At 45.5% G+C, this 57671-nt stretch carries 48 protein-coding genes, 1 tRNA gene and 2 pseudogenes (1 of these 51 running past the window's edge); 23 read left to right on the plus strand and 28 right to left on the minus strand.

Annotated features, from left to right (window positions below):
* The 10 genes from CIK98_RS05135 to CIK98_RS05180 form a co-directional block, all read left to right on the plus strand.
* Positions 1-1340 (plus strand): DUF3987 domain-containing protein (locus CIK98_RS05135; RefSeq protein WP_141210412.1); only part of this gene is annotated, 1340 nt, incomplete at its 5' end.
* A gap of 65 nt (positions 1341-1405) precedes the next feature.
* Positions 1406-2335 carry a CHC2 zinc finger domain-containing protein gene (locus CIK98_RS05140; protein ID WP_094383211.1) on the plus strand — a complete coding sequence of 310 codons (930 nt, stop codon included), beginning with the start codon at positions 1406-1408 and terminating at the stop codon, positions 2333-2335.
* Between the two features lie 117 nt (positions 2336-2452).
* Positions 2453-6019 (plus strand): isoleucine--tRNA ligase, encoded by a 3567-nt coding sequence (gene ileS, locus CIK98_RS05145; protein ID WP_094383212.1) that lies wholly within the window; start codon positions 2453-2455, stop codon positions 6017-6019.
* Between the two features lie 35 nt (positions 6020-6054).
* Positions 6055-6432: a molecular chaperone DnaK gene (locus CIK98_RS05150; protein ID WP_094383213.1), complete on the plus strand. Its 378-nt coding sequence runs from the start codon at positions 6055-6057 to the stop codon at positions 6430-6432.
* Positions 6429-7103, plus strand: a complete 675-nt coding sequence (locus tag CIK98_RS05155; protein WP_094383214.1) for a lipoprotein signal peptidase — start codon at positions 6429-6431, stop codon at positions 7101-7103. The genes CIK98_RS05150 and CIK98_RS05155 overlap by 4 nt, the downstream gene beginning before the upstream one ends.
* Positions 7104-7110: 7 nt before the next feature.
* Complete coding sequence (locus tag CIK98_RS05160; RefSeq protein WP_141210413.1) at positions 7111-8037, plus strand: DUF4296 domain-containing protein; 927 nt, start codon at positions 7111-7113, stop codon at positions 8035-8037.
* Between the two features lie 53 nt (positions 8038-8090).
* Positions 8091-8249, plus strand: a complete 159-nt coding sequence (locus CIK98_RS17975) for a hypothetical protein (RefSeq protein ID WP_172409827.1) — start codon at positions 8091-8093, stop codon at positions 8247-8249.
* Positions 8250-8261: 12 nt separating this feature from the next.
* A complete protein-coding gene (locus CIK98_RS05170) occupies positions 8262-9527 on the plus strand; it encodes an MFS transporter (RefSeq protein ID WP_094383217.1) in 1266 nt (421 codons plus the stop codon).
* A gap of 12 nt (positions 9528-9539) precedes the next feature.
* Entirely contained in the window at positions 9540-10262 is a 723-nt protein-coding gene (locus CIK98_RS05175) for a 16S rRNA (uracil(1498)-N(3))-methyltransferase (protein WP_094383218.1), read from the plus strand.
* A 138-nt stretch (positions 10263-10400) separates the two neighbouring features.
* Entirely contained in the window at positions 10401-10967 is a 567-nt protein-coding gene (locus CIK98_RS05180) for a DUF3256 family protein (RefSeq protein ID WP_172409828.1), read from the plus strand.
* 210 nt (positions 10968-11177) lie between these two features.
* Here CIK98_RS05180 and CIK98_RS05185 read toward each other — a convergent pair whose 3' ends face one another.
* From CIK98_RS05185 to panC, 4 genes are read right to left on the minus strand one after another with little or no spacing between them, the layout of a single operon-like run.
* The gene (locus CIK98_RS05185) at positions 11178-11819 is read right to left on the minus strand and encodes an MBL fold metallo-hydrolase (protein ID WP_094383220.1); all 642 of its coding nucleotides are present in this window, start codon (positions 11817-11819) and stop codon (positions 11178-11180) included.
* 22 nt (positions 11820-11841) lie between these two features.
* A complete protein-coding gene (gene rsmG / locus CIK98_RS05190) occupies positions 11842-12462 on the minus strand; it encodes a 16S rRNA (guanine(527)-N(7))-methyltransferase RsmG (protein WP_094383221.1) in 621 nt (206 codons plus the stop codon).
* Positions 12463-12479: 17 nt separating this feature from the next.
* Positions 12480-12824 carry an aspartate 1-decarboxylase gene (panD, locus tag CIK98_RS05195; protein WP_094383222.1) on the minus strand — a complete coding sequence of 115 codons (345 nt, stop codon included), beginning with the start codon at positions 12822-12824 and terminating at the stop codon, positions 12480-12482.
* 3 nt (positions 12825-12827) lie between these two features.
* Complete coding sequence (gene panC / locus CIK98_RS05200) at positions 12828-13676, minus strand: pantoate--beta-alanine ligase (RefSeq protein ID WP_094383223.1); 849 nt, start codon at positions 13674-13676, stop codon at positions 12828-12830.
* 179 nt (positions 13677-13855) lie between these two features.
* Between panC and CIK98_RS05205 the strand changes: the two genes are divergently transcribed.
* Together CIK98_RS05205 and CIK98_RS05210 are read left to right on the plus strand one after the other, a co-directional pair.
* Entirely contained in the window at positions 13856-14659 is an 804-nt protein-coding gene (locus tag CIK98_RS05205) for a glycogen/starch synthase (protein WP_094383324.1), read from the plus strand.
* Positions 14660-14696: 37 nt separating this feature from the next.
* Complete coding sequence (locus CIK98_RS05210; RefSeq protein WP_253249650.1) at positions 14697-16106, plus strand: DUF4270 domain-containing protein; 1410 nt, start codon at positions 14697-14699, stop codon at positions 16104-16106.
* A gap of 181 nt (positions 16107-16287) precedes the next feature.
* Here the strand turns inward: CIK98_RS05210 and CIK98_RS05215 are convergent, their stop codons facing one another.
* The 3 genes from CIK98_RS05215 to CIK98_RS05225 all read right to left on the minus strand — a co-directional run bounded on the left by CIK98_RS05215 (position 16288) and on the right by CIK98_RS05225 (position 18568).
* A complete protein-coding gene (locus CIK98_RS05215; RefSeq protein WP_141210415.1) occupies positions 16288-16734 on the minus strand; it encodes a hypothetical protein in 447 nt (148 codons plus the stop codon).
* A gap of 16 nt (positions 16735-16750) precedes the next feature.
* Positions 16751-17611: an RNA polymerase sigma factor RpoD/SigA gene (locus tag CIK98_RS05220; RefSeq protein ID WP_094383226.1), complete on the minus strand. Its 861-nt coding sequence runs from the start codon at positions 17609-17611 to the stop codon at positions 16751-16753.
* Between the two features lie 174 nt (positions 17612-17785).
* Positions 17786-18568, minus strand: a complete 783-nt coding sequence (locus CIK98_RS05225; protein WP_253249651.1) for an RNA methyltransferase — start codon at positions 18566-18568, stop codon at positions 17786-17788.
* Between the two features lie 101 nt (positions 18569-18669).
* On the opposite strand from CIK98_RS05225, the gene CIK98_RS05230 reads away from it, so the two are divergent.
* The gene (locus tag CIK98_RS05230) at positions 18670-20892 is read left to right on the plus strand and encodes a BamA/TamA family outer membrane protein (RefSeq protein WP_094383227.1); all 2223 of its coding nucleotides are present in this window, start codon (positions 18670-18672) and stop codon (positions 20890-20892) included.
* Here the strand turns inward: CIK98_RS05230 and CIK98_RS05235 are convergent.
* Complete coding sequence (locus CIK98_RS05235) at positions 20858-21304, minus strand: hypothetical protein (protein ID WP_094383228.1); 447 nt, start codon at positions 21302-21304, stop codon at positions 20858-20860. The two genes, CIK98_RS05230 and CIK98_RS05235, sit on opposite strands and share 35 nt — an antisense overlap.
* A gap of 100 nt (positions 21305-21404) precedes the next feature.
* On the opposite strand from CIK98_RS05235, the gene CIK98_RS05240 reads away from it, so the two are divergent.
* From CIK98_RS05240 to lnu(AN2), 9 genes are all read left to right on the plus strand, one after another.
* Positions 21405-22208: an MBL fold metallo-hydrolase gene (locus CIK98_RS05240; RefSeq protein WP_094383229.1), complete on the plus strand. Its 804-nt coding sequence runs from the start codon at positions 21405-21407 to the stop codon at positions 22206-22208.
* Complete coding sequence (locus tag CIK98_RS05245) at positions 22208-23527, plus strand: DEAD/DEAH box helicase (protein WP_094383230.1); 1320 nt, start codon at positions 22208-22210, stop codon at positions 23525-23527. The genes CIK98_RS05240 and CIK98_RS05245 overlap by 1 nt, the downstream gene beginning before the upstream one ends.
* 136 nt (positions 23528-23663) lie before the next feature.
* The gene (gene serC / locus CIK98_RS05250; protein ID WP_094383231.1) at positions 23664-24731 is read left to right on the plus strand and encodes a 3-phosphoserine/phosphohydroxythreonine transaminase; all 1068 of its coding nucleotides are present in this window, start codon (positions 23664-23666) and stop codon (positions 24729-24731) included.
* Between the two features lie 15 nt (positions 24732-24746).
* On the plus strand, positions 24747-25661 hold the full coding sequence (locus CIK98_RS05255; RefSeq protein ID WP_094383232.1) for an NAD(P)-dependent oxidoreductase: 915 nt from the start codon (positions 24747-24749) through the stop codon (positions 25659-25661).
* Positions 25662-25668: 7 nt separating this feature from the next.
* Complete coding sequence (locus CIK98_RS05260) at positions 25669-26916, plus strand: DUF1015 domain-containing protein (RefSeq protein ID WP_094383233.1); 1248 nt, start codon at positions 25669-25671, stop codon at positions 26914-26916.
* Between the two features lie 11 nt (positions 26917-26927).
* Positions 26928-27515, plus strand: a complete 588-nt coding sequence (locus CIK98_RS05265; protein WP_094383234.1) for a YigZ family protein — start codon at positions 26928-26930, stop codon at positions 27513-27515.
* 48 nt (positions 27516-27563) lie between these two features.
* Positions 27564-27651: transfer RNA gene (locus CIK98_RS05270), tRNA-Ser, on the plus strand.
* A 327-nt stretch (positions 27652-27978) separates the two neighbouring features.
* Positions 27979-29184 carry a macrolide efflux MFS transporter Mef(En2) gene (mef(En2), locus tag CIK98_RS05275; RefSeq protein ID WP_005786079.1) on the plus strand — a complete coding sequence of 402 codons (1206 nt, stop codon included), beginning with the start codon at positions 27979-27981 and terminating at the stop codon, positions 29182-29184.
* Between the two features lie 24 nt (positions 29185-29208).
* The gene (lnu(AN2), locus tag CIK98_RS05280) at positions 29209-29721 is read left to right on the plus strand and encodes a lincosamide nucleotidyltransferase Lnu(AN2) (protein ID WP_009038171.1); all 513 of its coding nucleotides are present in this window, start codon (positions 29209-29211) and stop codon (positions 29719-29721) included.
* Between the two features lie 445 nt (positions 29722-30166).
* Here the strand turns inward: lnu(AN2) and CIK98_RS05295 are convergent, their stop codons facing one another.
* From CIK98_RS05295 to CIK98_RS05360, 13 genes and pseudogenes are all read right to left on the minus strand, one after another.
* Positions 30167-30520, minus strand: coding sequence for a nuclear transport factor 2 family protein (locus tag CIK98_RS05295; protein ID WP_004308780.1), 354 nt, complete (start codon positions 30518-30520; stop codon positions 30167-30169).
* 88 nt (positions 30521-30608) lie between these two features.
* The gene (locus CIK98_RS05300; RefSeq protein ID WP_004308779.1) at positions 30609-32012 is read right to left on the minus strand and encodes a hypothetical protein; all 1404 of its coding nucleotides are present in this window, start codon (positions 32010-32012) and stop codon (positions 30609-30611) included.
* Positions 32013-32223: 211 nt separating this feature from the next.
* The gene (locus tag CIK98_RS05305; protein WP_025077123.1) at positions 32224-33180 is read right to left on the minus strand and encodes a toprim domain-containing protein; all 957 of its coding nucleotides are present in this window, start codon (positions 33178-33180) and stop codon (positions 32224-32226) included.
* Positions 33181-33392: 212 nt separating this feature from the next.
* The gene (locus CIK98_RS05310; protein ID WP_008766855.1) at positions 33393-34469 is read right to left on the minus strand and encodes an AAA family ATPase; all 1077 of its coding nucleotides are present in this window, start codon (positions 34467-34469) and stop codon (positions 33393-33395) included.
* Positions 34470-34483: 14 nt separating this feature from the next.
* Positions 34484-34792, minus strand: a complete 309-nt coding sequence (locus tag CIK98_RS05315) for a DUF3853 family protein (protein ID WP_004308776.1) — start codon at positions 34790-34792, stop codon at positions 34484-34486.
* A 224-nt stretch (positions 34793-35016) separates the two neighbouring features.
* Complete coding sequence (locus CIK98_RS05320) at positions 35017-36060, minus strand: hypothetical protein (RefSeq protein ID WP_004308775.1); 1044 nt, start codon at positions 36058-36060, stop codon at positions 35017-35019.
* Between the two features lie 8 nt (positions 36061-36068).
* Positions 36069-37364, minus strand: a pseudogene (locus CIK98_RS05325) (YhcG family protein).
* A gap of 63 nt (positions 37365-37427) precedes the next feature.
* Entirely contained in the window at positions 37428-38711 is a 1284-nt protein-coding gene (locus CIK98_RS05330; protein ID WP_004308773.1) for a site-specific integrase, read from the minus strand.
* Between the two features lie 535 nt (positions 38712-39246).
* Entirely contained in the window at positions 39247-40131 is an 885-nt protein-coding gene (locus CIK98_RS05335) for a DMT family transporter (RefSeq protein ID WP_141210416.1), read from the minus strand.
* 54 nt (positions 40132-40185) lie between these two features.
* The gene (locus tag CIK98_RS05340) at positions 40186-40872 is read right to left on the minus strand and encodes a 4Fe-4S binding protein (RefSeq protein ID WP_216358957.1); all 687 of its coding nucleotides are present in this window, start codon (positions 40870-40872) and stop codon (positions 40186-40188) included.
* 210 nt (positions 40873-41082) lie between these two features.
* Entirely contained in the window at positions 41083-42075 is a 993-nt protein-coding gene (locus tag CIK98_RS05345) for an Rpn family recombination-promoting nuclease/putative transposase (RefSeq protein ID WP_094383237.1), read from the minus strand.
* Positions 42076-42415: 340 nt separating this feature from the next.
* On the minus strand, positions 42416-44899 hold the full coding sequence (locus CIK98_RS05355; protein ID WP_094383239.1) for a glycosyl hydrolase: 2484 nt from the start codon (positions 44897-44899) through the stop codon (positions 42416-42418).
* Between the two features lie 64 nt (positions 44900-44963).
* A complete protein-coding gene (locus CIK98_RS05360) occupies positions 44964-45899 on the minus strand; it encodes an alpha/beta hydrolase (RefSeq protein WP_094383240.1) in 936 nt (311 codons plus the stop codon).
* A gap of 378 nt (positions 45900-46277) precedes the next feature.
* Between CIK98_RS05360 and CIK98_RS17980 the strand changes: the two genes are divergently transcribed.
* Entirely contained in the window at positions 46278-46436 is a 159-nt protein-coding gene (locus CIK98_RS17980) for a hypothetical protein (RefSeq protein ID WP_172409829.1), read from the plus strand.
* Positions 46437-46561: 125 nt separating this feature from the next.
* Here CIK98_RS17980 and CIK98_RS05370 read toward each other — a convergent pair.
* From CIK98_RS05370 to glmS, 7 genes and pseudogenes are all read right to left on the minus strand, one after another.
* Positions 46562-48707 (minus strand): annotated as a pseudogene (locus CIK98_RS05370) (alpha-amylase family glycosyl hydrolase).
* 100 nt (positions 48708-48807) lie between these two features.
* Positions 48808-49695 (minus strand): ACP S-malonyltransferase, encoded by an 888-nt coding sequence (gene fabD, locus CIK98_RS05375; RefSeq protein WP_094383243.1) that lies wholly within the window; start codon positions 49693-49695, stop codon positions 48808-48810.
* A gap of 67 nt (positions 49696-49762) precedes the next feature.
* Positions 49763-50908, minus strand: coding sequence for a hybrid sensor histidine kinase/response regulator (locus CIK98_RS05380; protein ID WP_094383244.1), 1146 nt, complete (start codon positions 50906-50908; stop codon positions 49763-49765).
* A gap of 161 nt (positions 50909-51069) precedes the next feature.
* Entirely contained in the window at positions 51070-54297 is a 3228-nt protein-coding gene (gene carB / locus CIK98_RS05385; RefSeq protein WP_094383245.1) for a carbamoyl-phosphate synthase (glutamine-hydrolyzing) large subunit, read from the minus strand.
* Positions 54298-54382: 85 nt separating this feature from the next.
* Entirely contained in the window at positions 54383-55459 is a 1077-nt protein-coding gene (gene carA / locus CIK98_RS05390; RefSeq protein WP_094383246.1) for a glutamine-hydrolyzing carbamoyl-phosphate synthase small subunit, read from the minus strand.
* A gap of 15 nt (positions 55460-55474) precedes the next feature.
* Positions 55475-57370 (minus strand): amidophosphoribosyltransferase, encoded by a 1896-nt coding sequence (locus tag CIK98_RS05395; RefSeq protein WP_094383247.1) that lies wholly within the window; start codon positions 57368-57370, stop codon positions 55475-55477.
* 80 nt (positions 57371-57450) lie between these two features.
* Positions 57451-57671: the end of a glutamine--fructose-6-phosphate transaminase (isomerizing) gene (gene glmS, locus CIK98_RS05400; protein WP_094383248.1), read on the minus strand. It continues 1624 nt past the right edge of the window; 221 of the gene's 1845 nt are visible here — the last part of the coding sequence; its start codon lies beyond the right edge, outside the window; the stop codon is at positions 57451-57453.

Consider the following 57671-nt stretch of genomic DNA (forward strand, 5'->3'; position numbering starts at 1 on the left):
CCCGAGGTCAGGGCGTGAGGGAATGCCTTGACCATGTGGGACCGGAAAACCTGATGCCAGCTTTGTTTACCATAACAGGCACTACAAGCGCATTGGCATCGGAGGTGACGGTGGAGATACATAACAGGGTGCATCCTCTTAACCAGATTGTGGTGAATATTGGAGATGCTGCTTCAAAGAAAAGCCAGATGGACGAAATATTTAACGAACTGGCCTTTGAGTTGGTAGAGGAAAAATGGAGAATTGTGGAGGAGGAAAAGAAATGGAGAATGGAGGCAAAACGAGACCGAAACGCCAAGAAACAGAAAGACAGGCCAAGATTTCCGCTCAGGGTGCAGACGCTCAACACGACCGTGGCCAACCTCGCCGAGAGACTGGAGGACATAGACGGAAAGCGTGCCATCTCGTTTACGCCAGAGATAGACATACCGTTGACAAAGTGGGGAAGGAACGGCACAAACGAGTTTTCAACTATGCTCAGACTCGCCTATGACGGAAGCACTTATGAGCGAGAGGCAAAGAGCCTTGAGGCGGCTAACGTGCATATCAGAAGCCTGCAGTGGACGGTGATAATGTGCGGTCAGCCGGAGTCGCTGTATAAACTGATGTCTGACCTCACCAACGGTCTGCTGTCGAGAACTGCCATTGCGAAAATGCATGACAATACATATGACTTCTATAAGGTCGACCTTCCGTTTACTGACGATGAGAAGCGCAGAATTCATGAGGTGGCCCATCTGATTGGACTGATGAGGGGCAAGATGGTGCTTCCCTTGCTGGAGGAAAAGAGCATAAAGTGGTCGGACAATCTTTGTAAGCATGCCTCCAAAGACGGCAACGATGTGCTTGCACGATGCCGGTTGCGCGACAATGTGATTGCCTACCGCATGACGGTTTGCCTGATGCTGTTTAAGGTGGCTGAGAGGCTGATTAACGAGCATGGATATGAGGGGGCGGAGAAGGCTCTGGTGGAAAATCCTGACATCACAGCCGAGCTGATCGTGGACGAACAGACGCCTGCAATGCTCAAGGTGTATCAAAACATTGCCGACTACATTGTGGACATGGAAATGCTCTTTTTTGGCGACAAGATCAAGGCCAAGTACGAGGACAAGAACTGCCGGGTGTTAGGTGATGAAAGAAAGTACCGCACCAACAACGACACCATCTACGAGTGTCTGCCAAATATTTTTTCGAAAGACCAGCTTGCGCAGCAGTGTAAGATGAACACCGGGGAGGACCCGGCTGAGTCGAAGGTGCGCAGCATGCTGAGGAACTGGAGAAACCAGGGACTGATAAAGGAAAACGGAGGAATGTATCAGAAGAAGAAATATTCCTGATTCAACTTCCTTCACTTATGAAAATTGAGTGATTCCGATAGTTGAGAAAGTAAATGTAAACGGTTATGAATAAGATTGATTTGGATGAAATCAGGGCTACTCCTATTGAGGAGGTTGCAGAAAACCTGGGAATTGGGATAGTGCGCCACATGGCGCTCTGTCCCTTCCACAACGACAAAAACCCAAGTCTGCACTTCGACCTGAAGAAAAACAGATACAAGTGCTTCGCTTGCGGTGCGTCGGGTAATGTGATAGACCTTGTGATGAGGTATAATAATATGGAATTTAAGGAAGCAATAAACTGGATAGGTAACAAGGAGGTGAATACGGCGAAGGACAATGCTTATGAAAAAAAGGAGAGTAGGGAGGAGGCGGTGGATATTGAATATCTTGAGGTGTTGATGAAAAATGTGTGCATAAACGAAGATGCGGCAAGATTCCTGTTTGACGAAAGGAGGATTGACAGTAGGGTAGTGGAGTGGTGTGGACTGTCGAGCGTTTCATCTGACACGCCTTGCTGGCGGTGGGGAAAGGCTTTTTACGACGCGCCGTCGCTGCTTATTCCATACAGGGATGTGGACGGGAAGCTGCTGACTGTGCAGGGAAGGTATCTGGGAAAGGAGAAAAAGCCAAGATTCAAATTTCCGCACGGCTCGCAGGCGGGCATGTATAACAAACAGGTGATTGCGACGCTGAAGAAGGGCGACGAACTATGGATTACGGAAGGGCCGTCGGACTGCTGGGCGATGATGTCGGCGGGAAGAAAGGCGGTGGCGATTCCGTCGGCGACAAGTCTTACAACGGGCGACTTAAGACTGCTGGGCGACGGCCTGCAAAAAGGGGTGTCGCTGCACATGGCTCCAGACAATGACCGACCTGGCATGGAACTCTTCAAAACCCTAAAACGTCATTTCCCGGATTTGCAAGGACATGTGCTGCCAGACGGTGTGAAGGACTTCGGGGAAATGTGGAAGTTGAAAATTGAAATTGGCTGAACAGGTACTTGAAAGATAAGTAAAACTTAAAAAGTATTATATTATTTTGCGATTTCAGATATTTTTTGTATCTTTGCGGCCTAAAAATAAACAGAATAATTAAACAAGATAAAAACAATGGCCAAGAAATTTGCCGAACATAATGGATTGAACTTGACTCAAGTGAATAAACAAATACTTGAGCAATGGAATGATAATGACGTGTTTCATAAGACAATAGACGAGCGAGAGGGATGCCCGCAGTTCGTGTTCTTCGAAGGACCGCCTTCGGCTAACGGACATCCCGGTATCCACCATGTGCTCGCCCGTGCCATAAAGGATACTTTCAACAGGTATAAGACAATGAAAGGATTCCAGGTGAAAAGAAAGGCCGGATGGGACACACACGGACTTCCTGTAGAGCTTGGCGTCGAAAAGGAACTCGGTATCACAAAGGCCGACATCGACAATCGCGACTCAAAAAAATATATCTCCGTAGAGGACTATAACAAAAAATGCAGGGAGAACGTGATGAAATTCACTGCCGAGTGGAGACAGCTCACCGAGGAAATGGGCTATTTCGTTGACCTTGACAACCCCTACATCACATACGACAACAAATATATCGAGACCCTTTGGTGGCTGCTCAAGCAACTTTACGACAAGGGACTGCTCTATAAGGGATATACCATTCAGCCTTATTCTCCCGGCGCAGGCACCGGACTCTCGTCTCACGAGCTCAACCAGCCCGGATGCTACCGCGACGTGAAGGACACTACCGCCACAGCCCTGTTTGAGCTGACCGAACCTAAGGCAGAGTGGGGAGAGTGGGGTAAGGCTTACTTTGCCGCATGGACCACAACGCCATGGACACTGCCTTCAAACACCGCACTCTGTGTGGGACCTTCATATACCTATTGTGTGGTAAAAACCTTCAACCCGTATACCGACGAGAAGATTATGATTATCGTGGCAGAGGACAGGCTTGCTGCATATCTCAAGCCAGAAGGTGCCGAACTGCCTTTGGAGGATTACAAACATGGAGACAAGGTGATTCCATATCAGGTAGTGGCCAGATACAAGGGTGAGGAACTCGTAGGTATGGGCTACAGGCAGCTTATGCCATGGGTGAAACCTTGCATGAAACTCGACAGCCTCGCCGCTGACTATATCAAGAAATACGCTGAAGAGCATCCGGAGAAGGTGTTTGACGGGGAAAACGGTAAGGACAGGTTCGTTGAAATGGAAGGCAAGGCTTTCAGGGTAATACCCGGAGACTATGTCACAACTGACGACGGAACAGGTATCGTTCATATCGCCCCGACGTTCGGCGCCGATGACGCCAAGGTGGCGAAAGATGCCGAAATACCGTCTCTCTTCCTTATAAATAAGAAAGGTGAGACCCGACCGATGGTAGACCTTCAGGGAAAATACTACCTCATGGATGAACTTGACGTGAATTTTGTGGGAAAATGTGTGGATCGTGACGCTTATGCAAAACATGAAGGCGACTACGTGAAAAACGCATATAAGCCGGAATTCAACAAGGACGGAAAATATGACGAGGCGGCTGCGGCAAAGGCTGAAGACCTGAATATCGAGATATGTATGGAGATGAAGCAGGAGGGCACTGCACTGAAGATTGAAAAGCATGTACACAACTATCCTCACTGCTGGCGTACAGACAAGCCTGTGCTCTACTATCCGCTCGACTCTTGGTTCATTCGTTCCACTGCAAAGAAAGAACGCATGTCGGAACTTAACAAGACCATCAACTGGCAGCCGGAATCTACCGGTACAGGACGATTCGGCAACTGGCTTGACAACCTCAACGACTGGAACCTTTCACGCTCAAGATATTGGGGCACACCTCTTCCAATATGGCGCGACGAGGACGGACTGGAGATTTGCATCGGAAGCATGCAGCAGCTGTATGACGAAATAGAAAAGGCAGTGGCTGCCGGTGTGATGACAAGCAACCCGCTGAAGGACAACGGATTCGTGCCTGGCGACTATTCCCAGGAAAACTACGACAGGATAGACCTCCACCGTCCGTATGTAGACAATATCTTCCTCGTGAGCGAGTCTGGCAAGGTAATGAAACGTGAGTCTGACCTCATTGACGTATGGTTTGACTCAGGCTCTATGCCTTACGCACAAATACACTATCCTTTCGAAAACAGTGAATTGATAGACAAGGGAATAGCATATCCGGCAGATTTCATCAACGAGGGAGTAGACCAGACACGTGGATGGTTCTTCACTCTCCATGCCATAGCCACCATGGTGTTCGACTCCGTGGCTTTCAAGAACGTCATTTCGTCTGGACTTGTATTGGACGCCAAAGGAGACAAGATGTCGAAACACAAGGGAAATGTGGTCAATCCTTTCGAACAAATAGAGAAATACGGTGCCGACCCAGTGCGTTTCTACATGATGACCAACTCTGAGCCATGGGACAACCTGAAGTATGACCAGGAAGGTGTGGACGAAGTGAGACGCAAGTTCTTCGGCACATTATACAATACCTATTCGTTCTTCAGCCTCTATGCCAACGTCGACGGTTTTGACTATTCGCAACCAGACGTGCCAATGGCAGAACGCCCGGAGATTGACCGATGGATACTTTCCGTGTTGCATTCGCTGATAAAGGGTGTGGAGCGAGAAATGGACAACTACGACCCAACCCGTGCCGGACGACTGATAGAGAATTTCGTAAACGACGACCTCAGCAACTGGTATGTCAGACTGAACCGCAAACGCTTCTGGGGTAAGGAGATGAGCACCGACAAACTCTCGGCTTACCAGACTTTGTATATATGCCTTGAGACCGTTGCCAAGTTGCTGGCTCCATTCGCTCCGTTCTATGCCGACCAGCTCTACCTTGACCTCACCAAGGCAACAGGCAGGGATAACGTATGCTCCGTTCACCTGGCAACATTCCCGAAGGCCAATGAAGAGATGGTGGATAAAGACCTTGAAGACAGAATGGCAATGGCACAGAAAATCACTTCAATGGCACTTGCACTTCGTCGTAAGGTAAACATCAAAGTGCGCCAACCGCTTCAGGCCATAATGATTCCTGCCGTTGACGACACACAGCGTAAACATATAGAGGCTGTAAAGGACCTGGTGATGAACGAGGTGAATATAAAGGAACTTAAATTCGTTGAAGGTCAGGGAATTCTTGTTAAAAAGGTAAAGTGTAACTTTAGGACCATGGGTAAGAAGTTTGGCAAGATGATGAAGGCTATTGCAGCTGCCATGACTACATTGGAGCAAGAGCAGATTGCCGAACTTGAGCAAAACGGATTTATCAACCTCGACATTGAGGGAAATGCCGTAAAGGTGGAAGCTGCTGACGTTGACATCATCAGCGAGGATATACCAGGATGGCTTGTAAGCAATGAAGGAAACTTGACTGTGGCCATGGAAGTGGAACTTACAGACGAACTCTGTAACGAGGGTATGGCCCGCGAACTCATTAACAGAATTCAGAACTTGCGAAAGGATGGAGGACTGGAAATAACAGACCGCATAAAGGTGACCGTGAGCGATGCTGAACCAGTGAAGAAGGCAGTGGAGAGCTTTGGCGACTATATCAAGACCCAGGTGCTTGCAGACTCAATCTCACTGGCTGCCAACGACGGACAGGAGGTTGACCTCGACGTGGTAAAGGTAAACATAAGCATTGAGAAGTGTTAATCTGATGATTCCCGAACCTCAAAATATATTCAGATATGGAAGAAAAGACACGTTATAGCGACCAAGAACTCGAAGAGTTTAAGGCCATCATTGAAGAGAAGCTAAGACTCGCCAAGCGCGACTATGATGAAATGATGAACACCCTTATGAACAAAAACGGCAATGATGTTGACGACACATCGCCTACATATAAGGTGCTCGAAGAAGGCAGTGCCACGCAGTCAAAGGAGGAGCTCATACAGCTTGCCAGCCGCCAACAAAAGTTTATACAAGGTCTGGAAGCGGCAATGATACGCATTAAGAACAAAACTTATGGCATTGACCGTATAACAGGTAAGCTCATACCAAAGGAACGGCTGAGGGCAGTGCCTCACGCCACCCTGAGTGTTGAGTCAAAGCAGAAACGCAAATGAATCCAATAACAAAGTCAAGGGCCAGAAACTCCCTGATTATTTTGTTGTCAATACTTATTGTAGACCAAGTGTCGAAAATTCTCGTAAAGACTAACATGACACTTCACGAGAGTATAGAGATATTCTCATGGTTCAAGATAATGTTTATTGAAAACAATGGAATGGCATACGGTATGGAGCTCGGAAGCAAACTGCTGCTCTCACTCATGAGGTTTGTGCTAATCGCCATACTCGTACAGTATGTCTTGCGTGAATTGAGAAACAATTCGAGATGGGGATATATAGTATGTCTCGTGATGATTGTGGCCGGAGCCGTGGGAAATATGATCGATGGAATGTTTTATGGGGTAGTGTTTGACGCATCTACTCCATATACAGTATCCACATTCGTGGAACCGGGCGACGGCTATTCTTCCTTTTTGTATGGAAAGGTGGTTGACATGCTTTATTTTCCAATCATCGACACGGTATTGCCAGACTGGGTGCCCTTTTACGGAGGAGAACCGTATGTGTTCTTCAGTCCGGTGTTCAATATTGCCGACTCGTCGATAAGTGTGGCTGTGGCATTGTTGCTGCTGTTTTACAGAAAGGAATGCTCAGAGCTTTCTTTGTCGAGGATTTTCGGTATTGAAGATCGTGAAAATAAGGAAGAAAAGAAAGAACAAAAGTAAGCGTGAAATGACTATCAGACAGGTAAAGGTCTTCTTTTTTACTATTGCCGCAATTGTTGCCGTAGGCTGTAAACCTACAGTTCCAAGCAAATATATCTCACCCGACGAGATGGAAGATGTGCTCTATGACTATTATATGTCACAGGCAATGGCCAACATGGATGCCAAGGACGGCAGGATGGAATATAACCGACGTACATATTTCCTGGCAGTATTGAAAAAGCATGACCTTACCGAGGCTCAGTTCGACTCTTCCATGGTTTACTACTACAGAAGGGCTGACTACCTGAGAAAGATATATGCAAGACTTGAAGACAGAATAAATGCAGAGGCAGAGGGAACTGCCGCCAGCTCACAAAGACGTCGTTTCATCTCAAGCATAGACACGGCCGATATATGGAGAGACAAAAAGGCCTTCATGCTTGTCCCGTCAGTGCCTTACAACAGGTTTGACTTCGAAGTGAAGGCCGACACTTCGTTCCGTAAGGGTGACACCTACCTTTTGTCGTTTGACACAAACTTCATATACCAAAGCGGTTCGAAGGATGCGGTATTGTATCTTGCCGTAAGATACGACAACGACAGTGTGGCTTCATATAGCCAAAATGTGATGTCGTCTGGCTACACACAAATGAGGGTGTTGCCTAACAACGAACATGCCGTAAGGGATTTCAGAGGATTCGTGTACCTTGATAAAGGACGTGATGAGTCTTCTACTCTCAAACTGATGTTTCTCAAAAACATCCAGATGTTGAGAATGAGAAAACCAAAGGACAAAGAGTCTGCTCCAAAAAGGGACTCCACAGAACTAAAACGTCCGAACATACCGGCCAAAGCTCCTGACTCCATATCAAAACTTGAAGGTAATTTGCCTAAGAGACCAAGTGGAATGGACAATGCGGACTTGAAAATCAGAAAGGTTAACGACAACTGAGGATGAGAAAAGTTGCTGCACACAGAGTGGTCGTCGACAAGAAGGCAGTCAGGATGGGAGTGGTGGAAATTGTAGACGGACTGGTGTATACGGTGAGGGAGCTTCACGGCGAGGAGCCACAGACGGAATGGTTGCCGGGTGAAGTCAGTATCGTCGCTGACGAGTACGGAAAAGCCCGCGCATACTACCAAGGTGCTTTATTGACTAATTAAAAACACAATAATATGAATCTGAAAGTACGTTTAACTGCAATGAACTTCCTTGAGTTCGCAGTATGGGGAGCATATCTCACTTCGATGGGAAGGTATCTCGGCGAAATAGGATTAGGAGCAAACATCGGTTTCTTCTATTCCATACAGGGAATCGTGTCGTTGTTTATGCCGGCCATTATCGGCATAGTGGCTGACAGATGGGTCCAGGCACAGAAGATGCTCGGCTATTGCCATCTCATGGCAGGCGGACTGATGGTTGCCTTGGCTTGGTATTGCATGACTAACGCGCAGGCGATAGATACATCTATTGTCTTTTCATTATATTCTTTGTCTGTCGCTTTCTATATGCCCACATTGGCATTGTCTAATTCCGTAGCTTTCAACGCATTGCAAAAAGCCGGTATGGACATGGTAAAGGACTTCCCGCCAATTAGGGTTTTCGGTACTGTTGGCTTTATCATAGCCATGTGGTTTGTAGACATCATGGATTTTGAAGCCAGCCAGATGCAGTTCATGACTTCCGGAGTATTGGGAATCATACTTTTCCTCTATAGCTTCACCCTGCCAAAGTGTGAGGTTAGTAGCGGCAAGGGAAAAAATTCGTTTGCTGAAGCATTCGGACTGAAGGCTTTCTCGTTGTTTAAACAGAAGAAGATGGCATTGTTCTTCCTTTTCTCGATGATGCTTGGTGTGAGTCTTCAGATTACCAATGGTTTTGCCAATCCTTTCATTGCCAGCTTTGCGTCGATGCCTGAATATGCCGATACATTTGGTGTAAGACATACCAACATTTTGTTGTCGCTGTCCCAGATAAGCGAAGCATGCTGCATACTGCTTATTCCTTTCTTCATGAAGAGATTCGGTATTAAGAATGTGATGCTGATAGCTATGATGGCATGGGTGCTGAGATTCGGGCTTTTCGCGCTTGGCAACCCTGGGGATGGTGTGTGGATGTTTGTACTTTCAATGCTTGTATATGGCGTGGCCTTTGATTTCTTCAACATTAGTGGCGCATTCTTCGTTGACATGAATACTGACACAAATATCCGTTCCAGCGCACAAGGACTGTTTATGTTGGTGACTAATGGAATAGGAGCGACAATAGGTACATTGGCGGCACAATGGGTGGTAAACCAATATACCACGACAGAGAGTTTTGGCGACAATTCATTCATCGTAGGCGACTGGTCCACATGCTGGTTTGTCTTCGCAGCCTACTCATTGTTTGTTGCAATATCTTTTGCATTGGTTTTCAAACCTGTAGATCCTAACAAATAACTGCTTTAATATATGAAAGAAATCAGATTTTTCTACGTTCCTGATGCTACTAGCCGGGACGAGATGCCTGAAGAGGAAGCTATGCATGCCTTACGTGTGTTACGACTTAAGTCGGGCGACACAATGATGATTACCGATGGCTGTGGCAATTTCTATGAAGCGGAAATTACCTTGGCTGCCACAAGGCGATGTCTGTACAAAATTCTGCGTACTATGCCACAGACGAAACCTTGGCGTGGCAACATACGATTGGTTGTATCGCCAACGAAAATGATGGAACGGATGGAATGGATGGTGGAAAAGGCTACTGAAATCGGATTCGACAGAGTTTCGTTCCTTAACTGTGACAATTCGGAAAGAAGGGTGGTGAAAACAAAACGGCTTGAAAAAATCGTTGTCGCTGCCATGAAACAAAGCAGAAAGGCCGAAAAACCGATAATTGATGAGATAGAGTCGTTCGACATGTTTATATCGCGACCATGTAATGGAGCAAAATATATTGCACATTGCTATGAGGAGGTTGAAAGAACAGACTTCTTCAATGATCTCATGTCTATCGATAAGGATGAAGAGGTGACCGTCTTGATAGGGCCGGAAGGCGATTTCTCCATGGAAGAAGTGAACAAAGCTATCCAGGCGGGATTCAAGTCTATATCGTTAGGAGACTGTCGGTTGAGGACAGAAACCGCCGCGCTTTCGGCTGTGATGATGGCTAACTTGGCCAAACGAAGATAGTTTTTTTTTTATTTTGTATAAATGAAAGGTTTTTCTGTGTGTCTTAAGTTTAGTATAACTCGTGCGATTCTCGTATTGCTTACTTGTGTTCCATCATGTGCCAACGCTAATGGTATGGACTCTACAAAAGTAGGGGATATGAAGATAAGGGATGTGTTTGCTGCAATGCCCGATTCCGTTATTCCTTATCTCTCCAAGAATAATTGTCTTGACATGATTGACTTTGCCGAGATGAATATGAAGGCTGAAGTCACAAACAAGTTTGACGAAAAATGTGAGATGGTTTCGTTGACAAACAAACATCTCAAAATTAAATTAGCTGACGATGTGGTTGTGGAAATGAGAATCAGGAAAACAGACCAATGTCTGCCTGACTCTTCCAGTTATGTCGTCGATGTGCTGACAACATATGGCCACGCCCCACAGTTGTCTATGCTTTCGATGTATTCTTCGTCGTGGAATGTAATCAAAAAGCCACATCTGCTAAATGGATACGTAAAACAATTAGTGGGCAAAAATCAGTACACTACTGATAAAGAATGGCGCATAATTGAAGATGCTAAGAATAGAATCTTTGTAGTTGGAAACCTGGTAGAAGATGAAAATGCAATATTGTTACAACCATCTATCAATGGACTCACTAAAGAAGAAAAACAGATGATAGAAGGAAAAGTAGAGTTAATGAAATTAAAAATTAACCTTTAATTGTAAAAATATTGTAATTTTTATAATTGATATTTGCATGGTACGGTAATAATTCGTATATTTGCAAAGTGTTTTTCATGGTATTAGATTATTAAGGTTAACTAAAAAGTAACAGATCGTGAGATTAGTCAACTTTTAAAACCCACACTGCATGTAACGATTGTTACTCACGGTGTGGGTTGTTTTTTTGTTTTTTTAATTATTTGTTCCTTATCTCATATAAGGATTGCTGCTTATTTCTTGTCCTATCGTTGTTTTGGGGCCATGTCCAGGAAGAACAATAGTGTCGGGTGGAAGACATTCCTTCAGCTTCTGTAAGCTATTCATTATATCTTTGTAGCTACCTTTCTCGAAGTCTGTCCTGCCTATGCTCATCTTGAAAAGCGTGTCGCCCGAAAAGGCAATGTTTTCTTCCTCGCAATAGAAGAATACAGAACCGGGTGTGTGGCCTGGTGTGGGGATGACGGAGAATCGGTGGGTGCCGAATTCTATTACGTCGGTCTCGTCGAGATACTTTCCTACGGGCGGCATGTCGTATCCCAAATGGTAGTTGCAAAAGTCCAACGCTTGCTTTTCCAGTTTAGCCATGAGGTATTCATCGTCTTTGAATACTTCAGGTTTCACTCCTAATTCATCGTAAATCGTATTGTTGCCAAAACAATGGTCAATGTGGGCATGTGTGGCAATGAGATGCTTAATGGTGATATCGTTTTCTTTGATATAGTCCATTATAGCTTTCCGCTCTTCTGTATAAAAAGCGCCACAGTCGATTATTACACCTTGTTTGGTCTCGTCGCTGACGATGTATGTATTCTCTTGAAATGGATTAACGACAAATCGCTCAATTTTCATATTATATAAGTTTTGAATGTCATCAGTATGGAAGGTATATTACATACTTGTCTTTGAACCAAGGCTCTTCGAACCAATTGGTGATTTCTGTTGTTTCGACAATGTTTCTGTATTTTGAGACCTCACTCTGCAGGTCGCCTCCCTTCAGGCAAATAATGCCGTTAGGCAGTGCGTTGACACCTTTGGGCGAGATGTTCTTCCTTACTATCTTTACAAGGTCGGGTAGGGGCATTACCGCCCTGCTTACCACAAAGTCGTATTTGCCTTTCTCCTCTTCTCCACGCAGATGAGTCGGGAAACAATTCTTCAGTCCGATGGCCTGTGCGACTTCCGTGGCCACCTTAATCTTCTTCCCTGTTCCGTCGATAAGCTTAAACGTACATTCCGGAAACATGATGGCGAGGGGTATGCCAGGAAAGCCGCCTCCAGTACCAAAATCGAGAATCTTGGTTGCTGGCTTGAAATTCAGTGCTTTTGCTATTGCAAGCGAGTGTAGCACATGGTGCTCATACAGATTGTCGATATCTTTTCTGGAGATGACGTTTATTTTTGAGTTCCAGTCGCGATAGAGTTCGTTAAGCATTGAGAACTGTCTTATCTGGCTTTCGCTTAGATTGGGAAAGTACTTAAGCAATTGTTCCATAAAGAAAAGAGGGGTTGTTATACAATCTTGTTGTTCTCAGGAAATACAACAGACGGCTTAAAAGTCTTTGCTTCTTCAAAGTCCATAAGTGCGTATGAAATGATTATGCAAACGTCGCCTACTTGAACCTTTCTTGCGGCAGCTCCGTTGAGGCAAATGCATCCACTGCCCCGTTCGCCTTTTATGATGTATGTCTCAAAACGCTCACCATTGTTGTTGTCCACAATTTGTACTTTCTCTCCGGCTATCATGTTGGCGGCATCCATCAAGTCTTCGTCAATGGTGATGCTGCCCATATAGTTGAGATTGGCTTCTGTCACTGTCACGCAGTGAAGCTTTGATTTTAACACTTCTATCATCATGTCTTAACAGTACTTTATATGATCGATAAGTCTTATCGGGGTTTTTCCGCAATATACTGTAATGCATCCAACGGCATGGTCAGTGTCGCTCCAGGAGTCAATGTCAAGCAATGTGTTGCCGTCGACTATGGAGAAATACTCCACTTCGAGACCTTCAATACTGTTTATCTCGCCAACCACCTTGTCGTGTGTCTCCTTAACAGTATGTTTTTTTGAATATGAAACACTGTCTTTCAGTGCTTTGTAGATATTTGGCGCAATGGCTCTTTCGTCTTTTGAGAGAAGAGTGTTGCGGCTTGAGCGCGCAAGTCCGTCGTTGTCTCTGACAATCTCGCATTCTACAATCTCTACGTCCAGACAAAGATGCTTCACCATAGCTTTTATGACTGCTATCTGTTGCCAGTCTTTTTCTCCAAAATATGCCTTGTCCGGTTTTACAATGTAAAACAATCTGCTTACCACCTGGCAAACTCCATTGAAATGTCCTGGACGGTGAGCACCTTCCATCACGGTAGACACTGGAGGATATTCAAAATGCCTGTTGTCGGGCGTAGGGTACATTTCCTCAACCGAAGGCGCAAACACATAATCGGCTCCGCAGTCCTCCAAAAGTTTGCAGTCGGCTTCAAGGGTGCGGGGGTAGTTTTTCAAGTCGTTCTTGTCGTTGAACTGTGTTGGATTGACAAAAACCGAAACCACAGTTACATCATTCTCCGCAACGCTTCTTCTCACAAGCGAGGCGTGTCCTTCATGCAAAGCACCCATGGTAGGAACGAGTCCCACGTTGTGGCCAGCTTTGCGTTCGTCAAACAGAACATTTTGCAGTTCTGTTATTTTATTAAATACAATCATTTATGTTATACTTTAGTCAACGTTTATTGAAAACGGGTGCAAAATAACAACTTTTTTGTCAAATATCGAAATAATAAACCTAAAATATACAAAAAAGACTGTATTTTTTAGTAAAAACGATAGTTTTTTTTCAGTTTTCGCAAAAAAAGTAGTAACTTTGCAACGTTAAATCAATGAATATGGCAAAAAAAATATTATTCATCAACCAGGAAATATCACCATACGTTCCTGAAAGCGAGATGTCGGCCATGGGTCGACTTGCTCCGCAAAGGGTATTCGAAAAAGGGTTTGAAATCAGAACCTTTATGCCAAAGTGGGGAAACATCAACGAGAGAAGGGGACAACTGCATGAGGTGATCAGACTCTCGGGGATGAATCTTATTATTAACGAAACTGACCATCCGCTCGTTATCAAGGTGGCTTCAATGCCTGCTTGCAGAACACAGGTCTATTTCATAGACAACGACGACTATTTCACCAAACGTCTTATGGGGCTAGACGAGAATAATGTCCCTTATGAAGACAATGGTGAAAGGGCTGTGTTCTTTGCGCGTGGAGTTCTTGAGACAGTAAAGAAACTGAGGTGGATTCCTGATATCATACATTGTCAAGGATGGATGTCGCACATTATTCCAATATACGTAAAGACTGCATATTGCGACGAACCGTCGTTTGCAAACACAAAGGTTGTCACTTCCATTTTCGGAAACCAACTTGAGGGTGTTGTGTGCGACGACTTCCGCGACTGTCTGTCTTTCCGTTCGGCCACTCCAGAACTCATCGCTGGCTATCCGGATGACTTCACCTATTCCGATCTTGCGAAAATGGCAATTGAATATTCTGATGCAGTCGTCGAGGCTACACCTGACGTCAGCCAGGATATGGTAAAGTTTATTGCTGAGAGCGGAAAGCCTCACTTGGCTTATCCTGGTGAAAACTTCGGACAGGCATATGCTGATTTTTACGATACACTGCTTTCGTAAGGTCTGTGGGATAATAAACACACATAAATTATACAAGATGAAAAACAAATGGATTACAATTATTGTCATGGCTTTTTTAGCCATGACATCTTGTGATGACAATACCGACACACTGGGTAACTCTCTTTCAAATGAGGTGGACAAGTTTACTATCATTACAGATACTTTTAACGTCTCCACTCGATCAATTACGGTAGACTCTGTACTCTCCCGTAGTTCATATTCGTATTTAGGGCACGTAAAGGACCCGGAAACAAATACATATGTGACAAGCAATTTTTCTACACAATTCGGTGTAGGAGAACTACTCGTGGATATGAAATTGTTGCCTGAGGCTGACAGTATTGTCAGCAGGGATGCAAACAACAACATCATTGCCGACTCTTGTTTCTTTAACATCTATTTCAATTCTTTGGTTGGTGACACTCTCAACCCAATGAAACTTACCGCAATGGAGTTGGAAAAACCAGTAAAAGAGGGAAGAGACTACTATTCCAATTTCGACCCGGAGAAAAGCGGATATGTGCGTACAGGAACCAATGCCATCGTGAAAAACAAGATGTATACTTTCCAGGGACTCATAGCGTCTGATTCGCTTCGTGCCGTATCCATACCTCTTAACGACAAGTATGTTGACAAGAATGGTGTGGAATACAACAACTTCGGTACGTATCTGTTGAGAAAGTATTACGAAAACAAGGATAACTACAAGAACTCTTATAACTTCGTGAATAATGTGTTCCCGGGATTCTATGTAAAGTCTACAAGTGGAGTGGGTACAATGGGTGAGGTGCTCATCACTGCACTGCAGTTTCATTTCAAGGCATACAGCAACGACTCCATTGTCAAAAGTGGCTTGCGCATAGGTGGTACAGAAGAGGTAATGCAGACAACAAATATCGTAAACGACAAGGAGAGAATGAAATTGCTTGCTTCTGATAATAGTTGTACATATATAAAGAGTCCTGCCGGTATATACACTGAGGTCACCTTGCCGGTGGAAGACATTAAGCTGAATCATGAGAACGATACCATCAGCTCTGCAAAGATTGTCTTCACACGCTATAACAATGACCAAAAGAGCGAATATTCTACACCTAAGTATCTGCTTATGGTACCACGAGACAGTATGTTCACATTCTTTGAAAAAAGAAACCTGCCGGACAATATGACTTCGTATGTCGCTTCCTTTAACTCAAGCAGTAATACATACACTTTCAACAATATTTCCTCATTGGTGAACGACATGTGGGCAAAGCGGGGAAAATCTACAGAATGGAATAAGGTGGTGCTCATCCCTGTTTCTGTATCGATAAACAGTTCGACGGCTTCCTACACTAATGTGTCAAATGCCATGGAACTTACTTCTGCACGATTGGTGGGAGGTTCAAAAAACACTCATCAGCCAGTCAGGATAAGTGTCATTTACAACAAATTCAACAGGTAGGCACATTGTTTTTATGGCGGATAATTTTCTTGAAAAGCATCGGGAGGAATATGAACAACGAAAGGCCCGGTATATGAGCCACGGCAGTCATCTTAGTAAGGAAATAAAGGAAATGATTGCTAAAAAGAAGGCAGAAAACAAAACGACGAGTTGACAACCGGTCAACCCGTCGTTTTTTCGTTTATTGTTCTTCTGACACTTCCTCACTAATGTCAATTAAGGAAAACTTGAAGTCCTTGTCTGAGAGATACTTTACATCGTATCCGTCTTTGGCGTTAGCTTTCACTGTATAATTGTTTTTTAACTTCATATACTTTTTCTCAGCCTTTGCCTTGTCAGTTGAAAAAACCACCATACATGTGCGATGCGGGTCGCTGGTAGTGTTAGTAAGGTAGTCTTTCAATTGTGCCGAGTAAGAATCGCGTTCCAACAAGAATTTTGTCTTGCTGTCTATCCATGCACTGTCAAGTACCTGAATGTCGGTAAAATAGATAACCGGATTCTTAAAAGAAGCAGAAAAACCGAAAATGTATACTTTCGGAGTTTTCTTTGCTTTTGCCTCTGTTTTCATGGTAGATGCTCCGAATAATGTGAGAAGTAATACTACCGAAGAAATAAAACTTTTCATTGTTATGTTGTATTATTTATCCTAAAAATGATTTCAATAATTTACTGTTCGTCGTGTTTCTAAGTCTCCTTATGGCCTTCTCTTTAATTTGACGGACACGCTCGCGTGAAAGGTTGTATTTGGCACCTATTTCTTCCAGTGTCATTTCCGTTCTTCCTATGCCGTAAGAAGCCTCCACTATTTCCCTCTCTCTGTCATTTAGGAGACAGAGCGCCTTTTGGATTTCTTTTCTGAGCGATTCCGTCACGAGATCACTGTCTACAGTAGGTGCATCCTTGTCTTCAAGAACATCAATGAGACTATTGTTGTCACTGTCGGAAAATGGAGCGTCAACAGATACATGCCTGGAGTTTACTTTCATTGCGTCGTCAACTTTCTCTTCAGGTAAGTCGATAAATTCCGCTATTTCTTCTATTGAAGGACGTCGTTCGTTTTCCTGTTCGAATTTTGACAACATTTTGTTTATCTTGTTCATCGACCCCACTTGGTTCAGTGGAAGTCTGACGATTCTGCTTTGTTCAGCGAGGGCTTGCAAAATACTTTGTCTTATCCACCATACGGCATATGATATGAATTTGAATCCTCTTGTCTCGTCAAATTTTTTTGCAGCTCTGATAAGCCCCACGTTGCCTTCGTTTATTAGGTCTGAAAGGCTTAGGCCTTGGTTTTGGTATTGTTTTGCAACCGAAACGACAAACCTGAGGTTGGCTCTTGTCAGTCTTTCCAAGGCTTTTTTGTCGCCATTATGGATTTTCTGTGCGAGTTCCACCTCTTCGTCCACCGTAAGAAGTTCTTCCTTACTGATTTCTTGCAGATATCTTTCCAAGGCTACACTTTCACGGTTTGTTATTGATTTAATGATCTTTAGCTGTCTCATTTTTTTTTGGTTTTATGTTGTTTTCGTGCAATAAAGCGATTATTGTTTGCAAATTTAGGTATTTTCTTCGTAACTGCCAAATAAAATGTGTTATTTTTCAATTTTCATATTGTTTTTTTCTCTTTTGCTAATAATTTGTAATTTTTAGCATTGCTGTAGTGTCATTTTCTTCTGTCATTTATTGTTTCTCCTCCTGAACTCTGAGCAAACAATAGCTGTCGCTATCGAAACGTTGAGACTTTCAGCCGACTTGCCTGGATTGAAATCCGGTATTAAGAGTTTGTGTGTGACACGTTTCCTTATATTTTCGCTTATTCCATTTCCCTCGTTGCCCATCACAATGAGTCCTTTGTCGCTGAGTGGGGTAGTGTATATGTCGTCTCCGTCTAGCAGTGTTCCGTATATAGCCGTGTCGGGAGACAGGCCTGAAATATAATTATCAAGGTCACGGTATGTCACACAAACATTCGACAGACTGCCCATTGTGGCTTGTACCGTTTTAGGGTTGTATGCGTCTGCCGTCAATGGGCTGCATACTATATGCCTAATGCCAAACCAGTCGGCTATTCTTATTATGGTCCCGAGATTGCCTGGGTCTTGCACTCCGTCGAGGGCGATGCACAATTCCTTTGAGGGGTTGGCTGCGTCGTCCTGCTCATCGTCGGGAATCTGTAACAACGCTACCACTTGTTGCGGGTTTTGAAGCAGGCTGACACGTCTTAGCTCGTCCTCGTCCACTGTAATGATTCCTATCGCATTGCTTGTCCATCTGAGAGTGGTCATGATATCTTCCTTCGTGTCGTCACAGTGTTGCCTTTTCCACTCGTCAATGGCGAAAATGGCATGGACGGAATAATGACGAATCATGTCTCCTACCGTTTTCGGACCTTCCGCTACGAATAGCCTCTCGCGCTTCCTGTTTTTCTTCAATTCTAAGGAATGTACGAGTTTTATCATGTTTTTAGTTACCATATTCATGAAAAATTCAAAAAAAGTTTGTAAAAGTGCAGCAAAGTTACACAAAAAGTTTTAACTTTGCAACAAAGTTTTGAAGAATAATGCAAATAAAGGGTATTTTTTATTTTATTACCATACTTCTCGCCGTGTCCTCTTGTTCATCGGTGAAATATGTCGACGATGGTTCTTTGCTTCTTAACAAGGTTGAAGTGAAGGTCGTGGGCAATTACGATGATATTAATGTGGGACAACTGAAATCTTATGTCAGACAGAAAGGAAACTCACGATGGTTCTCGTCCGTCAAGATACCTCTTGCCACCTATTCGCTTTCCGGAAGAGACACTACCCGATGGGTTAACAAAATGTTGCGTTCCATTGGCGAGGCTCCTGTACTGTTCGATTCCATAGGTGCTCAACGTTCTTGCGAGGATCTTAGGCTCGCTCTTCGTAATATGGGGTATATGGATGCCCAGGTTGAGATGACGCCTCGTATGAGAGGGCCGAAAAAGATGGATGCCGTCTACCTTCTCTATCCCGGCGAGCCTTATTATGTAAGGCATTTCAACTATGACATACGCGACTCCATTGTGGCACAAATCATAGCCGACAACACTAAGGGAAAAACATTTATACAGGATGGCATGCGATTTAATGTGAATAGTCTTAATGACGAGCGCAAACGCATCACCGACCTACTCACCGACCGTGGCTACCATAAGTTCCATAAGGATTATATTACATTCAAGGCAGATAGCAGCATAGGCAATAAGACATTCGACCTTAGTTTGATATTGCACCAATATGTAGCCGGAAGAGATTCTTTGTCGCTCCATCCGCGATATATTGTCAATAGTATTAGCTATTCCAGTGGAAATCCTTCTGACAGCTTGATTCACCTGCGCCGAAGCGTACTAGCGGCCAACACGGCAATTAAGGATGGGAACTATTTTTCTTCATCGGCACTTAGGAAGACATATAACCAGTTTGGACGCCTTCAAGCTGTAAAATACACAAACATCAGTTTTGCAGAAAACGAAAACTCACGCCTGCTTGACTGTAATATACAGCTCATCACCAACAAGCCACACTCCATCAGTTTTGAGCCAGAAGGCACCAATACCGCTGGCGACCTGGGAGCGGCTTTCGCAATTACTTATCAGAACAGAAACCTATTCAAGGGCTCAGAAGTGTTTAATCTCCAGCTACGTGGAGCATACGAAGCCATACGCGGACTGGAAGGGTATAAGAATCAGGACTTTATAGAATATAGTGTAGAGAGCAGCTTGTCTTTTCCACGAATCATTGCACCGAAATTCTTGACTAACATCATAGGGAACAGGTATGACGCAAGGTCGGAGGTGTCGGTGATGTACGACCTGCAGAACCGTCCGGAATACCACCGTCGTGTGCTCTCCATGGCATGGAAATACAAATGGTCAAATGAAGGCCATCACGACCGTTATCAGATAGACCTGCTTGACATCAACTATCTTTTCATGCCATGGATATCTGACACATTCCGTAAAGATTATCTTGAAGACGACACTAATCGTAATGCCATTCTACGATACAATTACGAGAATCTTCTTATCATGAAGTGGGGTGTGGGATATAACTATAACAATGGCCGATATGCCATCAAGGCTAATGTTGAAACATCGGGAAACCTGCTCAACCTTTGCTCTGGATTATTGAACTTCGAAAAAAACGAACAAGGACAATACCAGGTGTTCGGAATCGCCTATGCACAGTATGCGAAGGCTGATTTCGATTTCACCAACAACATATCATTTGACTACAACAACCAACTTATATTCCATGTAGGATTTGGCATTGCATATCCCTATGGCAACAGTACCATACTCCCTTTCGAAAAAAGGTATTTCTCGGGAGGCGCTAATAGCGTGAGAGGATGGTCGGTAAGGGAACTTGGCCCCGGAAAGTTCAAGGGTACCGACGGAAATATCGATTTCATCAACCAGACTGGCGACATGAAGCTTGATCTGAATGTTGAATACCGTGCCCACTTGTTTTGGAAAATGAATGGAGCCTTGTTTGTCGACGCTGGAAATATCTGGACCATTCGCAACTATGAAGACCAGCCCGGAGGACAGTTCAAGTTCAGTGAATTCTGGAAACAGATAGCCGTAGGATATGGAATAGGATTTCGCATGAATTTCGACTATTTCATTCTCCGTTTCGATTTAGGTATGAAAGCGGTCAATCCCGCATACGAGATTGATGGCGGTGAGCAGTTTCCACTTGTCAAACCCAAATTTAGTCGTGACTTTACATTCCACTTCGCAGTGGGCCTTCCATTCTGACCTTCCATTTTTTGCTGCTGTCCTGCATAAGCACTATCGTGAATGTCTTTTCTTCCACCATGCGGCCCTTGCTGCATAGGGAGTCGGCAAGGAGAAAGTTATTCGCTGTCACTGTCACCACGGCAGAGTCTTCGAAACATTCACAGTCGTCAACAGTCACCGTGGCTCCCTCTTCCTGCATACGCAGCAGTTCCAGGTCGGCCTCGGTGATGTTCGACGCCTCATACCTCAACCACTTCTTGCTCTGATCGTCCACCATCGTCTGGGCCTTTACAAGGTCGTAATTGAAATACGCGTTTGCAAAATCAATGGCAGTAGTCTCAATTGCCTCGTAAGTCCTGCCTTCTTCACCACATGAAGCAAAGCATACTGCAACAAAAGTGAAAATCGTATAAAAAAAACGTTTTTGCATAGAAAAACACTATTAATTATTAAATTTCTGTGCAAAGTTAACAAAATCATTTGGCAGTAACGCATTTTTTTCTTACTTTTGCACAAAATATTAACTAATAATGCTGAAATTCATTTCTTTTGGGAGTGGTAGTAGCGGAAACAGCTATCTCCTATACACAGATAAAGATGGAATACTTATCGACGCAGGCATTGGAGTGAGAAGCTTGAAAAAGGCGCTCAGGGATTACGGCATCCCCATAACCCGTGTCGGCAATATTCTCATCACCCACGACCATGCCGACCATGTAAAGTCGGTGGGCAGCTTGAGCCGGGAATTTGATATTCCCGTATATTCCACTAAAGAGGTCCATGAGGGAATATTCAAAAATTATTGCGTGGTGAAAAAGATAGAGGGACGCAACGCTCATTGTCTTCGGAAAAGTGAGACAAAACAGATAGGTGAGTTCTCTGTCACACCATTCAATGTACCTCATGACAGCACCGATTGTGTTGGATATTTCATCCAGTCAGAAGATGTCTCTTTCTGTATCGTAACCGACGTTGGGGAGATAACAGACGAGATAAAGACGTATATCTCACAAGCCAACTACCTCGTCATTGAGGCAAACCACGACGAGGAGATGCTAAAGGACGGACCATACCCTGAGCATCTGAAACGTAGGATAATGGGAATACAGGGACATCTCAGCAACAAAAAATGCGGAGAGGCTCTTGTGGAAAACTCTACAGAAAAACTGAAGATGGTTTGGCTTTGCCACCTCAGTGAAGAAAACAACCATCCGGAACTTGCAAGGAAAACCGTTGAGGCTATATTACGCAACAGTGGCATAATAGTCGGAAAGGAATTTGGTCTGGAGGTGTTGAAGCGAAAGACCCCAACTGGAATATTTGATCTGAAATAATGAATATCGACAAGGTATTACAAAAACTGCGCATTGATGAACTGAACGAAATGCAGCAGGCTGCATGCAAGACAATACTCGGAACACAAAGAGATGTAGTCATACTCTCGCCTACGGGTTCCGGCAAAACTCTTGCATACCTTCTGCCTACAGCACATCTCGTAGACGAAAATAGCAACAATGTACAGGTCATCGTCGTCGTACCTGGACGTGAGCTGGCCCTACAGTCCGGCAATGTCCTAAAGTCCATGGCTTGTGGCATACGCTCCGTGAGTTGTTATGGCGGACGTCCGGCAATGGAGGAACACAAAACCTTAAAGCAGGTAATGCCTCAGGTTGTGTTCGGCACACCGGGACGGCTTAACGACCATATACAGAAGGGAAATATCTCTGTCTATAACGTCAGGATGCTCATCATCGACGAGTTCGACAAATGTCTCGAAATGGGATTCCACGACGAGATGTCACGTCTCATTGGCAGATTGCCAGGACTTCGCCGGCGCCTTCTGCTCTCTGCCACCGATGCAGAGGAAATTCCACATTTCGTCAGTCTCTCGTCTGCTTGTCGTCTTGACTTCCTAAACAAGGAAGAACAAGTGCCTGCCCGTGTAACAATATTCGAGGTAAGAAGCCAAATGAAAGACAAGCTACACGAATTGTCGCGACTGCTGCGATCTTTCGGCAGCCAAAGCAGTATCGTTTTCCTCAACTACCGTGAGAGCGTTGAACGCACAGCAGGGTTTCTCTCTTCCGAAGGCTTTGCCGTTTGCCATTTTCATGGAGGCATGGAACAGAAAGAGCGCGAAGACTCACTCTACAAGTTTAGCAATGGCTCTGCAAACATATTCGTGAGCACCGACCTCGCCTCCCGTGGCCTTGACATACCCAATGTCGACAACATCGTCCACTATCATCTTCCACAGGGTGAAGACGGTTATGTACACCGAGTAGGGCGCACTGCCAGATGGAATGCCCACGGCCATACCTTTTTCATTCTTGGTCCGGACGAACACATTCCTGAGTTCATAGAAGGCGATATTGAGCCATTCGACATTCCCGACCAACTTCCACCGCCTTCTGCACCTCGAATGGCCACTATATATATAGGTAAAGGGAAGAAAGACAAGATCAGTAAAGGCGACATATTAGGCTTCCTTTGCAAAAAAGGCGGACTGTCTAACGACGCCATCGGTCGCATAGATGTCAACGACCGTTATGCCTATGTGGCAGTGGCGAGAGAACATGTCGGAGAACTACTCAAAAAAGTATGCGGAGAAAAGATAAAAGGCATAAAAACAGTGATTGAACCTATCAAATAGCAAGAAAAACACAGATATTTGTAAATTTTTGCAAAATTATTTGGTCGTTTCATAAATTTAGTGTAATTTCGCCGTCGCTTTTTGTAAATATGAGCAAGTAACATTCATTAAATAATATTTCTAATAGACAATCAAAATGAAGAAGTACAATTTTAACGCAGGTCCTTCAATGCTTCCACGCGAAGTGATTGAAAACACAGCAAAACAGTGTTTAGACTTTCAAGGTTCTGGTCTTTCCCTGATGGAGATAAGCCACCGTGCAAAGAATTTCCAGCCTGTAGTTGACGAAGCTGTAGCTCTTGTAAAGGAGCTCCTTCAGGTGCCGGAAGGCTATTCCGTGATTTTCCTTGGTGGTGGTGCCTCGCTTGAATTCTGTATGATACCTTACAACTTCCTTATCAACAAGGCTGCATACCTCAATACTGGCGTATGGGCAAAGAAGGCGATGAAGGAAGCCAAGTTGTTTGGCGATGTGGTAGAAGTGGCTTCTTCTGCCGATGCCAATTATACATTTATCCCCAAGGGATGGACATGTCCTTCTGATGTAGACTATCTCCACATCACAACCAACAATACCATCTACGGTACTGAAATCCGTCACGAGCTCGATGTCAACGTCCCAATGATAGCAGACATGTCTTCTGATATCATGAGCCGTCCGGTTGACGTTAGCAAGTACGACTGCATCTATGGAGGTGCACAGAAAAACCTCTCCATGGCAGGTGTCACTATCGTCATCGTTAAGGACGACAAGCTCGGCAAGGCTCCACGTGAGATACCTACAATGCTCGACTATCGCACCCATGTGGACAAAGGCTCAATGTTCAACACTCCTCCAGTAGTACCCATCTACTGCATGCTCGAGAATCTTCGTTGGATAAAGGCCAATGGAGGCGTGGCTGCAATGGACAAACTCGCACATCAGCGTGCTGAGATTGTTTATGGAGAGATAGACCGCAATAAGCTCTTCCGCGGAACTGTGGCTGAGGAAGACCGCTCGCTCATGAACATCTGCTTCGTAATGAACGACGAATACAAAGAACTCGAAAAAGCCTTCCTCGACTTCGCTACTGAGCGTGGCATGGTTGGCATCAAGGGCCACCGCAGTGTTGGAGGTTTCCGAGCTAGCTGCTACAACGCCCAAACTATTGAAGGTGTCAACGCCCTCGTTGAGTGCATGAAGGAATTCGAGGCAAAGAACTAAATTTGGAACAATCTTATGAAAGTATTAGTAGCTACAGAAAAACCATTTGCGGCAGCTGCCGTCAATGGCATAAGAAAAGAAATAGAATCTGCAGGCAATGAACTCGTCCTGCTTGAGAAATATACCGAAAAGTCTCAGCTCCTTGAGGCTGTTGCAGATGCCGACGCGCTGATCATTCGTTCAGACAAAGTTGACGCTGAGGTTCTCGACGCTGCAAAGCAACTGAAGATTGTGGTTCGTGCCGGTGCCGGATATGACAATATCGACCTCGCTGCCGCAACAGCTCATGACGTAGTGGCAGAAAATACTCCAGGCCAGAACTCTAACGCAGTGGCTGAACTTGTGTTCGGTATGCTGGTGTTCGCCGTGCGCAACTTCTTCAACGGCAAGGCTGGCTCAGAACTCATGGGCAAGAAACTTGGTATTCTCGCCTTTGGTAACGTAGGACGCAATGTGGCACGTATAGCTGCTGGCTTCGGTATGGATGTGTATGCTTACGACGCTTTCTGCCCGAAGGAAGCCATAGAAGCTGCAGGCGTAAAGGCTGTCGACAATCAGGACGCACTCTTCGAAACATGTGATGTGGTGTCACTCCATATTCCTGCCACACCGGAAACAAAGCAGAGCATCAACGCTTCTTTGGTTGGCAAGATGAAGAAAGGCGGTGTACTTGTCAATACAGCACGCAAGGAAGTCATCAACGAGCAAGAACTGCTCAAACTGATGGAAGAGCGTACAGACCTTAAGTATGTCACCGACATCAAACCCGATGCCGATGCAGACTTCGCTAAACTCGAAGGCCGCTATTTCAGCACCCCAAAGAAGATGGGTGCCCAGACTGCCGAGGCAAACATCAATGCTGGCATAGCTGCTGCTCGTCAGATCAATGCCTTCTTCAAGGACGGTTGCACAAAGTTCAAGGTAAACTGATATCCCTATGGCGATTGTAAAACCTTTTAAGGGCATACGCCCTCCAAAGCAGTATGTGGAACAGGTGGAGTCGCGTCCTTATGACGTGCTTGAATCCGAAGAAGCACGTGCCGAGGCAGGCAACAACGAGAAAAGCCTTTACCACATCATAAAGCCGGAGATTGACTTCCCGGAAGGTACAAGCGAGTATGACCCGCGCGTATATGAAAAGGCTGCCGAAAACTTCCAAATGTTCCAGGATAAAGGATGGCTCGTGCAAGACGAAAAGGACCACTACTACATCTATGCCCAGACCATGAACGGCAAGACACAGTATGGTCTCGTAGTGGGAGCATATGTCGACGATTATATGACGGGAAAAATCAAAAAACATGAACTCACCCGCCGCGACAAGGAAGAAGACCGCATGAAACACGTGCGTGTCAACAATGCCAATATCGAACCGGTCTTCTTCGCTTATCCCGACAACGAAGTCCTCGACAAGCTCATCATGCGCTATGCATCCACTGAGCCAGAATACGACTTTATTGCACCTGTCGATGGTTTTGGCCATAAGTTTTGGGTAGTCGCTGACGACAATGACATAGCGCTCATAACCGAAGAGTTCGCAAAAATGCCGTCACTCTATATTGCCGACGGACATCACCGTTCCGCAGCCGCCGCACTCGTGGGAGCCGAGAAGGCAAAACTCAATCCCAACCATCGTGGCGACGAGGAGTACAACTATTTTATGGCGGTATGCTTCCAGGCTTCACAACTCACCATCCTCGACTACAACCGTGTGGTAAAAGACCTCAATGGCCTTTCCTCTGAAGAGTTCCTGGCTCGATTGTCTGAAAACTTCATAGTTGAAGACAAGGGCACCGAACTCTACAAACCAGCCGAAATCCATGAGTTCTCGCTCTATCTCGACAACCATTGGTATAGTTTGAAAGCAAAGGAGGGAACCTACGACAACAGCGACCCAATTGGTGTTCTCGACGTCGATATCTCAAGCAGGCTCATTCTAGATGAGATACTCGACATTAAGGACCTCCGTTCGAGCAAGCGTATCGACTTCGTTGGCGGATTGCGTGGATTGTCAGAGCTGAAGCGTCGTGTCGACAGTGGCGAGATGCGTGCCGCCTTGGCACTCTATCCAGTGTCAATGAAGCAGATAATGGACATTGCCGACAGCGGTAAGATAATGCCGCCAAAGGCAACATGGTTTGAACCGAAGCTCCGTTCCGGCCTTGTCATCCATAAACTAGATTAATTTAGCAAAAATTGGATTCGTATAAGACCATATCAGAAAATAGGGTAGGCGAGGGCTACATCACTGAAAAGCGAAGTAAGTTCCTCGCCTTCGCTCATCATGTAGAAAACGTAGAAGATGTGAAACGGCTCGTGGCAGAGTATCGAAAGAAATACTACGATGCCCGACATGTCTGTTGGGCATATATGCTCGGACACGAACGCACCGACTTCCGCGCCAACGACGATGGTGAACCGAGCAGTACTGCCGGCAAGCCAATCCTTGGCCAGATCAACAGTCTTGAGCTCACCAATGTCTTTATTGTAGTCATAAGATATTTTGGAGGAGTGTTGTTAGGTACAAGCGGCCTTATCATAGCTTATCGTGAGGCAGCCGCAGAAGCCCTTGCAGATTCCACAATAGAAACACGTCTCATAGAAGAAGAAATCAGCTATACGTTCACATATCCCATGATGAACGACGTGATGCGAATTGTAAAGGAGATGCAGCCACGCATTGTGTCGCAATCGTTTGACAACACCTGCGAAATACGTCTTGCCATAAGAAAATCGATGGCAGAAGCGTTAAAAACAAAATTATCAAAACTTTCTTTTGAATAATTTTGGTTGTTTCATTTTTTCTTCGTACCTTTGCAGTCGAAAATCAATGGAGAGTTGGCAGAGTGAACGATCGCGCTGGACTCGAAATCCGGTATACCCTTTTCGGGTATCGGGGGTTTGAATCCCTCACTCTCCGCAACAAACGCTGAAAATCAGCAAATTGTAAAACAAACACCCAGTTTTACACCCAAGAATGTAAAGTCGGGTGTTTTTGTTTTATTTAAGATAATACAACCACTACATAATAAAAGAGTAGCGATATTAAAAGAATCCGATGAGAAAAGACTAATATTTATCTATCCATTCAGTTTGATTTTTCAGGACTTTACATCGTCCTGAAAGTATTTGTTATTGTATTCCAACGTCAGGAGTGGATTATAATACAAGTTTTTTGTGTGGATAGAATTTCGTTTTGCTTAATGTACGAAAGTACTTATCTATAAACGCATGAAATATTAGCACAATGAATCATTGGAAATCAACTTTGGCCGTGATAGGAATAGGCCAACTCATATCTATTTTAACAAGTACGATTGTTGGCTTCTCCATTATTTTTTGGATTAGCAACGAATTTAAATCCCCGACAGCTTTATCTCTGGCTATTTTAGCTGGATTTTTACCACAATTTGTATTAGGCTTGTTTGCCGGGGTCTATGTTGACAGATGGAATCGAAAGAAAACGATGTTTTATTCGGACTTGTTCATCGCGTTCTGTACCCTATGTCTTTTTATTGTGATAACCAAGGGTTATAAAGACCTTTCTTTTTTTTATCTATTGACTGCTTGTCGTTCAATAGGCAGTACGTTTCATGCACCTGCTTTACAGGCAAGCATCCCTCTACTGGTTCCCAAGCACCATCTTGTCAGGGTATCAGGTTTGTACCATTCCATTCAATCCTTCAGTGAGGTGATAGCTCCCGTTGTAGGGGCAAGCCTCGTTGTTTGGCTTCCCATACAGTATATTCTGCTCATAGATGTGATCGGAGCTGTTGCTGCTTGTCTGACCTTACTTTGTGTCCAGATTCCTTCTCTTCAAAAAACGAAAGTTCTTCCAGATTTCAAAAAAGAACTGACGGAATGTTGGCATACCTTGCGGCGTACAATGGGCATTTTGCCTTTATTCGTATGCTTTACGCTGGTGACTTTTGTCCTTATGCCTGTTTTTACGTTATTTCCTTTTATGACGCTTCTGCATTTCAACGGAAACATTTTGCAAATGGGAGTTGTGGAAATGGGTTGGGGCTCAGGGGCATTGTTGGGCGGTTTAGTACTTGCCTGTAAGGCTTTGAAAAGCAAGCAAACATTAGTGATGCATACGGCTTATGTGATATTGGGATTGTATCTGATTAGCGCCAGTTATTTACCATCAAGCGCATTTATAGGTTTTGTTTGCCTAACATTTACAGGAGGCATAGCCTATTCCATTTACCATGCGCTTTTCATCGCTATTATTCAGCAGAACTTGGCTTCGGACATGCTTGGACGGACTTTTTCTCTCATCTTTAGTTTGAGTACCTTTCCATCAATGCTGGGTATCGTAGCTTCAGGATATTGGGTGGAAGCATGGGGTATCACATCCGTCTTTATGATCAGCGGATGGGTTATCTTTCTGATTGGAGTGGGTGCAAATTTTATTTCTTCAATCAAGCAGTTGGATAATTACGCATAGTATTATTTATTAAAGAATTATTATATGACAAAGAAAGAACACACTACGATTACAGAGTTATTTCAAGTTTTGGACTTGTTGGAAAGCCTGGACATGCAGTTTTGGTTGGATGGAGGCTGGGGAGTGGATGTCTTGTACGGACAGCAAACCCGCTTGCATAGAGATATTGACATTGATTTTGATGCCAATTATACAGACCAACTCCTTGATCTTTTGCAGGAGAGAGGATATCAAATTGAAACAAATTGGTTGCCCACCCGTATGGAACTGTATAGCAAAGAATTAGGCTATATTGATATCCATCCTTTTGTCTTGAATGCGGACGGCACTTCCAAACAAGCCGACTTGGATGGAGGCTGGTATGAATTTCAACCGGACTATTTTGGAACAGCAGTCTTTGAAGGCAGAAGCATCCCTTGCATTTCTGCAAAAGGGCAACAAGTATTCCATTCGGGCTACGATTTAAGAGAGAAGGATATTCACGATTTATCTATAATTAAACAATGTATAACAACAATGAGCCTAACAATTAGATAAGAACAAGAAAATGACAGAAAAACAAATTGTCTGGTATATCTTACTTACAGAAGTAAAGATAGACAGTGACACCCAGTCTGTCACATCCCTGAGTGTAGCTCCATTGGCAGTCTTGCCGGAATTCCAGCGTAAGGGAATTGGGGGGGATGTTGATTCAGTAAGCCCATCAGAGGGCAGCACTTTTGGGTTACGGCACAGCAGTCGTATTGGGGCATAAAGAGTATTATCCTCGATTTGGCTATCGCAAGGCTATCGATTTAGGAATTGAATTTCCTTTCGAAGTCTCTCATGAATATTGCATGGTGGCTGAATTAATACCTGGAGCTACTGAGAATGTGAAAGGTATGGTTTGTTATCCAACTGACTTTAAATAGTTTAACAAGTAAAATTCATTATATAACTCGGACTGGGTATTTCAATTTCCCAGTCCGTATTCTGATAGTACTTATTCAATTGGAAGATTGTGTTGCTTCAAGAATGAAAGTTTATCCCAATACCCTCTTTGAAAGACGATTTTGTTATCTTTTACATGAAAAAATCCGCATCCACGAAGTCCAAGAGAGTCTTTCCATTCCATGATAGCCCATTCGCCATCTTCAAAAATATTTTCCACCATACAAACCATTTTAGCAGTGGCAAATTCATTCACAAACATTTTGTAGATTGATTCTTTACCTATTATTGGTTCGTTTGCGACTTGATGATTTACTGCATTAGTAGCATACAGCTCTGCTATATGATAAGCATCTGCTTTGTTAAAGCAATCTATCCATTTTTCCAAAACTTCTTTAGGCTTCATTTTTTATAAATTCTTAGGATTTTGATTCTGTAATAAAAACAATCTGTTTGGATGCATAGATACTTGATTTTATTAATAATAGGCTATTCTATATTCTAAATCCTCTGGATTTTTGCTCTCTCTGCACCGAGTTACGTAGATTCTGCTGTAACTTTTCCCATTGTTCCTTAAACCATTGTACTATGGGTTGTCGGTTTATGGTCAGCATAAGCTTACCACTATCCATCGGATGTTTCTCAACCCTAAAAATATCATTCTTGATGTCAAATTTCCACCTGTGTTCTTCGGAATAAATTTTGCCACTACATTGTATGGATTCTTTCTTTGTCAAGAGGTTTTCTATCATGTCTTTGGTAAACCCGATAACAGCGCATAATTTTTCCATTCTCAACATCTCTTTGAACATGGGAAACCATTTGTGGGCTTTTTCAAGCAAGGTGCTCAATCGTGATATTTCCTTGTCTTTGGCTTCAAGTTCTTGATTATGTATTCTTTGAAGATTACGAATTTGTCTGCTATGCTGTTCCTGTATTTGTTGTATCTGAATTTTTAATTCATCAGTAGCTTTGTCCCGTTTGGTAATTTCCTGATGTAGCTGCTCGATGTGATGTTCCAGTTCTTTCAGCTTACCGCTTCCGAAAAGAGAACCTACACCGCTTGCTATGGCGGTAGCAGCATTGGTGGCTGTTTTCTTTAGTTTGTCCGTGCGTATCTCTGCTTTTACCTGTTTGAGTTCCTGTTCGGCAAGGCTTACTTGTTGTTCCTTGTGTCGCTTGGTTTCCTCTATACGTTGCAGTTCGGCTTTCTGCTTCTCAATGATGAAATCATTTCGTTCCAGATGCTCTTTACCTGTGACAGCTTTTGCCTGTCCACGTTCCATCAGGAGAATATCGGAAGCAAGGGTCTGCATGGTTGCCATATCCTCGTCATTGAGCTTTCGGCTCTTTCCAGTTTCATGGTTCATCCAGTCGAATACGACATGAGCATGATAATTTGGTTTGAACCATCTGTTACCGACTTGGAAGCTCTCCTTGTCTTCTGCTTCCGGCTGACCGTTCAGCCAATGCCCTTCGTCTTTATGCAGGAAAATCTGTAGCGGAGTGATGCCCCAGCGTCTTTGGCACTCTTCACCGAATTTGCGTACATCAGCCAGTGTGGTGTCCGGTCTGATAAGCAATACTCCTTCACGGATGGGTGAGCATCCCGCCACCTTGATAATCTTTCCATTCTTTCCCTTGCGTTCCCTTTCCTTTTCCTGCATGGCACGTCCGGTCTTTTCCTTGACCATTTGCTTGATATTGTCATAATGAGTTCGCAGTTCGGGAGTGCCGAAGTCGGGATTTATCCACTGTTCGTTATCGGTGGAAAGTTCGGGAACGACATAGATTCTGGACTCCCCGATATTACGCATATACTCGGCAGTCCTTCGGTTGTGTGCCTCGCTCGATGCGATGTTGCAAGGCTTGATATGTATGCTTGATTTTGTTGCCATAGCTTCTTTCCTTTGTTTACAATTGATTTACTTTGCTCGCTTTCGCAGAGGGGTTCTTAGGGGTAACCCATAAGCGGAGATTGCAAAGAGAGGGTCACTCTTTGCTCGGGGTTCTCAGGGGTGAAACGCCCTGAGTGGGTCATTAGGGCAAAGCCCTAATCCCCTCGGGAGAGCCCACAACTACGAAAGCGAAGCGTGTAGTTATAGTGGGCTATAACTGGAAGCCGTTCTTCTTTTCCGGTGATTGGCTGCGCACCCCTTTGGCGGACTGGAGCTGCCTTTTTCTTTCAATCTGTTTCTGTAAGTATTCGTTCAAGTCCTTGCATCCTCTGTAAATCTGCGAAGCGTCCCGGAGGTACCGCTCTCTGCCGTATTCCATGCGGATTTGCCGGAGTGCTTCCAGTCCTGCATGGTCGTTGTCGAAAAAGCAGTGGATGCGTTCGTAATTGCCCAACGGATAGAGAGCCTTGTTTACATTCGATACGGAGTTCAATACAATGTAGTCCTGCCCGTCCAATTCCGGATAATTTGGGCAGCTCTCTTGTCTCAATGTCAAAAAGGAGAGGTAGTCCATAAATCCCTCGAACACATAACAGGTATTCCTCGCTTTTCCCGACTGCCTGATGTGGGAGATTTCCTTTGGGGCGATGCAGCCCTTGAAATAGCGGTTGCGGATTTCATATCCACACGAACCATTGGGAAAGGCGATGGCAAAGTACCGCTTGCCGTTGTGAGTGAAACGTGCTTCACTACATTCTCTTTTCGCCAGTTTTATGTTAATTCCTCTACCTTGTAAGTAGGCAAGCAGGGCAGTAGATGACAGCGGAACAATCTCCAACTGTTGGAAGCTCGGCTCGGAAGAGTTTTGCTTTCCAAAAGAGAAAGATACCGGGCGCACGTGCGGTGTCTGCTCTGCTATCCGTTTCAAGATGTAAGGTACATGGTCGGTAGCGTACAGGTGTGCAGCCAGTTCTATGATACCACCACCTTTACCCAAACCGAAGTCATACCATTGTTCACGTTCGGTATTTACCTTGAACGAGGCTTCGGCTTCTTCCCTTAACGGTGATTTATACCACAGATTGACACCTTGTTGCTTGACGGGAGAATATCCTAAACTATGCAGATAATCCGCTATTCTGATTTGCTTGGCTGTCTGTATATCCATAAAATGATTGTTTTAGTAGTTGGTGAATTGGTTTATTTTTCTTTTTGCCCGTACCTTTTTAGGAAGTACGGTCTATAATCACTTCACTAAATTCTCGTATATATAGGATACGGTAATAAAGTGAAGTGATTTAGTCCCATTCCCCAAGCACTTCACTATATTCCTAATATATACACCCCGAGAATAAAGTGAAGTGATTGCAGGGAAATGGGCTAATAGTGGAAGTCAGGCATGAATGTGTATTTTCTGCCTGTCTCCTGCACTATCATCCGTTTGTTGCGGAGCATGGTGATGAGCGATACCGCCTTTTTATGGTTCAGCTTTACACCCACTGACATATAGGTCTTGATTAAGGCATCTTCCAGTTCCTTGTAGCCGTATTCCTCTTTCAGCCCGAAAACGGCTTCCAATGCGATACGGTGCTGCTGCTCGGTGATATGCCTGTAAGGGTCGAACTTCTCTTCTTCGGGTCTTCCCGGCTTCTTTGTTTCAGGTTTGTATCCCTCAATGAGTTCGGGAAGGGCTTTGTCGTTGATACGGAATGCGAAAGGCTCAAAGTCCATTGCCCGGATGTGAATGGCTGAAACATGGCTGATGTCACCGTTGCCCTTGTCCTTTTCTACCTGCAATACGGTTTCCGCCTTGTTGTTCAACTCCGTACCAATGTGCCCTCTTGCGTTCTCATCCCCTTTGTTCTGATGCAGTATCGTATGGATATGTATCTGCCTGTCGTCCGTCCACTGCATCAGCTTGGATATGATGCGTGTTGATTCACTGGGGCTGTTGATGTCATACACCATATCCCGTATGCCGTCTATAATTACAAGACCGATTTCGGGTGTATTGTAAATAGCCTGTTCCACAATCCTGATACGCTGCTCAGGCGTGTATTTTCTTAAGGCAAGAAATTCAAGATTCTCATTGTCCCTATCATCTGGCAAACCAGCCATTCGCAAAATGCGCGTCATGACTTTCAGACAATGGTAAGGGCTTTGCTCTGTATCAACATAAAGCACTTTCCGCTTATCTTCAGGCAGTTCAGCCACATACCGCAGCACTGTGCCGTTCTTCAATGCAGCGGCTACGATAGCCGATACATTGAACGTTTTTTTACTTTTGGCTTTGCCGATGGATGCGCTGAAATTACCCAATGTCCCAATGACAGAATCATGTACTTTAAGGATTTCAGGTGCTTTCTCATAACTTTTCGACAGGCTCAAACGTGAGGCTTGCCAAAGGATTATGGCTTCTTCAGCCGATATTTCCTTAGTCTCTTTCATATAGTCCATAGCCATGCCTCCCGTTATTTCCGTCCTCCTGTTTTCTTTCCAGCCAGTTCAAGGGCAAGCTCAACATCCACGATAATCTTACGTCCTATCTGAGTGATTGCCTTGTCAATCTTTCCGCTTTTCTTGATACGGTTGGCGGTGGGTAGGCTGCACCCGAACAGTTTGGCTATGCCCAGTATTCCGTACACATATTTTCTTTCTGTGTCTGTAATGGGCTGTGGCTGCGTTTCCGTTTGACGGGAAGCGTGCTTACTTAGGAATATGAACTCTTCACCTGTCATCTGCCAGACGGGTTTTGATAATAATTCTTGAAGATTTTTCATCGTTCAATCTATTTAGTCGTTTAACAATCAGCCCTGCGCACTGGCTGTTATCTCTGTTCTCGAACGATGCAAAATTAGGTAGGGTTGTAAGTGGTAAGGATGTGGTTGATATAAATGGAATATCTTGTTATTTATCTGAATATCAGATAATAAAAATACCACTCAAAAATTTAATTTGAGTGGTAAAAGTGGTTGTTTCGTAAAATGTCAGGGCATATCACAGATTATCGGAATATACCATCCATTTCTTTGGCAAATTTCCGGTTGCTGTCACTGGGGAAATCGGAAACAGGCTCTTTGTACTTTGACTTGTAGTAGCTTTCCTCAATATCCAATATTTTCAGGATATTCCTCTTCCAATTCTCCCTGTCCTGTTTGGGCAGTTTTTCGCTCATCAGGAATATCAGATAGCAGGTACGTATTTTTTCTCTCGGTCTGATTTGGGGTTTGGTGTCGCTTGGTAGCAGGTTCATGCAGGTATAGAAATCATGTTCGGAAATATTCTCGAACTGTTCTCCCACGCAGGTTACATGAATGAGCGAAAGCAGTTCCATATTGAAATACTCAGTCTGTTTCGTTCCCAGCACTTCTTCCTGTATGTTGGGGGCATTTGGTTCTTGTTCGGCTGGCTCTTCCGGCTCGTTTGTTTCATCAAATACATATTTCGCCAATGTCTCTTTGAGGTGGCAGCCCAGCCGATAGATTTCATTGAAACGGCTTTTTGCATATTGCAGGGCTTTCTCTCTGGTCTGTTTTTGCAGATCGTAGAGTTCGGTCAGCTTGTTTTTTTTCTCCTCGTATTCATCTTTGCACCGTTCATATTCCATTTCCGCACGCTTTTCATCCTCTGCAGTGTGTTCCCGATAACCTATGGAATCGTATCGGTGGTATGCTTCGTTTAGCGGAGCATGGAGCTTGGTCGTCTTGTATTGCTGTTCTTCTATGGCTTCTTTATAGATTTCTGAAACTCGGAAGCAGATATTGTAAACGGTCTGTTCATCCGGCATACATCCTTTCTTGTAATAACTTATGTTTTCGCATACTTCCTTTTTCAGGCTATTCAGAATCAGTGTGTATTGCTCCTGTGGAAGATGAAACACCAGTTCAAGAATGGCTGTTTCAAGAACCGTTACATCATTGTAGTCCAGATAGAACTTGGTAATGAATTTCTGCTTTTCAAAAGAGAAACCTTTATTATCAAACCAGTCTTTATATATTCTGTTCAATTCTCCGTATCGGGGAATCAGCGTTGTAATTACATCTTTCATGGACGCAACTATTTTTGAGTGTTATTGTCTTTGTCAAGGAAAGAGGCCAGTTCTTCTTCCACTTCTTCCACGCTGGGCAACGCTGATTTCAGTTTCTCGGGAATCGCTTTGCTCAATTGGTAATCGCTGATGCCGATGGGCTGGTCATAGCCTGTCAATGCGTATTGTGCCACAACTTCGTCTTTTCCCTTGCATAGCAACAACCCGATAGTCTTGTTGTCATTCTCTCCCCTCAGTTTATCATCCACCACATTGATGTAGAAGTTCAGTTGTCCTGCATACTCCGGTTTGAATGGGGTAGCCTTTAATTCTACCACGATATATGCGTGCAACGGAATGGAATATAGAATCAGGTCGGCAAAGAAATCGCTGTTTCCGACTTGGAAGTGCTTCTGCCGGGCAACGAAGGCAAAACCGTTGCCCATTTCCAACAGGTAGCGGGTAACGTGTTTCACCAGCTGTTCTTCAATATCCCTTTCGTCTGCTTTTTCTTTGGCTCCTGCCAAATCAAAGATGTACGGGTCTTTGAGTAGGTAATTGGCAAGGTCGCTTTGTGGAGCCGGAAGTGTGGTCGTGAAATTGTTTACCTTGTTGTTGCTGATTTATCGGCTATACAAATCACTGTCAATTTGCATTTTCAATACATTGCTGCTCCATCCCATTTCCACAGACTGCTTCATGTACCAGTAGCTTAGACCTAAAGGTAGCGAACTGTCAAGTATAGTCATTTGGCTTGTCCAGTTTATTTTGGCTATAGGAGAGGTCAAGAAAACTTCTTCTATTTCCCTGATTCCCATCCTGTAAATGGCAGACACGGTTTTTCCCACATCTTCAAATTGCGCAGGAACTTCCTGCGTAATTGCTAATAATTGACAATCAATCGATTGCATTTGCGCAGTAAGTTCCTGCGTAAATTGCTTGTCATTCAGTTTTAATACTTCATTGGTCACACTCTGTATGGTTGGGACAGACAGGCTTGCATCTGTTTCTATGAAACTTTGCAACGCTCTTAAAGGATATGCTTTTGCAAACTGGCACATATAGGTAAGGTTACGTTCCGAATAGCCTTTCTTTTCAGGGTAATGCAGTCGGATAGCCTTTGCCAACTGCTTGATGATTTTGCTTCCCCATCCGTGCAGCTGCTGGTGATAAAGGATGTAATTGCCTATCTTCCAGTAATGGAACAGCATTTGTGCATTGGCTGCAACAATCAGCCTTACTTGTGCCTGTTCTATTTCCGAACCGACCGCTTGTATGAATGCATCAAAATTCGTTTTCTCTATGTTGGATTCCTTGTTGCTCATATTGTGATGATAATTTCTACAAATATAGTCATTGGTAACTATCTATGAAACTGTTTGATACTTTTATAGTTGATTAAACTTGTTCATGGCATTTGCCTTAATATCATCCGCTATGTCAATGTAGGGTTTCATAGCTTTGTAGTCGCTGTGTCCCGTCCATTTCATGACCACCTGTGCCGGGATTCCGAGAGCCAGCGCATTGCAGATGAATGTCCTTCTTCCTGCATGGGTACTGAGCAAAGCGTATTTGGGTGTGACTTCATCAATACGTTCATTTCCCTTGTAGTAGGTTTCCCGTACAGGCTCGTTGATTTCTGCCAGTTCGCCCAGCTCTTTCAGGTAATCGTTCATCTTCTGGTTGCTGATGACGGGCAGAGCCATGTAATTCTCGAAATGGATGTCCTTGTATTTGTCCAGTATGGCTTTGCTGTATTTGTTCAGTTCAATCGTCAGGCTGTCGGCAGTCTTGACTGTGGTTATTTCGATGTGGTCGGACTTCACATCGCTTCTTTTCAGATTGCGAACATCCGAATACCGCAAACTCGTAAAGCAGCAGAACAGGAAAACATCACGCACACGTTCCAGGTATTGCTTATCCTTGGGTATCTGGTAGTCTTTCAGCTTGTTCAGTTCATCCCAAGTCAGGAAGATTACTTTTTTCGAGGTGGTTTTCAGTTTCGGTTTGAACGTATCGTATGCAATGTTCTGATGATGTCCTTTCTTGAAGCTCCAGCGCAGGAACCATTTGAGGAATCCCATTTGCTTGCCGATGGTGCTGTTTCTCATATCCTTGGTGTCACGCAGGAAGTTGACGTATTCGTTCAATCCAAACTCGTTGAAATAGTTGAACGTTGCATCCTCCTTGAACTCTTTGAGGTGGTTCCTCACTGCTGCAAATTTTTCATAGGTGGATGCCGTCCAGTTATTCTGGTTACCGCACTCTTTTACAAACTCATCGAACACCTCCCAAAAGCTGACAGGGGCTTCTTCCGGCTGTTCTTCGCTGGTGTCTTTCATTCTCATGTTGAAAGCTTCCTTCAACTGTTGGGTCGTTGGCATGACCTCCTGCACCTCAAATTCCTTGAAAATATTCTGGATTTCGGCATAGTATTTCAGCAAGTCCGTATTGATTTCGGCTGCACTTTGCTTTAGCTTGTTGGTACATCCGTTCTTTACCCGCTGCTTATCTGCATCCCATTTGGCTACGTCAATCCGGTAGCCCGTTGTAAACTCGATGCGTTGGCTGGCAAAGATGACACGCATACGGATGGGTACGTTCTCTACGATTGGCACACCGTTCTTTTTCCGGCTCTCCAATGCAAAAATGATGTTGCGCTTGATATTCATAATTGGGTGCGTTTGAAATTCTACACCCAAATATACACCCAATTATTGAGATAGCAAAAGACATTTAGAAACATTTACTTTTACTCTATATTGTAATTTACACTTGATTATCAGTCGTTTGCAGTTTTATGATATTCTGTGAAAGTATAAGTTCGAGAGCCTCTCTCTCCGCCATTTAATTAAAAGGGAATCTTACGGATTCCCTTTTTTTTGTTATATTACTGCTGGGATAATTGTTATTTGTGCCATAGTTTTCTGTTTTTATTAGTTATCTTTCTTTGTGACTTACCGATGCTCTATCCTTGTGGTAGTACTCCCGCGAGAGTACTCTGGTACTTTGGTTGGAGTACTGCAGTACTCTAGTTAGAGTACTGGTGTAATAACGGGCAGAGTACTGGTATAATAACGGGCAGAGTACTGGTGTAATAACGGGCAGAGTACTGGGTTAATCAAACCAGTTGGTGTTCTCTTCATAACTCTCGAACTTCACATTACTACTGGTTGTATATTCGGCAAAAGTCTTGCATATGAAAAATCAGTTATTGTTTTTTGGCAGAATGGTGAGCATAGCCACAGCCAGAAGAATGAGGAAGGTTCCGCCGAGGCTCATTATGCTCCACGAGTCGCCAAGTATCACGATGCCGATCACCATTGCCGTCAGCGGCTCAAATGCTCCAAGAATGGCCACAATGGTGCTGTCGACAAGACGGAGCGACATAGTGACGCAGATGTTGCTAAGAGCGGTGGGTATCAACCCGAGCAATATTAGGTTTGTCCAGCATGTCGGATTCGTCACAATCTCAATATTGCCTTCCTTCAGGATGGCATATGCGGCAAGTATCAACATTCCGATGAAAAACACATAGAACGTGAGCTTTAGGCTTGGTATACGCTTGAGTCTTAGTCTTGGGACGAAGATTAGATACAAGGCATAGGACAAGCCCGAGAGCAATCCCCAGAAAAGTCCTAATGCCGAGAATGTTCCATCTTCGGTGAATACGCCTGTCATCATCATCACTCCCAGTGTAGCAAAGAGACAGCTAGAAGTGAGTTTCAACGAAAAACGGTCGCCAAGAAATATCAAACCGATGATAGCACACCAGATAGGATCAGTATAAACCAAAGCCGTGGCAATGCCTGAAGACAAGTAGTGGTAGCATTCAAGCGTTGCCAAGGCTGTGCCTATGTAGAATAATGACAATATGGCAATTCTACATAATTCGGAAAGCGAGACTCTCAAGTCTGTCTTTTTCAGCAGCAACATTCCGAGCATAGCCAGTGAGCCAAAGAAAAAGCGATATACCAGAATGCTTACATTGCCCATGCCCGCCGCAATGACGGGAATGGAAAAAAGTGGTATCAAGCCAAAGGAGATGCCTGATATAATGCCATTGATTAAACCAAGGGTTTGTTTGTCCATGATTATTATGATATCCAACTGTTTTGCTGTCTGCACTACACCACTACGAAAGGGCTAAAGATACAACTCGTTTTCTTTTCTTGTGGCACATACTTTTTTCAGGCCTTGTGTAGCCAGGAAGGTCATGACCGCTCCGATGCTTCTTGCCCCCGTTGGGCATGCGGAAACACATCTCATGCAGGAAATGCACTTGGAAGCATCTACTTTTTTAGGATCTGAAAATGGTATGGCGTCTGTTGGACATTGCCTGGCGCAAACACCACACCGATTGCATCCTCGCCTGCCTTTGGGATGAGGCACTTTGCCGCCTTTCTTGTAAGGGCGGTTGCCTGGTATCGCCGGCAAAGTACACACGCTACCTTCAGCCTTGCCCAAGATTTCGGCACCGAAACGACGGAGTGTCTGTTCGTCGACAGCATCAGGCCGGCCATTGCCATATCTCCTGATGATACTGTGTTCGGCTACTGCACCTACTGCAGCAATTACACGGAACCCCATCTCTGATGTCACATCCTGAATTTCAAGCAAAGCATCGTCGTAGGCACGATTGCCGAAGACGGCTACTACAACACATTTCGCCCCATTGGGCTTCACCATACGCAGACGTTCTACAGCCAATGCCGGCACACGTCCTGCAAAGACAGGCATGGAGATGACAGCCAAGTCATCCTTATTTATATTAGGCAACTGAATGTCGGCGGTCTTCACACAGAGATCTGTAACAACACTCTCTTTACCCATACCTTGACATAATATTTCACTCACTCGTCGAGTCCCTCCTGTGGGACTAAATAATATCTGATGTATCTTCATTTCAACATGTTTACTTATCCACTTATTACGCCGCCAGCCTCTCTCATAATAAGGGATGTTGCAGCATATTTCACATAAGCTTTTTTGTTATATCAACACCCCCTGGGATTCACGTTTATCCAAAAGTTGGGGGATTAATCACAAACCATTAATCTCATCCTCGCTAAGCCCGGTTGCCTCCTTTATTTCGCCAACACTCAATCCCATGGCTTTAAGATTGCGGGCAGTTAGTTTTATTCCTTCCGCACGACCTTCCGCACGACCTTCCGCACGTCCTTCCGCACGACCTTCCGCACGTCCTTCCGCACGACCTTCCGCACGACCTTCCGCACGTCCTTCCGCACGACCTTCCGCACGTCCTTCCGCACGACCTTCCGCACGACCTTCCGCAAGCCCTTCCAACTTAGCTGTGCTAAGCACGTCGTTCTGCACCATGATGTCGTCCATGTGGGCATCGTAGGCGCGGCGGTCGGCATCGCTCATTGTCATGTAGAGGAGTTTCTCTCGTGCTTCTTGCAGACCAGGCGTGGAGGTGTCATCCTTTATGCGGTTGTTTTTCAGGTAGTCGAGCCATTCTTCTATCGGGGTTTTGGCAACTTGGTTGAATTCATTTACGCGGATAATGTAATACTCAGGGAACACATTCTCCGGCGCAGTCATTTTTATCTCATTTGCTTCCTTCGTATTCACCTCCAAATTGTCGCCAGTGTGAACGCCGGTGAAAATGGTCTTTCCGTGATATAGATAGTCGCTGCCCTTACCAAGGTCGAAATAAATGATGTTGATGGAATAGACTTTCTTCACATGGTCGTACATATTGCCTATCTGTATGTGCTCTGTAATGGCCTTCGATACACCATAGAGCATACGCTGGAGATAGTACAGCTGCCGCGACAGTTGCACTTCAACTATTATTATCTCTCCCTTGGAGTTCTTTGCCTTGATGTCAACACGGTTGAACTTTGCCTCGCTTGTTTCCTGATTGCCTTCGCTCTCGAGCAGTTCGGTTATAACAATCTTCTCACCAAGAAGCACCGTAACCAATCCTTCCAACACTGCAAAATTTGCCTTGTCGCGCAACATGCGCTTCACCGCCCAGTCAAATCTAATGTATTTGTTCTCTACTTCCATAGCTATGTGTCTATTGTTTTATTTTGCAAAAGTAGGAATAAAAAACGACACTACCAAACTTTTCTTTATTTTATCTATACATTTTATCAGGAAACAACGAAAATTCACGCTAATTATCCGAATACTTAAGAAATCTAACTAACGGGACAGATGTGCCTGTTGCTTCTGTTTTTCTCTGCCTCTGAGTAACTTCTTCATTTTTTTTAATTCCTTCTTGCTTATAAGGATGACTGTACCATGTTTGGGAGAATAATAAGGTTGTGTCTGCGAATCCTGTATCCATTTCCAATTTACGAGGTCGGTACTATGGCAGAACTGGCAGATATGGTCACGGAAACAGTCATAAACCATCCCGATTTGTTTTCTTCCTTATAACAACAGGACCAATAAGACCGGAAGGCAACAATGGAGAGTCTTTGGTGAAGAATTTGAAGCACCCCACTGTCTTCCTGTTTTTTGATGGTCTGACTGTTCCCTGGCGCAACCATTCGGGAATGGCATTCATATACCTGCCTGCCACAGGCTTTCCTGGAGCATAGTCGTATATCAATGGCTCAGACCATTCTATGTCGTCAGGTTCCTTCTCGTCGCCTATCATCCTGTTAGGCCACAGATTTGTCACGTCCACCTCTATGATATTGTCGCCCTCTTTAATTGCCGACTTTATGTCAAGCAGGAAAGGAGATTTCCACATTACGGGGAATTTTGTTCCGTTCACTCTTACGGTTGCCATGTTTTTTATGTCGCCGAGGTCAAGAATGACACGTTGTCGTTTCAGATGCTTGCGTGAAAGCGAAAAGTGGCGCTTATAGGTTGCCGTTCCGGAGAAATACCTTATTTCGTCGTTGTCCGACTTTGTCCATTCAAACAGTTGTTGTTTCTCCAAGTGGGCGGTGTTTGGGAAGGTAATGTCCCATTCACTGTCAAGTTGCATTATTGTTTCTTTTCCTGCATTGTCTGTCAGCAGGGCAGAGAGGGAGTCGTTCACCTCAGTAGGTCTCTCTTCGTTAGAAAGAATCAAGAATCTTGACCCCAAGCCTTCAATTCTCAACAGGGAGTCAGACTCCGACAGAATGTCGGTCTCAAGATTGTAAGGATTCCATATTTCCGCACGACGTCCTTTGGCAATGCCCTTGACATCCATCGTTTCCGTAGCCTGCGTCTCAGTGGGATTGCAAATGAATATTATATCGGTATCGCCGTCAATGCGCCTATAAGTTTTCATGACCTTCATGGAAGGCAGTTGCTCTTGGGCAGGCAATCCTCTCTGCAATAGCGATTGGCAGCGTGCCATATAGTCGAAAAGTGCCCTTGCACCACCAGCCTTCCACCATGTCTGGGTGGGCACAAACTGTGTTCCCCAGATTCCGAACGACATGCCAGGCTCAACATTCCGCCACGGATTGCAAGCACCTGCGTGGAGCATCATCTTGTTTACTCCTGTGCTGAAAGCACGGTCGCATATAGGTTTTAGGGACTGAGGGCTGTCTTGCCAGGCAAACAATGGCCAACAGGTGAATGCTTCTGCTATGAGAAGAGGTTTCTGAAGTGTGCGCATCACCTTCTCGTGTCCTTGCATATCCCTCCATCCCCAATTTGGTTTCACCCAAAATTCCGTTGCCACCAGCGAATGTGGTGTCTGACTGAGTATTTTGTTAATGTCGAGCACTCTGAAAGGTTTTTGGCCTCCAGTGCCATAAGGCTCTATGAGCAACTGCATTCCCGGAGCACTCTGTTCAGCCAACTGTTCCATGTAGCCGTAATAGTTTTCGGCGAAAAGGGATGTGAGCACATCAACAAAATCGTCCTTAAATCGTTTGCTTGCTTCGTTGCTTTCAATAATCCGCTTGCCCACGATACATGGCAGCCATAGCCTTACATCATAACCCTTGCGCTGCTGGAACTCTTCTGGCAACACCTCGCTCCAATCCTGCCCTCCTGCCTCGTAACTGTCTATCTCCAACCGACAGAAAGTCTTTCCAGCATGACGACCTGCAAGATTTAACAGCATCATAGGGTAGCCTTCCCAAAACCGTTTCACGGCTTTCTTGCTTAGTTTGTCACATTCAAGTCCTCTCCCGGATGCCGCCGCCTGCGCCTCATTGGTTTTCCCGTTTGTGGTGTGTCCAAAACGCATCAGCGACCACGCGCCTTCCGAGATTCTCTTTCTAATCTCTCTTGGCAAGGATTTCATCAGTTTTCTTGGCACCTCGAGCGTGTCAGCCCATCTGCCCTTGTCCATTTCGGGCAGATATGATGTGATGTCGATAATATCCTGTTTGCTGACAATGCTATCGGTTGCTACTGCAAGAATGCAAATGTCCCTATAGAAATTATATTTCGCGTCGATCTCCGCACGAGGTAAGCAAATGGTTTTCTTTCCCACAGTAAAAGCAGTTTCGGAAACAACCACTTTCTGCATGGAATATTCCGGGGAGACATCTTTATATGCACTTGACGACCATCCGGGACAATTATGTGTGCCGAAGGACAAGCCCAACCGTTCACACTCGTCCATTGCCCATCTCATCATCTGTTTCCATTTCTCGCTGCCAATGGCGCATGTGGAATCTCCCACTCTTATTTGCTGGTCACCTCCAATTTGGAAATTCTGAACGCCGGACAGACCGGCTTCCTTAAAGGCTTCCAAATCTTTTGTTATGGCTTCCTTGTTTACCAAGCCGTCCATCCACTGCCATATTATCCACGAGCGGTGTTCGTCTTTTGGATTAAGGAAATCATGATACAGTTCGCCTTGTGCAAATGTATTTGTCGCATAAGCAAAAAACAAAGCGACAATAAGAGTGGCATAGTTAAATTTCATAATATAATTTGTTTCATTTTATTTCTGCAAAGATACAACATTCCCACTTTTCACTCTTCATTCTTCACTCTTCACTCAAGAACTCCTTTATCACTCCCATCGACTCCTCAAACTCATGAGGCTTGAAGCCGTGGCCGGCACTGGGGATGACATGCAGGCTGGCAGTCTTGTAGTTCTTAACTGCACGGCGTGAGTCGTCCATCGACATAACAGCATCGGCGTCGCCCTGCACAATCAAAACAGGCTTCTTAAAACGCTTTATGGTCTTGAACACGTCCATGTCGCGAATCTCCAAGAAGAAACGGCGACCTATGGGTACGTCCCACAGAGTGGTAGTATCGGGAATGTCGGACACCTTTGGATAGCGCTGGTTCCAGTTGTCGGGGATGCACAATGCGGGAAAGACCAGCACCAACTTCGTCACATCCTTCGGCAGCGAGGCGGCGGTGAGCGCCGACACGAGTCCGCCCTGGCTCTCGCCGATGAGGACAATGTTGTCGGCGTCGATGTCGGGTTGACTCTTGAAGTATTTTACAATAGCCTCCAGGTCGCTTTGCTCGTCGAGAATCGACATGTTGTGGGTGTTGTTGTCGCTGCGGCTGTTCAGCGAGCCGCATGGGAAGTCGAAGGCGTAGCACTGGTAGCCCATCTTGTTCAGCTCGTTGAAATAGGCGAGCGAGTAGGTGTGGCTGCCGTTGAAGCCGTGGGCAATTATGGCTATGGGCTGTTTCTTGCCCGTGTAGTGCGGCTTGCCGATGATGCCGAAGATGTTGCGGTCGCCGTTCTTTATCCAAAGGGTCTTAAAGTTGTTTGCCTTTTCATCCCGGCCTTTATCGTCTTTCTCTTCCAATGCCACAGCATTGAACATTCCGCTGCCTCCTTCGTCAACAACCTTTTGATTTAGAATCTGATTGCTGACCAGTTTCTCGCTGCCTTGTGCCATGACCATCATTGACATTGCAAAGAGCCCCAATAGGGTAATAATTTTGTTTTTGTTCATCGTTGTTTTTATTGTTTTTAATTATTGAAGTATCGCATTTGCAAAAATACAATAATTATAGCACAAAACAAAGCAAAAAGCCAAAAAATGCATTATTATACCACTTTATTGTTGAATTTGTCCTATATAAAGTCTTCCGTTATTGCAAAATACAAAAATTCCGCCACATATCCAAGCCTCGTCCGCAACAACGCCAACGTATCGTGGAGACGCTTACCACAAATTGAAACGCCAATGAATTGATCGGGCTATCGAAATGAAAAAATCGGTCATCGCGGAGACAATTAATGAGACCATGAAAAAATTAATGTACGGATGATGTAGGGTTAATGTAGGGTTGAGAGGCACCCTACATTCATTAACCATCTGATTATCAGAATGCTGCTACGAAATAATGTAGGGTGTAGGGTGTTTGCGGAGCTGGCTTATACAACACGAAACGAGATGTCTTATGGCAACTGCAAGCCTAATGTCTTAGCCAAGACTGTCACAGTTATGACAGCCGACTGTCGTAGTTATGACAGCCGTCTGTCGTAAGGTGACAGTGCGCCCTTTGGTTAAATGCATTAGAAGAATGAACCGAAAAGTCCTCCATTGACACGCATTTGGGCATCAATGGAAGACTATGGGATAAATGAAATTCTATTGTTCTACTCGATCCTCTATTGGACCACTTTGAAACGTATGCGGAAGGAGTGGGTGGGTTCGTCCCAATTGGTGCCGAGAAGTTCAAAACGTCCTATTTGTGAGGTGGAACGGACATGCTTGCCAATACAGGGGCAGACGTCGTAGTCGCCTATGCGAACTAATCTGATGGTGTCCGAAGCGTCGGCGGGCAGACGGTCGGCTCTTATATCGTCGGGCATGTTATCACGACTGACATATTCGAAGGTTACAGGGAGGTCTGCGGATATTAGCTCGTTCATACGGTCGGCTATCAGCCTCTCTTCCTTCCTGTCGGGTTTGTGGTCGACAATAAAGGTCATCTTGCTCTTCTTGCGCTCTATGTGAGCGTTGTGGGAGCGTTCGCATCCGAACAGCTGTACCATGGTCTGGTTGAGGAGATGCTCGGCGGTATGGGCTGGCGGAAACTCTTCCTTGTTGTGAGTGTTGAATATTTGTTCTTCCATAATTGGTTTTTGATTAGAACGTTATCTTATAGATTGAAACACCGTTAGCGGGTGCTGATGCGGCTATGGCGCCATCTTTAGCCAGATTGAGCTGTGTCTTCTCGCCTGTGAGTAGCTCGGTGGCTGTACGTGGGCCTTCCGGTATGTTGAGATAGTCGAAGGCGTGGGTTGGTAGGTTTATCTTTACTGATGCCGGCTGTGAGTCGAAGTTGGCTAAAACGAGCAGCAGCGTGTTGCTTGTGCTGCGAAGGAATGTGTAGTGACGGTGTGGGTTGAAACTGTCGGACCATGGGTTGGCATACATGAGGTCGAAGCATTTTCCTTCGCTAATCGCCGGTTCGTTTCTTGCTATGCTTATGAGACTTGTATGTATTTGGGCGAGACGGGTCTCTTCGGGCGTGAGCTGGAACTTGGAAGCGCGGCAGAGCGTGTCGATACTCCAATAGTCGAATATGGTGGTGCGTCCGTCGCGACCGCTGAATCCTTCGGCATCCATGCCTTTCTCGCCGTATTCCTCGCCCTCAAAGAGCATAAAGGGGTTGCGGCGGAGTAGGAGCGAGACGGCTAATGCGGGCACTGCCTTGAAAGGACAGCCTGCGAAGTAGTCGCTTGCCACTCGCTGCTCGTCGTGGTTTTCAAGGAAGTAGAGCATTTGGTCGGCTATATCGTCGGTGGCTTGCCAAGCGCCAGTGATGGCTGTCGACGACTGTCCGGAACAGACGATGGAGCGAAGCGTGTCGTACATGCCTACCTTGTCGTAGAGATAGTCAAATCCGCTGGCTATATAGGTGCGGTAGAGTGAGGGATTGTATACCTCTCCGATGATTTTCACTTCCGGGTGTTTTGCCTTGAGCTTGCCGAGAGCCCATGTCCAGAATGCCGACGGCACCATTTCCGCCATGTCGCAGCGGAAGGCATCGACACCCTTAGATGCCCAAAATTCGAGTATGGCAAGCATCTTTGACCAGGTGTCGGGCACGGGATTGAAAAAGCCGATTCCTCCGGCGTAATAGTCGACTCCGTAGTTAAGTTTTATGGTCTCATACCAGTCGTTTCGTCCTGGGCGTGAGTCGAAGTGGTCGTTGCCAGTGGCTTTGGCGGGTTCTTCGTGGTATGGTTCTGTCTCGCCGGAATATAGGTCTAAATAGGGTGAGAACTGTTCTCCTGGACAGTAGTAGAAATTGTTTTGTGGCGAGAAGCCTTGTGTGATATCATCATCGTCGCCAAGGCCATTTACGCCTTCGGGCTGGAATAGCGACTTATACTGTCGTGCCACATGGTTGGGAACGAAGTCGATGACGACCTTCATGCCAGCCTTGTGAGTCCTTGCCACAAGTGCTTCAAATTCTGCCATGCGAGAGTTGATGTCAACGGCGAGGTCGGGGTCGATGTCGTAATAGTCGGATATGGCGTAGGGTGAACCGGCCTGTCCCTTTACCACTGCCGGATGGCACCGTGGTATGCCGTAGGCGGTGTAGTTGGTTTTCGTGGCGTGTCTTATCACTCCAGTATACCACACGTGGGTGATGCCTTTCTGCCTTATGTTGTTGAGTTCTTTGTCTGTAAAGTCATTGAGTTTGCCGCATCCGTTTTCCTCTATTGTCCCGTTAGGCTTACGTGTGAGATTGCGGTTGCCGTAGAGGCGAGGAAGTACTTGGTAGATGATAATTTTTTGCATAGTTTTTAGGGCACTTTTGTTTATTAAAAATAGAGCCCGGCTTTGTGTGTCCGGGCTCAGGTATTGTGGATTAGAATATAATGAATGTCGTGATATGACATTATGATATGCCGCATACGGCTACACTCTTATCGATACGTCCAATCATTCCCTGGAGGGCTTTTCCTGGGCCGCACTCAGTGAAGTCGTCGGCTCCGTCGGCTATCATGTTCTGTACGCAAGAAGTCCAGCGGACGCTGCTTGTGAGCTGTGAGATGAGGTTTTGCTTAATCTCTGCTGGGTCGGTGTGAGGCTTCCCGTCAACATTCTGGTATACAGGACATTTCGGAGCAGAGAATTCGGTGCTTTCTATGGCAGCCTGCAGTTCGTCCTTAGCCGGCTGCATGAGTGGAGAGTGGAATGCTCCTCCTACTTTCAGAGGCAGTGCACGCTTTGCACCTGCTTCTTTCAACTTTTCGCAAGCGGCATTGATGGCTTCTACGCTACCAGAGATGACAAGCTGTCCTGGGCAGTTATAGTTGGCTGGAACGACGATAGGTGTGGTTTGGCTCACTTCTTCACAGATAGCTTCAATTTTGTCGTCGGAAAGTCCTACGATGGCAGCCATTGTTGAAGGTGTCTTCTCGCATGCTTTCTGCATGGCCATGGCACGAGCGTAGACGAGTTTCAGACCGTCTTCGAAGCTGAGAGCGCCAGCTGCGACGAGGGCAGAGAACTCACCGAGTGAGTGGCCTGCAACCATGGATGGCTGAAAGTCGTCGCCCAGACTAATAGCCTTGATGACGCTATGGAGGAAGACTGCGGGTTGTGTTACCTTGGTCTGCTTGAGTTCGTCATCAGTTCCTTCAAACATAATGTCGGTTATCCTGTAGCCAAGTATTTCGTTGGCTTTCTCGAAAAGCTCTTTGGCTTTCGTGTCGTTGTCGTACAGGTCTTTGCCCATACCAGAGAACTGTGCTCCCTGTCCAGGGAAAACAAATGCTTTCATTTTTCTTAATGTTTATGAATTTAAAAATAAGTTACTTTTTTTGTTGTGGAAGTTTTTTTTTACTCCTTTAATTCTTCAGCAGCGGCACGAGGACGCTGAACGTACTGCCTTCGCCTAATACAGACTCAACCATGACATCACCACCGTTTTTCTCTGCAAAGTCTTTGCAGAGCTGGAGGCCGAGACCGCTTCCTTCCTCGTTGTTTGTACCATATGTAGTCTCTCCTTTGTGGAATAGGCCTTCTATGCGGTCGGGGGCGATACCCACACCATGGTCTCTGATACTGATTTTTGCGAAGTCGTCTTTTTTGTCAACAATGATTTCGATGGCGCTGCCTTCTGGTGTGAACTTTATGGCATTGCTGAGGAAGTTTCTGACCACGGTGTTGAGCATGTCTTTGTCGGCACGAACCTTCAGTCCTGCCACATTCTCTTCCATGGTGAGCGCAATTTTCTTTGTTTCGGCTATCATGGTGAAGATACCGTATACGCCTGTCACCACATCGATCACATCGAAGTCCTGGTAAGCCACCTTCAGTCGTCCGGTTTGGCTCTTTGTCCATTTCAACAGGTTGTCGAGCAGGTCGTGGGTTTCCTCGGTCTCCTTGTTAGCTTTGTCGATGAGGTAAAACATCTCAGGTCCGATGGCTTCGGGCGAGACGGTTTGTACTACGAGGTTCAGCACCATACGAATGCTTGCCATAGGCGAGCGCAGGTCGTGGGCGATGACGGAGTACATCTTGTCTCGGTTGTTGATGGTTCTTCTCAGTTCTTCGTTTTGCTGCACGATGATTCTCTTTGCTGCCACGAGCGAGATTTGGTGCATGACACGCATTATGAGCTCTTCCTTGTTGAATGGTTTGGTAAGGAAGTCGTTGGCCCCCACCTGGAAACCATGCACGAGGTCGGCCGGGCTATTGAGTGCTGTAAGGAAGATGATGGGGATATCGGATGTTTCAGGGCTTTTCTTGAGTTCGGTGGCTGTGTCGAATCCGCTTATATCCGGCATCATCACATCGAGCAGTATAAGGTCGGGATGTTCCTTTTTTGCAGTTTCTATACAGCTTGTTCCATTGTTAGCCGTGAGCACCTGGAACTTTTCATTTGTAAGCAAAATCTTCAAGAGCAAGACATTGCTTATCACGTCGTCAACCACAAGTATTCTATATTCACTGCGGTTTATCGTTGATTCAAAATTTTCGCCAAAGTCCATAAGCTAGTATTTGTTACTTTTTCACAGGTGCAAAAATACACCTTTTTTTTCAATCTTGCAACTTTTTTACTAAAAAATGAACAAAAAGGGGATAAGAAACAGTGAACAACGCATAAAAAGCATGCGTTGCCCACTGTTTTTCTGTTTTGTTGTGGTGTTTTTTATTTGTATTCTTCCCAACTCTTGATACCTATACCTTCCTTTCCGACATTGCAGAATGCGTAGATGAAGGCCGATGCCAGGCGGCTGTTGGTGATGAGCGGCACGTTGAGGTCGATGGCGGCACGACGTATCTTGTAGCCGTTGGTGAGCTCGCCGGCAGTGAGGTCTTTCGGGATGTTCACCACCATGTCTATCTCGTGGTTGTGTAGCATTTCGAGGGCCTGTGGCTTGCCGTCTTCTGATGGCCAGTAGACGAGGCTGTTGTCAATGCCGTTGTCGGCGAGATATCGAGAAGTACCTCCAGTGGCGTAGAGCTTATAGCCATGGGCGACGAGCATTCTGGCGGCATCTAGCATTTCTGCCTTTTGCTTTGCGCTTCCTGTGGAGAGGAGTATGTTCTTCTCTGGTATGCGGTGACCCACTGAGAGCATGGCTTTGAGTAGGGCTGTGCTGGTGTCGTCGCCGAGGCAGCCCACCTCGCCTGTGGAAGCCATGTCGACTCCAAGGACGGGGTCGGCCTTTTGCAGTCGGTTGAATGAGAACTGGCTAGCCTTGATGCCTACGTAGTCGAGGTCGAAGAGGCTCTTGTGTGGCTTTTCTACCGGCAGGCCGAGCATGACCTTTGTGGCCAGTTCGATGAGATTTATTTTCAGCACCTTGCTTACGAAGGGGAAAGAGCGTGAGGCCCTGAGGTTGCACTCTATGACCTTGATGTCGTTTTCTTTGGCGAGGAACTGTATGTTGAATGGTCCGCTGATGTGAAGTTCTTGTGCGATTTTCTTGCTCACACGCTTAATGCGGCGCACTGTCTCGCAATAGAGTTTCTGTGGCGGGAACTGTATGGTGGCGTCGCCAGAGTGGACACCGGCAAACTCTATGTGTTCGGAAATGGCATAGGCTATGATTTCGCCATTTTTTGCCACTGCGTCCATCTCCACTTCCTTTGCGTGTTCGATAAACTGGCTTACCACCACAGGGTGGTCTTCGCTCACATTGGCTGCCAAACGCAGAAATTTCTCAAGCTCTTCTTGGTTGGAGCATACGTTCATGGCAGCACCGGAGAGCACGTACGAAGGTCGCACGAGAACAGGGAAGCCAACTTCGTCGATAAACTTGTTGATGTCGTCCATGGAGGTAAGGGCACTCCACGCCGGCTGGTCGATGCCGTTGCGCGAGAGCATCGACGAGAACTGTGCTCTGTCTTCGGCGTTATCGATATCCTTTGCCGATGTGCCGAGTATGGGCACGTTCTGTGCGTCAAGACGCATGGCAAGGTTGTTGGGTATTTGTCCACCGGTGGAGACAATCACTCCGTAGGGGTTTTCGAGTTCGATGATGTCCATGACACGTTCGAAGGTGAGCTCGTCGAAATAGAGGCGGTCGCACATGTCGTAGTCGGTGGACACTGTCTCGGGGTTGTAATTTATCATTACAGAGCGGTAGCCTTCCTTTCTGATGGTGTTAAGGGCCTGTACTCCACACCAGTCGAACTCTACCGATGAACCGATGCGATAGGCACCAGAACCAAGTACGATGATGGAACGCTTGTCGTTTTCAAACTTTATGTCGCTTTCCACCCCAGCATAGGTGACATAGAGGTAATTGGTTTGTGCGGGGTATTCGGCGGCGAGTGTGTCTATCTGTTTCACCACAGGAAGTATGCCGTAGTTTTTTCTTAGGTTTCTCACGAGTAGTCCAGCCTTTGCCATGCTGTTGAGTTCGGTTTCGAGCCCCACGGCGCGGGCTATTTGGAAGTCAGTGAATCCGTATACCTTTGCCTCACGGAGCAATTCGCGGCTGAGGTTGTTGATATTTCCCGCATCCTTCATTCTCTCGTCGATGTCGATGATGTGCTTGAGTTTCTGCAGGAACCACTTGTCGATTTTCGTGAGTTCGTGAATTTGGTCGATGGTGTAGCCCTTGTGCATGGCTTTCGAGATGATGAAGACACGCTTGTCGGTAGGTTCGCGCAGTGCCGCGTCGATGTCTGGAATCTCGAGTTCCTTATTTTCCACAAATCCGTGCATTCCCTGTCCTATCATTCTCAATCCCTTCTGTATGGCTTCCTCGAAGTTTCGTCCTATAGCCATCACTTCTCCCACCGACTTCATTGACGAGCCGAGTTCCTTGTCTACTCCACGGAACTTGGAGAGGTCCCAGCGTGGTATCTTGCACACCACATAGTCGAGGGCGGGTTCGAAGAATGCGCTTGTGGTCTTGGTGACTGAGTTTTTCAGTTCAAAGAGTCCGTAGCCCATGCCGAGTTTGGCAGCCACGAAGGCAAGTGGATATCCGGTGGCTTTTGAGGCGAGTGCGGAAGAGCGGCTAAGGCGTGCGTTGACCTCTATGACGCGGTAGTCTTCGCTTTGTGGGTCGAAGGCATATTGAACATTACATTCGCCCACAATTCCGATGTGTCTTACAATCTTTATCGAGAGTGCCCTAAGCTTATGGTACTCGCTGTTGGTGAGTGTCTGCGAAGGGGCTATGACGATACTCTCGCCGGTATGGATGCCGAGTGGGTCAAAATTTTCCATGTTGCAGACGGTGATGCAATTGTCGTACTTGTCGCGCACTACCTCGTATTCTATTTCTTTCCATCCTTTAAGGCTTTTTTCCACGAGCACCTGAGGGGAGAAGGAGAAGGCTTTTTCTGCGAGTTTGTTGAGTTCCTCTTCGTTGTCGCAGAATCCCGAACCGAGTCCTCCGAGAGCATAAGCGGCACGAAGTATGACTGGATAGCCAAGCGTGGCAGCGGCAGCCCTTGCCTGCTCGATGGTTTCGCAGGCTTCGCTTTTTATAGTCTTTACGTCAATCTCGTTGAGTTTTTCAACGAAGAGTTCACGATCTTCGGTATCCATGATGGCCTGGACGGGAGTACCGAGCACTTTTACCCCGTATTTCTCAAGCACTCCGGAGAGGTAGAGTTCCACACCACAGTTGAGTGCGGTTTGTCCGCCAAAGGCGAGGAGTATACCGTCGGGGCGTTCCTTTGCTATCACTTTCTCAACGAAGTATGGCTGCACTGGAAGGAAGTATATTTGGTCGGCTACACCCTCTGATGTCTGTACGGTAGCGATGTTCGGGTTGATGAGCACTGTTTCTACGCCTTCCTCTCGCAGTGCTTTCAAGGCTTGAGACCCTGAGTAGTCAAACTCACCCGCCTCACCGATTTTCAATGCTCCAGACCCGAGGAGCAGCACTTTTTTTATATTATTGTCTTTCATATTATTTCTTAAATAGTTTTTTCTATGAGTTAAGTACTTATCGCTTACTTTGTTCATAGGGAATTAGGACATCTCCCATAACTCCTTAATTCAGTACTTTAATGAATCTATCGAACATAAACTCAGTGTCAACAGGACCTGAACAGGCCTCTGGGTGGAACTGGCTTGTGAACCATGGATACTGCTTATGGCATACGCCCTCATTGGAACCGTCGTTCATGTTTACGAAGAGTTCGCGCCAGTCGTTGCCGAGTGTCTTGGCATCCACAGCATACCCATGGTTTTGGCTTGTTACATAGCAGCGGTTAGTGCCTACCTCACGCACGGGCTGGTTGTGTGACCTGTGACCGTATTTCAATTTGTAGATGGTAGCTCCTCCTGCCTTGGCCAGCAGTTGGTTTCCCATGCATATGCCGCAAATAGGTTTTCGGCTTAAAGACATTTGTTTGCGTATGATGTTTACTGCGTCTTCACACATGTCGGGGTCGCCAGGTCCGTTGCCGAGGAACAGTCCGTCGAAGTCCATGTCGGTATAGTCGTAGTTCCATGGTACTCTTATCACTTCCACGCCTCTGTTGACGAGACACCTTATAATATTATTTTTGACACCACAGTCCACGAGGACCACTTTTTTTCCGGCTCCCTCGTTATACCTTATAATATCTCTGCAGCTGACGCGGTCAACCCAGTTCACTCCCTCGTATTCAGCCTGTGGGATGTTGTCGGGCTGGTCATCGAACAGGATTTTTCCCATCATCACTCCATGCTCCCTGAGCACCTTGGTAAGCTGACGGGTGTCGATGCCAGTGATGCCAGGCACTTTTTCTCTTTTAAGCCAGTCGGCAAGGCTTTCCACTGCGTTCCAGTGAGAAAACTCTTCGCTATAGTCAGCCACGATGATGGCGGAGGCATATATTTTGTCGCTCTCCATGAATGTGGCCAACGAATTGGCTTCGATGGTGAAAGGCGGCACGCCGTAGTTGCCCACCAGTGGATAAGTAAGAGTCATGAGCTGACCGGCATAAGAAGGGTCGGTAAGACTTTCCGGATAGCCCATCATGGCTGTGTTGAACACTACTTCTCCTGCTACAGGAGCTTCATAGCCGAACGATTTCCCGTGGAATGTCGTTCCGTCCTCGAGGACTAATGTTACTTTTTTCATTATATGTGTAGTGGATTAAAACTTCTGTTGGTATTGATATACTTTTTCTATATAGTTGACAAAAGCCTGGTTTACAAGTTTCATACCGCCTGGGGTGGGGTAGTTGCCTGTGAAATACCAGTCGCCCTTATGGTTTGGTATGGCTTCGTGTAGGCCTTCTATGCTTTGGAACACTATTTCTATTGGTGTGGTCACTCCTGTAGGTCGAAGCATTTCCACCATCTTGTCGTTAAGTTCCTTCACGGAGAATGGTTTATAGAGATTTTTCACGCAGCATTTCATCTGGCTTTTCTCTTTCTTCAGTTCTCGCAGGCAGTTATGGTATGTCTCTTCGATGAGTGAGTGCATGCCTCTTTCCTTGAGCAGTTCGATGCAAGCTCTGAAGGCGATGAACTCTTCCAGGCGTGCCATGTCTATACCGTAATAGTCGGGATAGCGGATTTGTGGCGCTGAGCTGACAAGTACAATCTTTTTTGGATGAAGGCGGTCGAGAATCTTTATGATGCTCTCGCGAAGGGTGGTTCCGCGCACTATGCTATCATCGATAACAACTAGATTGTCGACACGAGGTTGGAGCACTTCATAAGTTATGTCGTAGACGTGTGAAGCGAGGTCGTTGCGTGAGTTGCCCTCGGTGATAAATGTCCTGAGCTTGATATCTTTCCAGGCTATCTTTTCCGATCGGACATATTTGTTGAGAATATTTTTCAGTTCTTCGTGGGTGGGTGTATGGTCGAGGCTTTCTATTTCCTCTATCTTCTGTTCGTTGAGTCTTTCCTTAAACCCTCTGAGCATGCCGTAATATGCCACTTCTGCGGTGTTGGGTATGAAGGAGAAGACGGTATGGTCTATATCGCCTTCCACTGCGTTGAGAATGGGCTTCATGAGCAGCTCGCCGAGTTTTTTCCTTTCCTGATAAATGTCGCGGTCTGATCCGCGGCTGAAGTATATGCGTTCGAACGAGCAGGCCGATTCGCCCCGTTGTGGCAATATCTGTTCTATCTTTGCCTCGCCGTTTTTGTTTACTATGAGGGCGTGGCCGGGCTGTAGTTCCTTGATGTCGTTGCACTCGAGGTCGAAGGTGGTTTGTAATACAGGCCGTTCGCTGGCCAGTACGGCAATCTCGTCATTGATATAATAGAACGCCGGACGTATTCCCCAAGGGTCTCTCATGGAAAACATCTCGCCGCTGCCTGTCAGTCCGCATACCACATATCCACCGTCGAAGTCTGGCATGGTGGTTTTGAGCACGTTGCCCATATTTACATGTTCGTCGATGTAGTCGGTGATGTCAGTGCCGTGCAGTCCCATCTCCTTGGCATCTTCGAAATTGCGTTCCACCTCGCGGTCAAGTCTGTGCCCCATCCATTCGAGCATGATGTAGCTGTCGCTATAGATTCTTGGACATTGTCCCATGGATGTAATCTTGTCGAATATCTCGTCGACGTTAGTCATATTGAAGTTGCCGCAGAGGCAGAGGTTTTTTGCCTTCCAGTTGTTTCTGCGAAGAAATGGGTGTACATATTTCAGTCCGCTTTTTCCTGTAGTGGAGTATCTGAGGTGTCCCATGTAGATTTCTCCGGCAAAAGCCAGGTTTTCCTTTGCATAATTAGGGTCGGAGAGTTGTTCCGGGGTAAGCAAGTTGAAGCCTTTCTGTGCCTCACGGAATATCTCGGTGATGGCGTTGGCACCCTCAGCTTTCTCACGGAACATATATTCGTTGCCAGGAGATGTTCCAAGCTTTACACATGCCATACCCGCTCCTTCCTGTCCTCTGTTGTGTTGTTTCTCCATCATGAGATAGAGTTTGTTCATTCCGTACATCCATGTACCATACTTGTGTTGGTAGTAGTCCAAAGGCTTGAGAAGCCTTATCATTGCCACACCACATTCGTGTTTTAACTGTTCCATTGTTATTTTTGTGTTGCTTGTTTATCCTTATCTTGTCTACTTAGTTGTCGTAATTGTTTTGACCAGGGCTAAAATGGATGTTATTCCACTGTGACAGACTTTGCAAGGTTTCTTGGTTGGTCTACGTCTTTTCCTCTGCAAACGGCTATATGGTATGCCAATAGCTGTAGTGGAATGGTGGCGAGAAGTGGTTCGAGACATTCTATGGTAGCTGGCATTTCTATCACCTCATCGGCAATGCGGCTGATGGTCTCGTCTCCTTTGCTCACAATGGCAATTACCTTACCTTTTCTTGCCTTCA

This window comes from Prevotella sp. P2-180 (assembly GCF_002251435.1).
Taxonomy (GTDB): domain Bacteria; phylum Bacteroidota; class Bacteroidia; order Bacteroidales; family Bacteroidaceae; genus Prevotella.

Excerpts from the sequence above, each read along its gene's own strand:
- CIK98_RS05140 (WP_094383211.1), top strand. The coding sequence starts at position 1,406 with ATGAATAAGATTGATTTGGATGAAATCAGGGCTACTCCTATTGAGGAG.
- ileS (WP_094383212.1), top strand. The coding sequence starts at position 2,453 with ATGGCCAAGAAATTTGCCGAACATAATGGATTGAACTTGACTCAAGTG.
- CIK98_RS05150 (WP_094383213.1), top strand. The coding sequence starts at position 6,055 with ATGGAAGAAAAGACACGTTATAGCGACCAAGAACTCGAAGAGTTTAAG.
- CIK98_RS05155 (WP_094383214.1), top strand. The coding sequence starts at position 6,429 with ATGAATCCAATAACAAAGTCAAGGGCCAGAAACTCCCTGATTATTTTG.
- CIK98_RS05160 (WP_141210413.1), top strand. The coding sequence starts at position 7,111 with ATGACTATCAGACAGGTAAAGGTCTTCTTTTTTACTATTGCCGCAATT.
- CIK98_RS17975 (WP_172409827.1), top strand. The coding sequence starts at position 8,091 with ATGGGAGTGGTGGAAATTGTAGACGGACTGGTGTATACGGTGAGGGAG.
- CIK98_RS05170 (WP_094383217.1), top strand. The coding sequence starts at position 8,262 with ATGAATCTGAAAGTACGTTTAACTGCAATGAACTTCCTTGAGTTCGCA.
- CIK98_RS05175 (WP_094383218.1), top strand. The coding sequence starts at position 9,540 with ATGAAAGAAATCAGATTTTTCTACGTTCCTGATGCTACTAGCCGGGAC.
- CIK98_RS05180 (WP_172409828.1), top strand. The coding sequence starts at position 10,401 with ATGAAGATAAGGGATGTGTTTGCTGCAATGCCCGATTCCGTTATTCCT.
- CIK98_RS05185 (WP_094383220.1), bottom strand. The coding sequence starts at position 11,819 with ATGAAAATTGAGCGATTTGTCGTTAATCCATTTCAAGAGAATACATAC.
- rsmG (WP_094383221.1), bottom strand. The coding sequence starts at position 12,462 with ATGGAACAATTGCTTAAGTACTTTCCCAATCTAAGCGAAAGCCAGATA.
- panD (WP_094383222.1), bottom strand. The coding sequence starts at position 12,824 with ATGATGATAGAAGTGTTAAAATCAAAGCTTCACTGCGTGACAGTGACA.
- panC (WP_094383223.1), bottom strand. The coding sequence starts at position 13,676 with ATGATTGTATTTAATAAAATAACAGAACTGCAAAATGTTCTGTTTGAC.
- CIK98_RS05205 (WP_094383324.1), top strand. The coding sequence starts at position 13,856 with ATGGCAAAAAAAATATTATTCATCAACCAGGAAATATCACCATACGTT.
- CIK98_RS05210 (WP_253249650.1), top strand. The coding sequence starts at position 14,697 with ATGAAAAACAAATGGATTACAATTATTGTCATGGCTTTTTTAGCCATG.
- CIK98_RS05215 (WP_141210415.1), bottom strand. The coding sequence starts at position 16,734 with ATGAAAAGTTTTATTTCTTCGGTAGTATTACTTCTCACATTATTCGGA.
- CIK98_RS05220 (WP_094383226.1), bottom strand. The coding sequence starts at position 17,611 with ATGAGACAGCTAAAGATCATTAAATCAATAACAAACCGTGAAAGTGTA.
- CIK98_RS05225 (WP_253249651.1), bottom strand. The coding sequence starts at position 18,568 with ATGATAAAACTCGTACATTCCTTAGAATTGAAGAAAAACAGGAAGCGC.
- CIK98_RS05230 (WP_094383227.1), top strand. The coding sequence starts at position 18,670 with ATGCAAATAAAGGGTATTTTTTATTTTATTACCATACTTCTCGCCGTG.
- CIK98_RS05235 (WP_094383228.1), bottom strand. The coding sequence starts at position 21,304 with ATGCAAAAACGTTTTTTTTATACGATTTTCACTTTTGTTGCAGTATGC.
- CIK98_RS05240 (WP_094383229.1), top strand. The coding sequence starts at position 21,405 with ATGCTGAAATTCATTTCTTTTGGGAGTGGTAGTAGCGGAAACAGCTAT.
- CIK98_RS05245 (WP_094383230.1), top strand. The coding sequence starts at position 22,208 with ATGAATATCGACAAGGTATTACAAAAACTGCGCATTGATGAACTGAAC.
- serC (WP_094383231.1), top strand. The coding sequence starts at position 23,664 with ATGAAGAAGTACAATTTTAACGCAGGTCCTTCAATGCTTCCACGCGAA.
- CIK98_RS05255 (WP_094383232.1), top strand. The coding sequence starts at position 24,747 with ATGAAAGTATTAGTAGCTACAGAAAAACCATTTGCGGCAGCTGCCGTC.
- CIK98_RS05260 (WP_094383233.1), top strand. The coding sequence starts at position 25,669 with ATGGCGATTGTAAAACCTTTTAAGGGCATACGCCCTCCAAAGCAGTAT.
- CIK98_RS05295 (WP_004308780.1), bottom strand. The coding sequence starts at position 30,520 with ATGAAGCCTAAAGAAGTTTTGGAAAAATGGATAGATTGCTTTAACAAA.
- CIK98_RS05300 (WP_004308779.1), bottom strand. The coding sequence starts at position 32,012 with ATGGCAACAAAATCAAGCATACATATCAAGCCTTGCAACATCGCATCG.
- CIK98_RS05305 (WP_025077123.1), bottom strand. The coding sequence starts at position 33,180 with ATGGATATACAGACAGCCAAGCAAATCAGAATAGCGGATTATCTGCAT.
- CIK98_RS05310 (WP_008766855.1), bottom strand. The coding sequence starts at position 34,469 with ATGGACTATATGAAAGAGACTAAGGAAATATCGGCTGAAGAAGCCATA.
- CIK98_RS05315 (WP_004308776.1), bottom strand. The coding sequence starts at position 34,792 with ATGAAAAATCTTCAAGAATTATTATCAAAACCCGTCTGGCAGATGACA.
- CIK98_RS05320 (WP_004308775.1), bottom strand. The coding sequence starts at position 36,060 with ATGAAAGATGTAATTACAACGCTGATTCCCCGATACGGAGAATTGAAC.
- CIK98_RS05330 (WP_004308773.1), bottom strand. The coding sequence starts at position 38,711 with ATGAATATCAAGCGCAACATCATTTTTGCATTGGAGAGCCGGAAAAAG.
- CIK98_RS05335 (WP_141210416.1), bottom strand. The coding sequence starts at position 40,131 with ATGGACAAACAAACCCTTGGTTTAATCAATGGCATTATATCAGGCATC.
- CIK98_RS05340 (WP_216358957.1), bottom strand. The coding sequence starts at position 40,872 with ATGGGTAAAGAGAGTGTTGTTACAGATCTCTGTGTGAAGACCGCCGAC.
- CIK98_RS05345 (WP_094383237.1), bottom strand. The coding sequence starts at position 42,075 with ATGGAAGTAGAGAACAAATACATTAGATTTGACTGGGCGGTGAAGCGC.
- CIK98_RS05355 (WP_094383239.1), bottom strand. The coding sequence starts at position 44,899 with ATGAAATTTAACTATGCCACTCTTATTGTCGCTTTGTTTTTTGCTTAT.
- CIK98_RS05360 (WP_094383240.1), bottom strand. The coding sequence starts at position 45,899 with ATGAACAAAAACAAAATTATTACCCTATTGGGGCTCTTTGCAATGTCA.
- CIK98_RS17980 (WP_172409829.1), top strand. The coding sequence starts at position 46,278 with ATGCTGCTACGAAATAATGTAGGGTGTAGGGTGTTTGCGGAGCTGGCT.
- fabD (WP_094383243.1), bottom strand. The coding sequence starts at position 49,695 with ATGAAAGCATTTGTTTTCCCTGGACAGGGAGCACAGTTCTCTGGTATG.
- CIK98_RS05380 (WP_094383244.1), bottom strand. The coding sequence starts at position 50,908 with ATGGACTTTGGCGAAAATTTTGAATCAACGATAAACCGCAGTGAATAT.
- carB (WP_094383245.1), bottom strand. The coding sequence starts at position 54,297 with ATGAAAGACAATAATATAAAAAAAGTGCTGCTCCTCGGGTCTGGAGCA.
- carA (WP_094383246.1), bottom strand. The coding sequence starts at position 55,459 with ATGAAAAAAGTAACATTAGTCCTCGAGGACGGAACGACATTCCACGGG.
- CIK98_RS05395 (WP_094383247.1), bottom strand. The coding sequence starts at position 57,370 with ATGGAACAGTTAAAACACGAATGTGGTGTGGCAATGATAAGGCTTCTC.